The organism is Citrobacter sp. A316 (assembly GCF_002042945.1).
GTDB classification, from domain to species: Bacteria; Pseudomonadota; Gammaproteobacteria; order Enterobacterales; family Enterobacteriaceae; genus Citrobacter; species Citrobacter portucalensis.
The window spans coordinates 56,882-114,552 of sequence record NZ_MVFZ01000019.1; the positions used below are offsets into that span (position 1 = coordinate 56,882).

55 protein-coding genes, 1 tRNA gene and 1 pseudogene (2 of these 57 running past the window's edge) are annotated in these 57,671 nt (G+C 48.4%); 17 read left to right on the forward strand and 40 right to left on the reverse strand.

Annotation, left to right across the window (positions count from 1 at the left end; translation table 11 throughout):
- The 3 genes from BZK41_RS20755 to BZK41_RS20765 all read left to right on the forward strand — a co-directional run.
- Positions 1 to 351: the 3' end of a carboxymuconolactone decarboxylase family protein gene (locus BZK41_RS20755; protein WP_079939400.1), read on the forward strand. 411 nt of this gene lie to the left of the window's left edge; the window shows 351 of its 762 coding nt (coding positions 412-762); its start codon lies beyond the left edge, outside the window; its stop codon occupies positions 349 to 351.
- Between the two features lie 9 nt (positions 352 to 360).
- Positions 361 to 945 (forward strand): flavodoxin, encoded by a 585-nt coding sequence (locus tag BZK41_RS20760; RefSeq protein WP_079939401.1) that lies wholly within the window; start codon positions 361 to 363, stop codon positions 943 to 945.
- Between the two features lie 107 nt (positions 946 to 1,052).
- The gene (locus tag BZK41_RS20765) at positions 1,053 to 2,117 is read left to right on the forward strand and encodes an alpha/beta fold hydrolase (RefSeq protein WP_079939402.1); all 1,065 of its coding nucleotides are present in this window, start codon (positions 1,053 to 1,055) and stop codon (positions 2,115 to 2,117) included.
- 221 nt (positions 2,118 to 2,338) lie between these two features.
- On the opposite strand, the gene BZK41_RS20770 is transcribed toward BZK41_RS20765, so the two are convergent.
- Positions 2,339 to 4,027 (reverse strand): SgrR family transcriptional regulator, encoded by a 1,689-nt coding sequence (locus BZK41_RS20770; protein WP_079939403.1) that lies wholly within the window; start codon positions 4,025 to 4,027, stop codon positions 2,339 to 2,341.
- 198 nt (positions 4,028 to 4,225) lie between these two features.
- Here BZK41_RS20770 and BZK41_RS20775 point away from each other — a divergent pair, with 198 nt between their 5' ends.
- The 5 genes from BZK41_RS20775 to BZK41_RS20795 all read left to right on the forward strand — a co-directional run bounded on the left by BZK41_RS20775 (position 4,226) and on the right by BZK41_RS20795 (position 9,399).
- Complete coding sequence (locus tag BZK41_RS20775) at positions 4,226 to 5,302, forward strand: Gfo/Idh/MocA family oxidoreductase (protein ID WP_079939404.1); 1,077 nt, start codon at positions 4,226 to 4,228, stop codon at positions 5,300 to 5,302.
- Complete coding sequence (locus tag BZK41_RS20780; RefSeq protein WP_079939405.1) at positions 5,302 to 6,129, forward strand: sugar phosphate isomerase/epimerase family protein; 828 nt, start codon at positions 5,302 to 5,304, stop codon at positions 6,127 to 6,129. Before BZK41_RS20775 ends, BZK41_RS20780 begins: the two co-directional genes overlap by 1 nt.
- 10 nt (positions 6,130 to 6,139) lie before the next feature.
- Positions 6,140 to 6,931, forward strand: a complete 792-nt coding sequence (locus BZK41_RS20785; protein WP_172313255.1) for an alpha/beta hydrolase — start codon at positions 6,140 to 6,142, stop codon at positions 6,929 to 6,931.
- Positions 6,932 to 6,967: 36 nt separating this feature from the next.
- On the forward strand, positions 6,968 to 8,236 hold the full coding sequence (locus BZK41_RS20790; protein ID WP_079939407.1) for a glycerate kinase: 1,269 nt from the start codon (positions 6,968 to 6,970) through the stop codon (positions 8,234 to 8,236).
- A gap of 314 nt (positions 8,237 to 8,550) precedes the next feature.
- Positions 8,551 to 9,399 (forward strand): MurR/RpiR family transcriptional regulator, encoded by an 849-nt coding sequence (locus BZK41_RS20795; RefSeq protein WP_079939408.1) that lies wholly within the window; start codon positions 8,551 to 8,553, stop codon positions 9,397 to 9,399.
- A 46-nt stretch (positions 9,400 to 9,445) separates the two neighbouring features.
- Here BZK41_RS20795 and tkt read toward each other — a convergent pair whose 3' ends face one another.
- From tkt to hxlB, 3 genes are read right to left on the reverse strand one after another with little or no spacing between them, the layout of a single operon-like run.
- Positions 9,446 to 11,443: a transketolase gene (gene tkt, locus BZK41_RS20800; protein ID WP_079939409.1), complete on the reverse strand. Its 1,998-nt coding sequence runs from the start codon at positions 11,441 to 11,443 to the stop codon at positions 9,446 to 9,448.
- A gap of 50 nt (positions 11,444 to 11,493) precedes the next feature.
- The gene (gene ptsG, locus BZK41_RS20805; protein ID WP_079939410.1) at positions 11,494 to 13,011 is read right to left on the reverse strand and encodes a glucose-specific PTS transporter subunit IIBC; all 1,518 of its coding nucleotides are present in this window, start codon (positions 13,009 to 13,011) and stop codon (positions 11,494 to 11,496) included.
- A gap of 44 nt (positions 13,012 to 13,055) precedes the next feature.
- Positions 13,056 to 13,613 carry a 6-phospho-3-hexuloisomerase gene (gene hxlB, locus BZK41_RS20810; RefSeq protein WP_079939411.1) on the reverse strand — a complete coding sequence of 186 codons (558 nt, stop codon included), beginning with the start codon at positions 13,611 to 13,613 and terminating at the stop codon, positions 13,056 to 13,058.
- A gap of 442 nt (positions 13,614 to 14,055) precedes the next feature.
- Here hxlB and BZK41_RS20815 point away from each other — a divergent pair, with 442 nt between their 5' ends.
- The gene (locus tag BZK41_RS20815; RefSeq protein ID WP_079939412.1) at positions 14,056 to 14,907 is read left to right on the forward strand and encodes an aldo/keto reductase; all 852 of its coding nucleotides are present in this window, start codon (positions 14,056 to 14,058) and stop codon (positions 14,905 to 14,907) included.
- 26 nt (positions 14,908 to 14,933) lie between these two features.
- Positions 14,934 to 15,923, forward strand: coding sequence for an aldo/keto reductase (locus BZK41_RS20820; protein WP_079939413.1), 990 nt, complete (start codon positions 14,934 to 14,936; stop codon positions 15,921 to 15,923).
- Positions 15,924 to 15,957: 34 nt separating this feature from the next.
- Here the strand turns inward: BZK41_RS20820 and BZK41_RS20825 are convergent, their stop codons facing one another.
- The gene (locus BZK41_RS20825; RefSeq protein ID WP_079939414.1) at positions 15,958 to 16,851 is read right to left on the reverse strand and encodes a LysR family transcriptional regulator; all 894 of its coding nucleotides are present in this window, start codon (positions 16,849 to 16,851) and stop codon (positions 15,958 to 15,960) included.
- A gap of 148 nt (positions 16,852 to 16,999) precedes the next feature.
- On the opposite strand from BZK41_RS20825, the gene BZK41_RS20830 reads away from it, so the two are divergent.
- The 3 genes and pseudogenes from BZK41_RS20830 to BZK41_RS27590 all read left to right on the forward strand — a co-directional run.
- Positions 17,000 to 17,791 carry an SDR family oxidoreductase gene (locus tag BZK41_RS20830; RefSeq protein ID WP_079939415.1) on the forward strand — a complete coding sequence of 264 codons (792 nt, stop codon included), beginning with the start codon at positions 17,000 to 17,002 and terminating at the stop codon, positions 17,789 to 17,791.
- Between the two features lie 123 nt (positions 17,792 to 17,914).
- Positions 17,915 to 18,166 carry a DUF1471 domain-containing protein gene (locus BZK41_RS20835; RefSeq protein ID WP_079939416.1) on the forward strand — a complete coding sequence of 84 codons (252 nt, stop codon included), beginning with the start codon at positions 17,915 to 17,917 and terminating at the stop codon, positions 18,164 to 18,166.
- 56 nt (positions 18,167 to 18,222) lie between these two features.
- Positions 18,223 to 18,339, forward strand: a pseudogene (locus tag BZK41_RS27590) (DNA-binding transcriptional regulator RamA); the annotation flags it as partial.
- Between the two features lie 33 nt (positions 18,340 to 18,372).
- On the opposite strand, the gene BZK41_RS20845 reads toward BZK41_RS27590, so the two are convergent.
- The 14 genes from BZK41_RS20845 to proB form a co-directional block, all read right to left on the reverse strand.
- The gene (locus BZK41_RS20845) at positions 18,373 to 19,164 is read right to left on the reverse strand and encodes a Cthe_2314 family HEPN domain-containing protein (protein ID WP_079939417.1); all 792 of its coding nucleotides are present in this window, start codon (positions 19,162 to 19,164) and stop codon (positions 18,373 to 18,375) included.
- Between the two features lie 53 nt (positions 19,165 to 19,217).
- Positions 19,218 to 20,459: a DUF3644 domain-containing protein gene (locus BZK41_RS20850; RefSeq protein ID WP_079939418.1), complete on the reverse strand. Its 1,242-nt coding sequence runs from the start codon at positions 20,457 to 20,459 to the stop codon at positions 19,218 to 19,220.
- 101 nt (positions 20,460 to 20,560) lie between these two features.
- Positions 20,561 to 21,751, reverse strand: a complete 1,191-nt coding sequence (locus BZK41_RS20855; RefSeq protein ID WP_079939419.1) for an integrase arm-type DNA-binding domain-containing protein — start codon at positions 21,749 to 21,751, stop codon at positions 20,561 to 20,563.
- A gap of 163 nt (positions 21,752 to 21,914) precedes the next feature.
- Positions 21,915 to 21,990: transfer RNA gene (locus BZK41_RS20860), tRNA-Thr, on the reverse strand.
- Positions 21,991 to 22,155: 165 nt separating this feature from the next.
- Positions 22,156 to 22,620 (reverse strand): isoprenylcysteine carboxylmethyltransferase family protein, encoded by a 465-nt coding sequence (locus tag BZK41_RS20865; protein ID WP_079939420.1) that lies wholly within the window; start codon positions 22,618 to 22,620, stop codon positions 22,156 to 22,158.
- A gap of 264 nt (positions 22,621 to 22,884) precedes the next feature.
- On the reverse strand, positions 22,885 to 24,333 hold the full coding sequence (locus tag BZK41_RS20870; protein ID WP_079939421.1) for an EAL domain-containing protein: 1,449 nt from the start codon (positions 24,331 to 24,333) through the stop codon (positions 22,885 to 22,887).
- A 516-nt stretch (positions 24,334 to 24,849) separates the two neighbouring features.
- Entirely contained in the window at positions 24,850 to 25,545 is a 696-nt protein-coding gene (locus BZK41_RS20875) for a fimbria/pilus periplasmic chaperone (protein WP_079939422.1), read from the reverse strand.
- Positions 25,542 to 27,149, reverse strand: coding sequence for a fimbrial protein (locus BZK41_RS20880; protein ID WP_079939423.1), 1,608 nt, complete (start codon positions 27,147 to 27,149; stop codon positions 25,542 to 25,544). The genes BZK41_RS20875 and BZK41_RS20880 overlap by 4 nt, the downstream gene beginning before the upstream one ends.
- 10 nt (positions 27,150 to 27,159) lie before the next feature.
- Positions 27,160 to 29,652, reverse strand: coding sequence for a CS1-pili formation C-terminal domain-containing protein (locus BZK41_RS20885; protein ID WP_079939459.1), 2,493 nt, complete (start codon positions 29,650 to 29,652; stop codon positions 27,160 to 27,162).
- A 58-nt stretch (positions 29,653 to 29,710) separates the two neighbouring features.
- Positions 29,711 to 30,388 carry a hypothetical protein gene (locus tag BZK41_RS20890; protein WP_079939424.1) on the reverse strand — a complete coding sequence of 226 codons (678 nt, stop codon included), beginning with the start codon at positions 30,386 to 30,388 and terminating at the stop codon, positions 29,711 to 29,713.
- 51 nt (positions 30,389 to 30,439) lie between these two features.
- Entirely contained in the window at positions 30,440 to 31,027 is a 588-nt protein-coding gene (locus BZK41_RS20895; protein ID WP_079939425.1) for a common pilus major fimbrillin subunit EcpA, read from the reverse strand.
- Positions 31,028 to 31,624: 597 nt separating this feature from the next.
- A complete protein-coding gene (locus tag BZK41_RS20905; protein WP_079939427.1) occupies positions 31,625 to 32,344 on the reverse strand; it encodes a Crp/Fnr family transcriptional regulator in 720 nt (239 codons plus the stop codon).
- A gap of 280 nt (positions 32,345 to 32,624) precedes the next feature.
- Positions 32,625 to 33,875: a glutamate-5-semialdehyde dehydrogenase gene (gene proA / locus BZK41_RS20910; protein WP_079939428.1), complete on the reverse strand. Its 1,251-nt coding sequence runs from the start codon at positions 33,873 to 33,875 to the stop codon at positions 32,625 to 32,627.
- 11 nt (positions 33,876 to 33,886) lie between these two features.
- On the reverse strand, positions 33,887 to 34,990 hold the full coding sequence (gene proB / locus BZK41_RS20915; protein WP_003031373.1) for a glutamate 5-kinase: 1,104 nt from the start codon (positions 34,988 to 34,990) through the stop codon (positions 33,887 to 33,889).
- 289 nt (positions 34,991 to 35,279) lie between these two features.
- Here proB and phoE point away from each other — a divergent pair, with 289 nt between their 5' ends.
- Positions 35,280 to 36,335, forward strand: a complete 1,056-nt coding sequence (gene phoE / locus BZK41_RS20920) for a phosphoporin PhoE (protein WP_079939429.1) — start codon at positions 35,280 to 35,282, stop codon at positions 36,333 to 36,335.
- A gap of 56 nt (positions 36,336 to 36,391) precedes the next feature.
- On the opposite strand, the gene crl is transcribed toward phoE, so the two are convergent.
- From crl to gpt, 3 genes are all read right to left on the reverse strand, one after another.
- Positions 36,392 to 36,793, reverse strand: a complete 402-nt coding sequence (gene crl / locus BZK41_RS20925) for a sigma factor-binding protein Crl (protein ID WP_003031376.1) — start codon at positions 36,791 to 36,793, stop codon at positions 36,392 to 36,394.
- 57 nt (positions 36,794 to 36,850) lie between these two features.
- Positions 36,851 to 38,095, reverse strand: coding sequence for an esterase FrsA (frsA, locus tag BZK41_RS20930; RefSeq protein ID WP_003830828.1), 1,245 nt, complete (start codon positions 38,093 to 38,095; stop codon positions 36,851 to 36,853).
- 100 nt (positions 38,096 to 38,195) lie between these two features.
- Positions 38,196 to 38,654, reverse strand: a complete 459-nt coding sequence (gene gpt, locus BZK41_RS20935; RefSeq protein ID WP_003031380.1) for a xanthine phosphoribosyltransferase — start codon at positions 38,652 to 38,654, stop codon at positions 38,196 to 38,198.
- A gap of 261 nt (positions 38,655 to 38,915) precedes the next feature.
- Between gpt and pepD the strand changes: the two genes are divergently transcribed.
- Positions 38,916 to 40,373: a cytosol nonspecific dipeptidase gene (gene pepD, locus BZK41_RS20940; protein ID WP_071444638.1), complete on the forward strand. Its 1,458-nt coding sequence runs from the start codon at positions 38,916 to 38,918 to the stop codon at positions 40,371 to 40,373.
- A gap of 151 nt (positions 40,374 to 40,524) precedes the next feature.
- On the opposite strand, the gene dinB is transcribed toward pepD, so the two are convergent.
- The 11 genes from dinB to lafA all read right to left on the reverse strand — a co-directional run bounded on the left by dinB (position 40,525) and on the right by lafA (position 49,824).
- Positions 40,525 to 41,580, reverse strand: a complete 1,056-nt coding sequence (gene dinB / locus BZK41_RS20945; protein ID WP_003830824.1) for a DNA polymerase IV — start codon at positions 41,578 to 41,580, stop codon at positions 40,525 to 40,527.
- A 66-nt stretch (positions 41,581 to 41,646) separates the two neighbouring features.
- On the reverse strand, positions 41,647 to 42,288 hold the full coding sequence (locus BZK41_RS20950) for a DNA primase (protein ID WP_079939430.1): 642 nt from the start codon (positions 42,286 to 42,288) through the stop codon (positions 41,647 to 41,649).
- 56 nt (positions 42,289 to 42,344) lie between these two features.
- Positions 42,345 to 43,343: a putative lateral flagellar export/assembly protein LafU gene (gene lafU, locus BZK41_RS20955; protein ID WP_079939431.1), complete on the reverse strand. Its 999-nt coding sequence runs from the start codon at positions 43,341 to 43,343 to the stop codon at positions 42,345 to 42,347.
- Between the two features lie 2 nt (positions 43,344 to 43,345).
- Positions 43,346 to 44,209 carry a flagellar motor stator protein MotA gene (gene motA / locus BZK41_RS20960; protein ID WP_079939432.1) on the reverse strand — a complete coding sequence of 288 codons (864 nt, stop codon included), beginning with the start codon at positions 44,207 to 44,209 and terminating at the stop codon, positions 43,346 to 43,348.
- A gap of 29 nt (positions 44,210 to 44,238) precedes the next feature.
- Entirely contained in the window at positions 44,239 to 44,955 is a 717-nt protein-coding gene (locus BZK41_RS20965; RefSeq protein WP_079939433.1) for a FliA/WhiG family RNA polymerase sigma factor, read from the reverse strand.
- Positions 44,956 to 44,975: 20 nt separating this feature from the next.
- Positions 44,976 to 45,446 (reverse strand): flagellar basal body-associated protein FliL, encoded by a 471-nt coding sequence (locus BZK41_RS20970; RefSeq protein ID WP_079939434.1) that lies wholly within the window; start codon positions 45,444 to 45,446, stop codon positions 44,976 to 44,978.
- A gap of 7 nt (positions 45,447 to 45,453) precedes the next feature.
- Positions 45,454 to 46,626: a flagellar hook-length control protein FliK gene (locus BZK41_RS20975; protein WP_079939435.1), complete on the reverse strand. Its 1,173-nt coding sequence runs from the start codon at positions 46,624 to 46,626 to the stop codon at positions 45,454 to 45,456.
- Positions 46,623 to 46,940 (reverse strand): flagellar protein FliT, encoded by a 318-nt coding sequence (locus BZK41_RS20980; RefSeq protein ID WP_079939436.1) that lies wholly within the window; start codon positions 46,938 to 46,940, stop codon positions 46,623 to 46,625. Before BZK41_RS20980 ends, BZK41_RS20975 begins: the two co-directional genes overlap by 4 nt.
- Before the next feature lie 4 nt (positions 46,941 to 46,944).
- Positions 46,945 to 47,337: a flagellar export chaperone FliS gene (fliS, locus tag BZK41_RS20985; RefSeq protein ID WP_061383070.1), complete on the reverse strand. Its 393-nt coding sequence runs from the start codon at positions 47,335 to 47,337 to the stop codon at positions 46,945 to 46,947.
- 32 nt (positions 47,338 to 47,369) lie between these two features.
- On the reverse strand, positions 47,370 to 48,701 hold the full coding sequence (gene fliD, locus BZK41_RS20990) for a flagellar filament capping protein FliD (protein WP_079939437.1): 1,332 nt from the start codon (positions 48,699 to 48,701) through the stop codon (positions 47,370 to 47,372).
- Between the two features lie 205 nt (positions 48,702 to 48,906).
- Positions 48,907 to 49,824: a lateral flagellin LafA gene (gene lafA, locus BZK41_RS20995; RefSeq protein ID WP_079939438.1), complete on the reverse strand. Its 918-nt coding sequence runs from the start codon at positions 49,822 to 49,824 to the stop codon at positions 48,907 to 48,909.
- A gap of 554 nt (positions 49,825 to 50,378) precedes the next feature.
- Between lafA and BZK41_RS21000 the strand changes: the two genes are divergently transcribed.
- The gene (locus BZK41_RS21000) at positions 50,379 to 51,329 is read left to right on the forward strand and encodes a winged helix-turn-helix domain-containing protein (RefSeq protein WP_079939460.1); all 951 of its coding nucleotides are present in this window, start codon (positions 50,379 to 50,381) and stop codon (positions 51,327 to 51,329) included.
- Complete coding sequence (locus BZK41_RS21005) at positions 51,307 to 51,786, forward strand: hypothetical protein (RefSeq protein WP_079939439.1); 480 nt, start codon at positions 51,307 to 51,309, stop codon at positions 51,784 to 51,786. The genes BZK41_RS21000 and BZK41_RS21005 overlap by 23 nt, the downstream gene beginning before the upstream one ends.
- Here the strand turns inward: BZK41_RS21005 and BZK41_RS21010 are convergent.
- The 7 genes from BZK41_RS21010 to flgG all read right to left on the reverse strand — a co-directional run.
- A complete protein-coding gene (locus tag BZK41_RS21010; protein ID WP_079939440.1) occupies positions 51,783 to 52,784 on the reverse strand; it encodes a flagellar hook-associated protein in 1,002 nt (333 codons plus the stop codon). The two genes, BZK41_RS21005 and BZK41_RS21010, sit on opposite strands and share 4 nt — an antisense overlap.
- 25 nt (positions 52,785 to 52,809) lie before the next feature.
- Positions 52,810 to 53,739, reverse strand: coding sequence for a flagellar hook-associated protein FlgL (gene flgL, locus BZK41_RS21015; protein ID WP_079939441.1), 930 nt, complete (start codon positions 53,737 to 53,739; stop codon positions 52,810 to 52,812).
- Positions 53,740 to 53,756: 17 nt separating this feature from the next.
- Positions 53,757 to 55,133, reverse strand: coding sequence for a flagellar hook-associated protein FlgK (gene flgK, locus BZK41_RS21020; protein ID WP_079939442.1), 1,377 nt, complete (start codon positions 55,131 to 55,133; stop codon positions 53,757 to 53,759).
- A gap of 98 nt (positions 55,134 to 55,231) precedes the next feature.
- On the reverse strand, positions 55,232 to 55,534 hold the full coding sequence (locus BZK41_RS21025) for a rod-binding protein (protein WP_172313262.1): 303 nt from the start codon (positions 55,532 to 55,534) through the stop codon (positions 55,232 to 55,234).
- 8 nt (positions 55,535 to 55,542) lie between these two features.
- The gene (locus BZK41_RS21030; protein ID WP_079939444.1) at positions 55,543 to 56,664 is read right to left on the reverse strand and encodes a flagellar basal body P-ring protein FlgI; all 1,122 of its coding nucleotides are present in this window, start codon (positions 56,662 to 56,664) and stop codon (positions 55,543 to 55,545) included.
- Between the two features lie 14 nt (positions 56,665 to 56,678).
- Complete coding sequence (gene flgH / locus BZK41_RS21035) at positions 56,679 to 57,344, reverse strand: flagellar basal body L-ring protein FlgH (RefSeq protein WP_139762640.1); 666 nt, start codon at positions 57,342 to 57,344, stop codon at positions 56,679 to 56,681.
- A 56-nt stretch (positions 57,345 to 57,400) separates the two neighbouring features.
- Positions 57,401 to 57,671 carry the final stretch of a flagellar basal-body rod protein FlgG gene (gene flgG / locus BZK41_RS21040; RefSeq protein ID WP_079939446.1) on the reverse strand. The gene runs 515 nt beyond the window's last position, so 271 of the gene's 786 nt are visible here — the last part of the coding sequence; its start codon lies beyond the right edge, outside the window; the stop codon is at positions 57,401 to 57,403.

Below are 57,671 nucleotides of genomic sequence, written 5' to 3' on the forward strand. Positions count from 1 at the left end.
CTTCGCCGTGTCGGTACCGCAAACCAGACAAAAATCTCAGGCGCTCCCGTCCAGGGCCCACTGTTTGATTTTGCCCCGGTGATTAACCAGTTCCTGCAAACGCACCTTTTCGGCGACATTTTCGCCCGTGATAACCTCGACTGGCAAAGCCGCGAGCTGGCAACGGTTGGCGCATTAGCGGCCACGCCGGGCGTCGAATCACAACTGCTGTCGCATACGCGAGCCAGCATGCGGGTCGGCCTGACGGCGTCGCAGCTGCGCCATCTGGCACAGGTTCTGCGTGAACATGGCGAAAGTGATGCAGCAACGCGAGCTGAAAAGGCGCTGCAGCAGGCGCTCGCAAACGATTAGGAGTGGATTTTGGAGCATGATCCCAACCGCAGAATGTTAATCACCGCACTTGCCGGGCTGACGCTGGCGAACGTTGCTTTTGCCTCAGCTGCGAACGGAACCGCAAACGTGCAGGGTAAAAGCCGTGTTCTGGTGGCGTACTTTTCCCGCAGCGGAAATACACGGGTGATTGCGGGCGTCATTCACCGCAGCCTGAATACCGATCTGTTTGAAATCGAACCGGCTACGCCTTATCCGGAAGACTATTTTCAGACCGTTGAACAGGCGAAAAATGAGCGTGAGCGGGGAGTAAAACCCGCATTGAAAAATAGCGTCGCAGATATCTCACGCTACGAGACCCTGTATTTAGGCTTTCCGATCTGGGGGACCAGCGTGCCGCCTGTAGTGCAAACTTTTCTCAGCAGCCACAACCTTGCGGGCAAGTTAATCATCCCCTTCATTACTCACGGTGGCTACGGTAAAGGAGACAGCGACGACATCCTTACCCGTCTTGCCCCGACTGCACGTCGGGAAAAACCGCTGGTCATTGAATGCGACCAGGAGCGAAGAACCACTGAAACGGTTACCAGCTGGTTAGAGACAATACGCAGTTAATCGTCCGCATTCATGAGTCTGCCAAATAAGGGCAATCAGGGGTGCTAAATAATTAACGCGGACAACTCAGATATTATTGAACGGCAAACATAACAGAGGATGTAATCTTGAAGACAATCTTAAAAACGCTGGCCATCTGCGTAATGGCGGGTGGCCTGGTGGCTCAGTCGGTCTATGCCGAGCCGCTGGTCATTCAGGAACAAGGAAGCTTTTCTGCTGGTGGCACCATCATCACCGCACCAGGAAAATTTGACGCGAAAAAGCCGCTGGAGTCTGCTGGTCAAACCTACCATGGCGATCATGCCTCAGTGTTCTACCAAATTCCGGAAAATCCGCATAAATACCCTATCGTCATGCTGCACGGCGCAGGTCAGTTCTCCCGTACCTGGGAAAGTACTCCGGATGGTCGTGAAGGGTTCCAGAATATATTCCTGCGTCGTGGATTCTCAACCTATCTTGTCGATCAGCCGCGTCGGGGCAGCGCCGGGCGTACGACTGTAGAAGGTACGGTTACGCCTAAACCGGATGAGCAGATGTGGTTCAACCAGTTCCGCGTCGGCGTGTGGCCAGAGTATTTTAAGGGCGTTCAGTTCTCTCACGACAAAGAAGCACTGAATCAGTATTTCCGTCAGATGACCCCGAATACCGGACCGTTTGATATCAATGTTATCTCGGATGCAATGTCCGCCGTCGTGGATAAATCCGGCCCCGCTATCCTCTTCACCCACTCTCAGGGTGGCGGACCAGGCTGGTACACGGCGATGAAAAATGACAAGGTCAAAGCCATTGTCGCCTTTGAGCCAGGAAGCAGCTTTGCCTTCCCGGAAAAAGAACTCCCAGCCCCTATGCCAAGCGCGTTCGACACGCTGAAGGGTGAGCCGGTGCCGATGGAGCAGTTTATGGCGCTGACCAAAATCCCGATTCTGATTATTTACGGCGATAACATACCGGATAAGCCGGTTGCCATGCCCGCGCAGGACAGCTGGCGTGTACGCCTTGCGATGGCGCGTGAGTGGCGTGACGTGGTGAATAAGCATGGCGGGGATGTGACGGTAACGCATTTGCCTGAAGTGGGAATCAAAGGGAATACCCACTTCCCGTTCTCTGATTTAAATAATGTGCAGATTGCTGATTTGGTGAGTAAATTCCTGAAGGAGAAAACTCTACAATAAAGGGAAAAGCTTTGCCCCTCGGAAATGAGGGGTCAGGATGAAAAGCTTCTTTAGAATAATTTGCTTTTTTGGACGACTGGTGCATGGCTAGAGGCAGTAAAATTTAACAAACGGCTATAAGTAAGAGGACATTCTGACCACATTGGACTTGGGTATGTACAACAATTTAACCATCAGTTTTACGAAAGATATCAGACAATATTTTTGCGAATCGAATTGCTTCACCGGATATCAAACCAGGCATCACTGAAATTGACCCAACCGAGTTCATTACTGAATGCAGAATTGTGGCGAATTTGCTCGTGATCGACACGATGATAAACCAATGGGATAAACCAGCGTGAGAAGGTGAATTGACGCACCAACTTTTCCAGCGCTTTTTCACAAGCTATTTCACCGCTGCGTATTTCCTTTGCCACCTGGCTCTTCTCTTTCTTCCAGCCGTTTCCGCATCGCTCCAGAATAGGATCAGACTGAAGCCAGTTGTTTAGTGAACAATCATTGGCATCATCCAGAACAAAATTGGTTAGCCATAAATCAATATCCGCTGGCGGCGTGCTAAAGAACTCCTGAAACGAACGAGTGACAACCCGGCATTTAATCCCGTAGCGCTCAAGAATGCTGACTATCCCTTCTGCATGTTTCGCCAGTTCCGGTTGCTCGAATGTGGCGAGGGTCAATTCACGGTACATTTTGTGGCGTATAGGAGGAACAATATCGAGGATACGGTGATACCAACCAGGCAGCAGCCCCTGAGCAACTGAAAGGGCGAGGTTCATTTTTTTACGGTGAGACGAATTTTTGAGGATGTCCACTGGCTGAAGGACATGATTAAGAAAGACCCGGTCTTCTTCCTCAGCAAATCGTCCATTCCCGTCGACCACCAAAAAACACGAGCCCCGTTCAATCCTTGCTTGTGAAACTTCACTTTCCCCGCTGCTCATTCCTTGATAGAAGACCTGAATTCGGCCCATATCGAGAATATCGGACTCGATTCGCATAATGTTCACTTCATCGATAACGGGCCTGAGTCCGTGATACCAGGGGTTTACCTTCATGACAAGGTTAAAATCATCATGACTTTTAACCAGCCAATGCCCCGAAAAAATAACCTTCCCTTTATTCATTCCGTAAATCAAAGCTGAAGTATGTGAAAGCAAATCTGCGAAATGTATATCCGGGGTTTTTAGGGTAAATATTAGCCTTTGTCTATCAATAGCCTGTATCTTTTCAATCCCGGAATAAATACGTGAAAACACAGGTGACCGACACATGGCGTTGAGGCATTTCTCAATGTCAGATGCCTGTAGAGGTGAGCCATCAGAGAATTTCAGTCCCGACCTCAGATAAAAGTCCCATTGGGTTGCGGTGTCATTCTTGACCCAGTGGTGCGCCAGGTCAGGAACCACTCTTTTTAATTCATCGTCATAACGAGTCAGCCCTGAGAAGCATTGTCTCAGCAAATGCCGCTCAGTTCGTCGTTGGGGCTTCCAGGGCTCAAGCCTGTCCAGGCTCCGGTACCAGGGAACGCGGACAATCTTACTCTCCCCCTCAATCACCGTCCCCAGGTGTTGATAAATCTGATTTTCCAGCTCGGTGGTATCCCCTTCGATAAGGGTCAGCATTTCAGCCAGCCTGCCGCTTTCAAGCATTTCCCTGATCTCATTTTGTGAGATTTGCTCGGATGAACGCAGAAAAACAAGCCGGGACTGCTTGCCACGTCCAGAGGCCGGAAACCACTGAATCCAGCCGTGATCTGCCATTTCCGTCAGTACCAGTCTGACATTGCGCGACGTACAGCCCAGAACCTCAGCGATATCAGACACCTTCACAAAGACATCTTTTTCAGGATGGAACCTCCGTTGTAGGCGAATGTAGAGGTCGTTCAGTCTGGATGATTTAATTGACATGATATTTCCGGGTTTATTTGCTGTTTATAAGAATTTTTTGTGATGACAATCACACCAAATCATCTTTATGAAATAAAGGAGGAAGAATACTGGAGTGATTTTTTCAGTTTTCCATATTCCTGGCAAGCCAATAATGGAGGTATCCGGATACAGCCAGACATGGCTATCTGAAATGGTCACTTTATTGAGGTAAGCGAAATGACAGTTGAACAGAAAAAATTACGAGTAGGTGTTCTGGGCTGCGGCCCCATTTCTCAGGCCGGGCATTTTGAAGCCTGTTCAAAAGCCAGTAACGCGGAGCTTTACGCTATCTGCGACAGCGCAGATGACTTGCGTAGCCGTATGCAGGCAATCTGGCAGCCGACGGTCGCTTATTCTGACTATCAGCAAATGCTGGATGACGAGAACGTCGATGCCGTCATTATTGCAACCGCAGATGCCTTCCATATTCAACTGGCGATGATGGCAATTAACGCAGGTAAACATGTCCTGTGTGAAAAACCGCTCGGTATTACCATCGACGAGTGTGAAGAACTGGTGGCGGTCGTCAACAAAACCGACCGACTCTTCCAGCTTGGACACATGAAACGCTTCGACGGCGGAATCCAGGCTGCGCGTGATTTTATCCAGTCGGAAATGGGGCAACTGGTCGCTTATAAAGGCTGGTACTGCGATAACAGCCAGCGCTACCTGACCATTAATGCCGTTCAGCCGCAAGTGATTCTGAGCGAGTCTAAACGTAAACCGAAAATTGCGCCAAAGGCCGATCTTCAGCAATACAATCTGTTGTCACATGGCAGCCACCTGCTGGATACGGCTATGCACCTGGCGGGTGATATTACCGAAATTGAATCCCATTACCTCAAACGCGCAGGTCATCAATGCTGGTTAATGAGTGTTGCCTTTGCTGACGGTACCCTTGGGCAGCTCGATTTGACGCTGGGTGTTCATATGGACTGGCATGAAGGTTTCCAGATTTATGGGGAAAACGGCAGTGTTGTCGGCAAAACCTATAACCCATGGTTCTATAAATCCAGCGACGTAGAAATCTTCAGCAAAGCGACCGGGAACTTCACCCGTCCTCTGGCAGCTGACGGTCAGTTCTACCGCCGCCAACTCGAAGCCTTTGCAGACTCGATTTTGAACGAAACGCCAATCATCCGCGCAGCAACCCTGGAAGAAGGTTTGCGTACAGTGAGAACCATGGTGGCTATCCAGGAATCAACACGAACCGGTAAATCTGTACGTGTTGCTGATGCAAGAGGGTCTGTATAATGAATAAAGGCATTTTTTCGAAAACTTTCGATACCACCAGTGTGGATCAAAATTTTGCATTAATAAGCCAGCTTGGGTATCAGGCAACACAGTTTAATTTTGCCAGTGCAGGGCTTAAAGCCCTGCCGGATAACGTCCCGCTTGAGGTTGTTGAGCAAATCCGACAGGCGGCAAAGAAACACAACGTTCAGCTGGAAGCGATATCAGCGACATTCAACATGACGCACCCGGATCCTGCGGTGATTGAGCATGGTATGCGCTGCCTGGATGCAATTTGTGCGGCAGCAGAAATGCTGGAATGTCCATTGGTCACGCTCTGTACCGGCACGATGGACCCGGAAGACCAGTGGCGTTTTCATCCAGATAATAACAATCCTGAAGCCTGGGCAAGTTTGGTGACCTCCATGCGTAAAGCACTCGCTATCGCTGCGAAATACGGCGTGGCGCTGGGTATCGAACCTGAACTGGCAAATGTGGTGAACTCAGCCGCAAAAGCTCGCCAGCTGATAGATGAAATGGGGAGTCCGTTGCTGCGAGTGATATTCGATCCGGCGAACCTGTTTGAAGAAGCCACGCTTGCGGAACAACACCAGATTATTAGTGATGCTCTGGGCTTGTTGAGCAATGATATCGCGATTGCTCATGCTAAAGACAGGGCCCCGGATGGTTCATTCACCACCGCCGGTCGAGGTGTACTGGATTACGATTTTTATCTGACACATCTGCGTAATACAGGTTTTGACGGTTGTGTTGTGACTCATGGTCTGGCAGCAGACGAAGCTGGCGAAGTCTCCGTCATGCTTGATACCTACCTGCAACCGGCCTAAGGGGGGAACCATGCTACATACCTTCCAGCATAACGGGTTGAATTTTAATTACTACGACAACCAGGCCGATGGGCCAGTCATCGTATTTCAGCACGGACTGACAGGGGATCACGGCCAGACACGTTCCACTTTCATTGATGAGCATTGCCGTCTTATCACACTGAATTGTCGTGGACATGGCGGTTCTGACCTGGGACCTGTTTCAGAGCTGAACATCAGTAATTTTACAGATGACGTTATGGCACTGGTGGATCATCTGAAGCTGGAAAGCGTATCGGTGGCAGGAATTTCTCTTGGAGCAGCAATGAGCGCCGCACTTGCGGCGCGTTATCCGGATAGAATTAAATCAGTCACCCTGGTTCGTCCTGCATTCTTTACGAAGGGCATGCCGGACAGCCAACAAGTCCACAGTGTCGTGGCGAACTACATTGAGATTTATGGCGCGGATAAAGGCCTGGAGAAATTCAGGGATACTGAGATTTTTGAGGAGCTGTCTCTCCAGTCTCCAGATAATGTCAGTTCACTGGTCAGTATGTTCAAAATTGATCCAGAACGAGTTATTCCACTGCTCAGAAGGATGACGACATGCGATACCTGTTTTGATGCAGAGCTTATCAGGAAGTCAGGCATTCCATTCCGTGTGGTTGGCACGTTCTACGATGTTATTCATCCGATTTCCAAAGCAGAGAAAATTTGCGAAGCATTAGAAATTGAGTGCGTAGATATAGCCTATCCCAAAATGCTAAATAGAAAGCGCTATAACGAAGATATTACCGAAATCATTAAAAGTAATATTTTCTAAACCATCACTGAAAATATATGTCTCATGGAGTTATTCATGAACGATAAAATAAACCCAGGTTCTTTGCTGAAAAGTATGTTCCTGGCGGCCATAGAGTCTGCACAGCCTCATCACAGTATTCCGAAGTACCTCCCAAAAGACAGAAAGGGAAAGCTGATGGTCATTGGGGCAGGGAAAGCTTCGGCAGCTATGGCAAAAGCTGTGGAAGACAACTGGGAAGGTGAACTCAGTGGGCTGGTTATCACCCGATACGGATATTCAGTTCCTTGTGAGCATATTGAAATTGTTGAGGCAGCTCACCCTGTCCCGGATGAGGCAGGGCTGACCGCAACAAAACGCCTTCTTTCCCTGGTCAGCCATCTCGAAGAGCAGGACACTGTACTGTGTCTGATTTCAGGCGGTGGTTCGTCTTTACTGACTTTGCCATTCGAAGGTATCAGTCTTGATGAAAAACAGGCTATCAATCGGAAGTTGTTGAAATCAGGTGCAACGATCGGTGAGATGAACTGTGTTCGCCGCCACCTCTCGGCCATAAAAGGTGGCCGTCTTGCCGCAGCCTGTTCTCCGGCAAAGCTGATCACCTTGATGATTTCGGATGTGCCAGGTGATGATCCCCGTGATATTGCTTCCGGGCCAACGGTTGCCGATTCCTCTACGTGCGCGGATGCACTGGACATAATTAACCGATACAACATCAAGTTGCCTGATTATGTCATGGATTTACTTATAGCTGGCGACACGGAAAGTATTAAGCCCGGTGATATGTGTCTGAAAAACAGCGAGACATACCAGATATCCACACCTCAACTTGCCCTGGAAACCGCCGCTGACATGGCAATAAAGCAGGGTCTGTCGGCTTATATTCTCGGAGACAGTCTTGAAGGTGAGTCGCGGGATGTCGGAAAAGTGATGGCTGGTATTGCCCGCCAGGTTGCGCTTCATAACCAGCCGTTCAGCAGACCGTGTGTGATCCTTTCAGGCGGGGAAACAACAGTTACGGTCAGAGGAAACGGGCGCGGTGGTCGTAATGTAGAATTTCTTCTTTCGCTGGGGCTGCAACTCAATGGCCTGGAAGGTGTTTATGCACTTGCAGGAGATACGGATGGCGTTGATGGTCAGGAGGAAATCGCCGGTGCATGGATTTCCCCGGACACGTTAAAGCGAGCCGAGCAAGCAGGCCTTAATGCCCGACAGGCCCTCGACAATAATGATGCTCATGGATTTTTTGAAGCAACAGGGGATTCTATTATTACAGGACCTACTCGCACCAATGTTAACGATTTCAGATGCCTGTTGATTCTCTGATTGTATAAACAAGCAGTGTCAATTATTGTGGGTTTTATGTATGAAGAATATTTTGAATGTTAGCGGAAGGCGATCGCATTTTAGTTCGGGATTAAGCGTATTCAGCTAAATAGTAATAATCACCCCTTCAGTATTAATGTTTATCTAGTTTTATGACATAGATAAAAGCCTGTATAAGGCGCGGAAATAAAACCTCGGGGATTGTAACCGGTCTGTAATCTTCTGGCATTTTCGCGCCGCCTTCCAATGTATATTACCTTAGAGAACAGTTGTGTTATAATGCAACACATTAATAACAACAGCGTGTTCACAAGATGAATGACAATATTTCAGTTAAAAGTCTGATACAGAGTAACTACCCGACTCTTCACTCCGCTGAAAAAAAAGTGGCGGATTACATTCTTAATCACTCCGACGCTATTGTGAACTACAGCGTATCGGAGCTCTCCGATAAGAGTAAAGCCAGTGAAGCCACAATCGTTCGTACCTGTAAAAAAATAGGTTATCAGGGTTACTATCATTTGAAAATTGCCCTGGCAAAAGAGGTGATTAACCCCGACGAAGGCTATCCTTCAGAGACGGATTTTTCTGACATTGCATCACTGGCGACATTCCTGCTCAAGAAGCAGGCGGAAGATCTTATTCAGTCAGCTCAGTTCTTTGATGAAAAAATCCTGAAGCGCGTTTTGGCGATGATTTCTGAATGCGACACGCTTTACTTCTTCGGCGCGGGGAACTCAAACCCACTGGCGGTCTATGGGGCTTATAAGTTTGGGCAGTTTGGTATTAAAACCATTGTTCATGTCAGCCCGGAAATGCAACTCAATGCCGCCTATGCCATGGGGAAACGCGATGTGGCGTTTGGTATTTCCAACTCGGGAAGCACGAATCTCATGCTGGACATCTTTAATGTTGTGAAACAACGTGGGGCAAAGTCTGTCTGCGTCACTAACTACATTAAATCTCCACTATCCAAAATATCGACCTGCCAGTTAACCACGGCAGTCAGTGATAAGATTTTCTTTGAAGCCTTTGACTCAACTCGTGTACCGGCCATGGGGATGATCGATATGCTGGTCCTGCTCTTTATGCATCAGGATAAGACTCGTTATGAGTTGTACCGCAGCAGAGAAGAGTTTCTGGGGTCAAAATTCAAAGGATAAAAAAAGGAGCAGACGCTCCTTTTTTATCCCTTTTATTCACTACATCTTAGCTCTGTAGCAATGCTCTGGCATGTTCCAGTACGTTGTCTTTTGTAAAGCCAAAGTGGTCAAACAGGATCCCTGCCGGGGCAGACTCGCCAAACGTGGTCATCCCGATAACTTTACCGTCCAGACCCGTATAACGCTGCCAGAAACCGGCAATGCTGGCTTCTACTGCCAGGCGTTTACGTACATCTTTAGGCAGAACCGTTTCCTGCCAGGCCTCATCCTGCTTATCAAAGCGCTCAGTACATGGCATTGACACCACACGCACCTGGCGGCCTTCCTGACGCAGAATCTTTGCTGCGCTCACGACCAGCTCAATCTCAGAACCGGCAGAGATCAGGATCAACTCTGGTTTACCTTCGCAATCGCTGAGGATATATCCGCCACGTGCAATTTCTTCAAGCTGTGTTGCAGTACGAGGTTGCTGCTCAAGAGGCTGACGAGTGAGCACCAGTGCAGAAGGCCCGTCCTTACGTTCAACAGCCTGCTGCCAGGCAACTGAAACTTCGACCTGGTCACAGCCACGCCATGTCTCCATATTTGGCGTCAGGCGCAATGAAGCCAGCTGTTCAACAGGTTGATGTGTTGGCCCGTCTTCCCCCAGACCAATCGTGTCGTGCGTATAGACGAAGACTGAGCGGATTTTCATCAGTGCTGCCATACGCACCGCGTTCCGGGCATATTCCATGAACATCAGGAAAGTGCCACCGTAAGGGATGAATCCACCATGCAGCGCCAGGCCATTCATGATCGCTGACATGCCGAACTCACGTACACCGTAGGAAATATAATTACCTTCCGGATGTTCGGCCGTGAAATCGACGGATTTCTGGAAGCGCGTCAGGTTTGAAGGGGAAAGGTCAGCAGAACCGCCCATCAGCTCAGGTAGCATATTACCGAAATGATTCAGGCATTTCTGACTGACCTGACGTGTGGCAAGCGCTGCCGGATGAGCCTGAAGGTTGAGTATATATTTCTTCATATCCTCTTCCCAGCCAGTCGGCAGGTCACCTTTCATTCGGCGAACAAACTCACTGGCTAATTCAGGCCACTCTTTACTGTAGGCTGCGAACAATTCTTCCCACTGCTTCTGGTCAGCAGAACCTTTCGCGGTTGCATCCCACGCATCATAAATGGCAGCGGGAATTTCAAACGGCGCATATGGCCATTCTAGGCGCTCACGGACCAGAGCAACTTCATCAGCGCCTAAAGCGGAACCATGACATTCATGGCTATCGGCTTTATTAGGTGAACCAAAGCCAATGATGGTTTTGCAACATAGCAGGCTGGGTTTATCTGTAACGGCTTTCGCTTCACGCACGGCCGCATCGACAGCTTCTGGATTATGACCATCGATTCCCTCAATGACATGCCAGCCATAGGCGCGGAAGCGAGCAGCAGTATCTTCTGAGAACCAGCCCTCAACATGACCATCAATAGAAATACCGTTATCATCCCAGACGGCAATAAGGTTGCCGAGTTTCAGCGTTCCGGCCAGACCGCAGGCTTCGTGTGAAATCCCTTCCATCAGGCACCCGTCTCCAAGGAACAGCCAGGTATGGTGGTCAACGATGTCAAAGCCGGGCTTATTGAACTGAGCCGCAAGCGCTTTTTCTGCAATTGCCATCCCTACGGCATTTGCCACACCCTGGCCCAGCGGGCCTGTAGTCGTTTCAACGCCTGGTGTATACCCGTACTCCGGATGGCCTGGCGTGCGGGAGTGCAGCTGACGAAAGTCGCGAATATCATCCATGGTGACGTCATAGCCGGTAAGATGGAGCAGGGAGTAGAGCAGCATAGAGCCATGACCGTTTGACTGAACATAACGATCACGGTTAAACCATTGCGGGTCTTTTGGGTTATGGCGTAAATGGTGACGCCAGACAACTTCGGCGATATCTGCCATTCCCATAGGTGCACCCGGGTGACCTGAATTCGCTTTTTGAATGGCATCGACACTAAGCATACGGATGGCATTTGCCAGTAATTGTGGTTTCATATTTTAACTCTCTTTGTATAGCGGGCTGTTACCAGCCCGGTATGAACGAATTATTTGGTACAGGCAGGCGTAAGCGTTGGCTCAGTGGTCTGGCGGGGCTTTCCCATGACGGCTTTAATTTCATCACGGAGAATTTGAGACTTGCCACCAAAGATGACCTGAACACCACCATCCCCCAGTTTCACCAGCCCGGCGGCACCCAGTTCTTTCAGGCGCTTATCCTGGACTTTTGAATCATCCACCAGTGCCAGGCGAAGACGGGTAGCGCAGGCATCGACATCTTCAATATTTTCGAACCCACCGACTGCGGCAACAATTTCGTAAGGCCTGTCTTCACGGCTGAGATTGAGTTCAACAGCGACTTCTTCATCTTCACGGCCCGGAGTTTTGAGATTCAGCTTGCGGATTAATACACGGAACACGGAATAATAAATCGCCGCGTAGCCTGCTCCGGCAATAATGACCAGATACCAGGGGGTACGGTTTGGTAAGACACCGTTCAGTACGAAATCAATTAACCCACCGGCAAATGGATGGCCGATATGAACATCCAGCACATGCATCAGCACGAAGGAAGAGGCGTATAAGAAGATGTGAATAATATAAAGAACCGGCGCTGCAAACAGGAATGAGTATTCCAGTGGCTCTGTGATACCGGTGACAAAAGTCGTTAATGCGCCAGAGAGCAGCAGGCCTTTAATTAATGCCTTACGCTCTGGTTTCGCTTCGTGATACATCGCCAGCGCAGCAGCAGGCAAAGCGAACATCATAATGGGGAAACGACCGGTCATAAACAGCCCGGCGGTTAGCGGCACGCCGTCACGCAGCTGGGCAAAAAATACAGGAATGTCGCCAGTCACTAACTGACCGGATTTGGTCATGTACTCTCCAAAATTGTAATAGAACGGCACGTTCCAGATATGGTGCAGACCGAATGGGATGAGAGAACGCTCACCGACGGCGTAAATAAACGCAGCGAAGTTTGCGTTGTGACCGCTCGTCACCAGAGTTGATAACTCAGCCAGCCCTTTCTGTACCGGGATCCAGAGCCATGGCAGGATATAACCCACAATAATGGCCGCTACAGCCGTAATAATCGGCACGAAACGTTTCCCGCCAAAGAAGCCCAGGAACTGAGGTAGTTCGATGTTGTGAAAACGCTTATAAAGCATATACACAAAAATGGCGACGATAAGCCCGCCAAAGACCCCGGTCTGAAGCGTAGGAACACCCAGGATCAGGGCATAATCACCATTACTTGCTGCCACAGATTCAGGTGTGATCCCCAGTTTTGTGCCCATCGTGGCATTCAGGATCATGTAACTGGTAATAGCGGACAGGGATGATGAGCCGTCGCCGGTCAGGCCAATAACGATACCCACACAGAACAGAAGCGGGAGGTTAGCAAATATAATACCCCCGCAGTTTGCAAGCAGTTCAATATGGAAAGAGGTACCAATAGCCAGTATTAATCCGGCTGCGGGTAAGATAGCAATAGGCAGCATCAGAGCAGAAGAAAATTTCTGAAGCTTTTTAAAATTAAACAGTGATGTTATTTTGCTGCTCATTTTACTCTCCTGTAGGGTCAGAGCAAATTATTGATAATATCGTTTTATTCAAGAGTCGCATGACGTCGGAATAATTCTTCCTCTGGAGAGCCACTTTCTGCTGCCATTTTCATTATCAGTGCATCGGAAATAATAAGCAGTGCCTGTTCATAAAGAGAGGCCATCGGCTGAGAAGAGCAGAAAGAGGATTGTTTCTGATTTTTGGAAGGGGCATTAATCTGAACGGTCACATCACAAAATTCAGTGATCGTTGACTGTCTGTTGGTTGTCAGTACGGCAACCTTACCGCCCAACTGGCGCGCCTTTTTAGCAAGGGCGATTAACTGGGCTGTTTCACCGGAGGCCGATGAAACGATAAACAAATCACCGGCACCAAAATTGGGTGTGATGGTTTCAGTCAGGAAATACACTTCTTTCCCCATGTGCATAAGACGCATGGTGAATGCCTTCATTGAAAATCCTGCACGGCCCAGCCCATAGCAGAACACCTTCTTGCTGCTTTGCACGGCAGCAATGAGTTTAGCGCAATCCTCTTCCTGAAGTGATTCTTTAACAACATCTAACTCATTGATTATTTTTGATATGAATGCTTTGGTTTCCATCGTCACGCCTCATGAAATAAATTTCGTGATATCAATGTGACATGAAATATTATTTCTTTCCACTGCTGGAGTAAATTGTGTGCATTTGCTCACAGTTTGCATGCAAAAATTTTATAACAATCTGATTAATAGGTGTTTTATTCAGATTGGCATGGTGGGGATTAACGTGAAGGAAATTTCATGACAACAAAATGGACAGTGAGGAACTAGAGCGCTTTTGCAGTCAAATAGTTATAGGCTCGCATGTTTATTCTGCAGTAAACGGTTTTCTCCCTCTCGCTGGTACCTATTTTTTAGCAACTTCCGCTCCTGGCACAAAGCCGACCGCCAACCCTTCATAAATTAATGAGTACATCTAATAAACCCTAGCTAATTACCCCATCTAATCGAATAAATCACTTTGCGTTATGCTTTTCCTATACAACAGCTGAAGGATAACGTCATGCAAACTGTAAAACTGAACAACGGTATTGAAATGCCCCTGCTGGGCTTTGGTGTCTTCCAGATGACGGATGCTGCTGAATGCGAAAGAGCCGTTATTGATGCGATCGATACGGGATACCGCCTGATCGATACTGCCGCGTCTTACCAGAATGAAACCCAGGTCGGGAACGCACTTAAACAGAGCGGTATCGCCCGCAACGAACTCTTTGTAACGACCAAACTTTGGCTGCAGGATACCAATTACGAAGGCGCTAAAGCCCAATTCGAACGCTCCCTGAATCGGCTGCAACTTGATTACGTCGACCTGTATCTGATTCATCAACCTTACGGCGATGTCCATGGGGCATGGCGTGCTATGGAAGAACTGCATCAGGCAGGAAAAATTCGCGCCATTGGCGTCAGCAATTTCCATCCTGACCGACTGGCCGACCTTATCGCCTTCAACAACGTGGCCCCAGCGGTGAACCAGATTGAAGTTAACCCCTTCAACCAGCAGCTGCATGCCGTTCCATGGAATCAAAGCCATGGCATTCAGCCGGAAGCCTGGGCACCGTTTGCTGAGGGTAAAAATGGCCTGTTCCAGCACCCCGTGTTGACGGCGATTGGTGAGAAGTACGGCAAAAGCGTGGGCCAGGTTGTGCTGCGTTGGATCTTCCAGCGAGGTATCGTTTCGCTGGCGAAATCGGTGCGCAAAGAACGCATGGAAGAGAACATCAACATTCTCGATTTTGAACTCAGCTCTGAAGATATGCTGCAGATTTCCGCCCTCGACACCGCAACCAGCGCCTTCTTCTCTCACCGCGACCCGGCGATGGTGGAATGGCTGACTGGCCGCAAACTTGATGTTTAAGTAGCGATAAAAGAGGTATTCATTCAATGCAAAAACGTTATCTGGGTAAATCCCGACTCGAAGTCTCCGCGCTTGGGCTCGGCTGCATGGGCTTAAGCCACGGCTATGGTCCGGCGACCGATACTCGTCAGGCTATCGAGCTCATTCGCGCAGCGGTTGAACGTGGCGTCACCTTCTTCGATACCGCTGAAGTGTATGGCCCCTTCCTCAATGAAGAAGTTGTCGGCGAAGCCTTAAAACCGTTTCGTGACCGCGTGGTCATCGCCACTAAGTTTGGTTTTACTTTTGGCGACGACAACAAGCAGCAGATTTTAAACAGCCGTCCGGAGCATATCCGTGAAGCTGTGGAAGGATCATTACGCCGTCTTAACACTGATGTCATTGACCTGCTGTATCAACACCGTGTCGATCCGGACGTCCCGATTGAAGATGTTGCAGGTACTGTAAAAGACCTGATCGCTGAAGGCAAAGTTAAACATTTCGGTCTGTCCGAAGCGGGTGCGCAAACTATTCGGCGTGCGCATGCCGTACAACCTGTCACGGCCCTGCAAAGCGAATACTCAATGTGGTGGCGCGAGCCTGAGCAGGAGATCCTGCCGTTACTGGAGGAACTGGGCATTGGTTTTGTGCCCTTCAGCCCATTAGGCAAAGGATTCCTGACGGGATCGATTAAGCCAGGAACCACTTTTGGCAAGGATGATTACCGCAGCACCGTGCCGCGTTTCGCCGGGCAGGCGATTGAAGCCAATGAAAAGCTGGTCTCATTGCTGGGTGAACTGGCGGCAGAGAAAGGCGTGACGTCTGCACAAATCGCGCTGGCATGGCTGCTGGCACAAAAGCCGTGGATTGTTCCTATCCCTGGTACCACCAAACTGCACCGGCTGGAGGAAAACCTGGGGGCCGCCGACATCATCCTTTCTCAGGATGACTCGCGACAGATAACCCAGGCGCTTGAAACGATTAAAATCGTCGGCGAACGTTACTCTCCTGAGCACCAGGCCCGCGTAGGCCGTTAATACCCGTACGGGTCCGCTGCAATTGGCGGACCCGTTATTCCTGATAGCGAAGTGCATCGATCATCAGCGCAAAAGCGGGGGGATGCTGCTTGCGGCTCGGGTAGTAGAGGTAATATCCGGGGAAAGATGGGCACCAGTCCTGCAAAACCTGAATAAGCTCTCCTGACTTTATATAATCCTGCACTCTGTCTTCAGGTATACAGGCGATGCCAAAACCGGATAACGCCGCATCAATCCTTTCCGCCTGCAGATTAAACGTTACCTGCCCTTCCACTCTGACCCTTAACGGTTTCCCTTCCTTCTCAAACTCCCAGTGGTAAAGCCCACCGGCTGTCGGCAGGCGCATATTGATACACCGATGATTTTGTAGCTCGTGCGGCGTTTCAGGTGCAGGATTTGCAGCGAAATAAGACGGCGCTCCTACCACAGCCATTCTCATGTCCGGGCCAATTCTTACCGCAATCATGTCCTTATCCACGCTTTCGCCCAGGCGGATCCCGGCATCAAAACGCCCCTCAACAATATCGACAAAGCCGTTATCAACCACCAGTTCAACATTGATTTCCGGATATTCCCTGAGGAAGGGTTTTAGCTTCGGCCATACCACACTTCGCACGGCATGCTCCCCGGCAGATAAACGGATATTGCCGGAGGCAGTGCCGTTCAATTGAACAAGCGATTCCAGCTCCTGCTCAAGATCGGCAATACGCGGTTCAAGGCAGGCAATAATTCTCTCACCGGCCTCTGTAGGGGCAACGCTTCGGGTCGTGCGGGTCAGAAGGCGGATATTCAGCCTTTCCTCCAAGGCCTTCATCGCGTGGCTGAGTGCAGACTGAGAAACGCCCAGTTTGCCCGCTGCTTTGGTAAAACTTCGCTCCCTTGCCACCACAAGAAAGATTTGCAGTTCGTTGAAATTTTCTTTGAGCATCGGCGATTTCCTTATGGAGGCATTCCCTTCATCGCACACTCATGAAGGGTGTTCATAGACACAATCATTTTAGCCCTATTACTGACATTAATGATAATTGATATTCTGACCGTATCGAAAATAAGTCTGAATTATCAGTAGGTTTATCATGAGAATACTCGTTGCAGGGGCGACAGGAAGTATTGGTCTTTATGTCGTCAATACCGCTATCAAAATGGGCCATCAGCCTGTAGCGCTGATCCGAAATAAGCGCAAAGTGAAATCGCTTCCTCGGGGAACAGATATTTTTTACGGCGATGTTTCATTGCCTGAAACCCTCAGCGATTTGCCGAAAGATATTGATGCCATCATCTTCACGCTCGGTTCCGATGGCCAGGGGCGTATTGGTGCCAGGGCGATAGATTACGGCGGAGTGCGCAATATTTTACGAATATTCAGGGATACACCTGTTCGTATCGGCCTGATGACCACGATTAGCGTGACTGAACGACTCAGCACCTGGAATCAACGCACTGAGGTTCATGACTGGAAAAGACGTGCCGAGCGTCTGGTAAGGGCAAGTGGTCATCCCTATACCATCGTCAGGCCCGGCTGGTTTGATTACAACAATGATGATGAGCACAGAATCGTTATGCTTCAGGGAGATCGTCGCCATACGGGAACACCGGAAGATGGTGTGATATCCCGGGAGCAAATCGCCCAGGTTCTGGTCAGTGCCCTGACCAACGACGAGGCAAAGAATAAAACGTTCGAGCTGGTGGCTGAACAAGGTGAATCACAGCAGGCTCTTACCCCACTCTTTGCAGACCTGCAGGCTGATGATCCACAAAAAAATGATGGGGTTCTGGACATAGACAATATGCCCCTGTGTGAAGAACCTGAGTGCATTATTAACGAGCTGAACCTGTATTCAAAAAAATTAACCAATCTACAACCCTGACAATTTTGTCATATAGCGGTCAGTCTCATGACAGCTTGGGTCTGTATATTTGAATACACAGATGGAGGAAGTTACTCCTGATACAAGTCCAGTTTCAAGCATATTGTTAAAGAGGTACTAGATATGAAAGCACTACTTATTACTACATTGGTCATGGGATTTATTTCAGTGAATGCCGCATCTGCCGCTCAGGAAATTAACCACGCAGTTGGGAAAGAAAAGATGGGTGTAGTCTCAGCCAGCAATGCCTATACGCTTGATGAGTTATCGGATGTTCTTTCTCGTAAGACTGATGAGCAAGGGGCAACGTCATTCAAAATCCTGTCGACAACGGGGGATAACAGGCTACACGGGGTTGCTGAAATCTATAAATAAATCATAAGTATTCCGAACAGGATGTGTCACAGCCCTCTTTTAGTGAGCGTCGACTTATATTCAGAACAGAAGACATCATCGATGAGATAACCCAATGGATTGATTCAAACTTACACAAACCGCTGAAGATAGAGGATATTGCTGCGCGGGCAGGGTACTCCAGGTGGCATCTTCATGCGGATTTTTGTGCAGGTGAAATAATTCATTTACTCCTTCTTTCCATGATAATTATAGAAATGTGCAGATACACCACTTCTGGACTTTATAGATAGCGCTTCATGCCTGTCTCTATAATAAAAATAAAGCTCATCGACAATATTTTTACAAGAAGAGAGAGCGCTTTGTATTTCATTAACTACAATATCGTATATCTTATCTCTTGATTTTTCATATATTACATTTAAATCATATCCTTCTAAGCGTGAACCATAGTCCTCTATCCACGACATATTCTTAAACATCTCATCATCATCAGTGTATAAATTACAGAATCCCTTATGAGCTCTTGTATTTCTATCTGTACGCAGAGGGCCACCAGAGGAATCAAGTATTTTTAAGTTGGTCAATATATCAGCATGAGTGTCTTTAATAATCTTACCGAACTGTTTAATATTTAAAGAGTGATCTGGGATATTAAGTTCTAAAACCTCATTAACAAAATGAAAGGTTATATCGCGAAGGCTTGAGAATCTAAATAATGCCAAATCAATAATTGCCTTAAGCCAATCATATCGATTTATATTTTTTACTTTTGAAACCAATGGCAAATTATTAACCCCTAGCATTTGAGGGATAACTCTTAAATCTACGAATTGTTGTTCTAGTGCGTTAAATCTAATATAGGTCAAATGCGCATATGCCATATGAGGATCAGCTTTAGAGAACTCATTCCAATCAGAGTAGGAATGATCATACAGAAAATATGTATTAATCGAATCATAAAGTACCCCTTTGAAAGCAGTCCCCTCCAGATCCCACCAATAATAATCATCTTTCATGAAAAGCCTCGCTGAAGTTAAATGCAAAACCAAAAAAAAATCTTATTTTAATGTCAGCCTAACACCTTATCCAACTCTTTATTATCAGAATAAACACTTAGTATTTTACGCACCCATTCCTGATTATATAAATACCCATCAAAACCTTCGATATAACCACAACACTTCCCTTTTAGAGTTTTATCTACATGAGATGGTCTGACATCAAAATGCTTCCAAAACTTTGCATGAGTACTAAGATTAAAAGACTTATGTTTTTTCTGAACCAACTCAACTACCTTTTTAGGTTTCAACTTAAATTGATTTTCCACTCCTTTGATGAAAGCAATACCAGTATCAAATTTCTCAAGTTCATCTTCGGTGAGATTATTAACATTGATAAACTCTATAGAAATATCAGAACTTGATGCCTTTTTACCTATCAAGGGGACTAACAAAGCTCTGAGTCGATATTGTTGACTTTCTAATATTTCTTGCTCCAAGTCTCTTTTATAATCCTCGATATATTTCTTAACAATAGTGAAATTTTTTGATTGGACTTTCTTCAAAGCGTCGATCTGCGCTTGCTGAGACATCCTTGTAAGTTGCATTGCAAGAGATAAGTTTACCATTAAAGCATTTTCATCACCAAATTCGTTAATGAGAATATCTTCAAAGTTATTTATTGAAGCCTGGCACTCACCAAAAGTTAGTGTATCTATTTCAGGGAGACCTCGGTGTTCAATGATATTACGTAAACCTATTAAAAAAAACACATTCGATTTTTCTGGGGTATTTCTTCCAGGCCAATATTTTTCACAGCAGGTTTTCAGTTCCCACGCTTTTTTGTCACCATCAACAATTTTATGAGAGCCATCATCATTCAAGTAAAAATAATCAACACCTCTTTTTGCGAATATAGCATGAAATAATGATGTATATGCTATAACTACATTAACTATAAAACCATGAGTTTTAAACTCTGTAAATGGATTATTGTAAACAGAAACAGCAAGCATAGCGAACTCTCTTGCTTTTTTTAAATTAATGCTTCGCTCACTTTTGGCCGGTTCAACGCTCTTCTGACTATGAAGATTTCTGAAGTCTTCCTTACTTAAGTATTTTAATCCAAGTGTAGTATATTGAGCGCCATCCCTTGATATATATTTACTCCATCTTTTAGTTGGATATGTTTTACATGTCTGAACTTTCCAACCAGTAGCCACTGCTAACTCAGCAATAGTAAAAAATTCTTGCCGATTTTCCTTTCCTACTAAAAAATCAAAAGCCTTATCAACCTGATCATATTTTTTCATACAACATCCCTATTTAACCCTTAAAGATAAATGTCTTTTTAGATTGGTCTGCAAAAATTCTTTCGCAAACAAATAAAAAGACATTGTACATTCTTACTATATTATTTTAATGTACTTACATCACACATAAAAGATAACAAATCGCCATACCACTGCATCATCTCCCTACGCCCTTCCAGATACTGAGCATGGTTATACGTCCCACGAATCGCATTCTTGTCAACGTGAGCCAGCTGGGTTTCAATCCACGCCGTATTGAACCCTTCCTCATGCAAAATCGTACTCATCGTATGGCGGAAGCCATGTCCTGTTACCTTCCCCGTATATCCAATCCGCTTGAACACCTGATTTATACTCGCTTCGCTCATCGTTTTACGGGGATCATTCCTCCCAGGAAACACCAGAGGATATTGCCCAGACATCACTTTGAGTTGCTGTACTATCTCCAGCGCTTGGGTAGATAGGGGAACAAGGTGAGGCCGTTTCATCTTCATACGCTCTGCAGGTATTTCCCACACCGCTTTTTCAAGATCAAACTCACTCCAGAAAGCACCTCGAAGCTCACCGGTGCGAACTCCGGTAAGGATCAGCAGACGAGCGGCAAGAACAACCAGTGGGCTTCCTGTATAACCTGAGAGAGCTTTAAAGAAATCTGGTAACTCCTCAACAGTAAGGAAGGGATAATGCTTTGATTCATGCCCTGACATCGCGCTGGTTAGATCCGCTGCAGGATTGTATTCCGCACGACCGGTAACGATGGCGTAGCGAAAGACTTCGCTGCAGCGCTGGCGAACCTTCTTAGCCTTCTCTGTCGCACCACGGTTTTCCATTCGACGCAGCACATTCAGCAGAACTAGCGGTTTGATTTCATTCACCGGCTGCAGGCCGATATAGGGGAAAATATCTTTATTGAAAGCTTCGATAATGTCGGAGGCATAACCTTCTGACCATCGGCTCACCTTCGTTCCGTGCCATTCAATCGCCACTGCCTGGAACGTGTTGTTGAGCTGCACATCGCGAACCAGCTTTTCTTCTTTCTTGGCAAATGATGGATCGATACCCTCGGCCAGCTTTTTCTTGGCTTCATCACGCAGTGCCCTCGCTTGTGCAAGGGACACTGCCGGATAGACCCCAAAAGCCATACGCTTCTCTTTCCCATTGAAGCGATATTTCATCCGCCAGTATCGGGAACCAGAGGGAACGACTTCAAGATACAAACCAGCACCATCTGCCAGCTTATAGGCTTTCTCTCTGGGTTTAGCTGCATCTACCTGTCGCGCATTTAGCTTCATTGGGGGCATCTCCCTGGACCGAACACAGAATGCCCCCACTTATGCCCCCAACTGTAACTTGATTCCGGTTGAGTCCAGTTGACAACAGGAGATAAAATACGGGCTAGAAACCGCATTATACGGGCTTTAAGTTGATTTCGGTAGACTTGGGAAGAGTTTGAAATGGTGCCGATAATAGGAGTCGAACCTACGACCTTCGCATTACGAATGCGCTGCTCTACCAACTGAGCTATATCGGCCCTGAAAAGGACATGTCCACGAATGTGAGCACGGGGTAGAAGGTTAAAACTAACCGGGCGGTGCGTCAATGGCCTTGCGAATCAAACGCCTATTTTTGCATCATCCGGATTCAATTACGCACGAATCGTGTCGTCACAGGCGCCCTTGTACGCGGCAAGGGAATTCTATAACCAGCGGCGAACACGCTGCTCATAGCATTTCCATTCCAGCCCAAAATGTTTTCGCAGTTGTTCCTCTTCAAAATCAATGTGCAATCTGGCAACCGCCAGCATAAACAGCGGTGCAGCCAATATTCCAATCAGGCTACCGACGTAGAGAGCAAAAGCTAACTGGAGTCCAACCATTCCAAGATAGATTGGATTGCGGCTCCAGGCATAACATCCGCCAGTAACAAGCGTGGTCGATTTCTCTGCATGCAGTGGGTTTAGCGTCGTACGTTTCTTCCGCATCTGCCACGCTGTATGCAGTATCATCGCCAGACTGACGCCAGCCAACAATGCACTTATTACGATAGTCACCGCGCCAAATGTGAAACGCGGGATCGCCGTCAACGCATCCGCGATGAGGAATAATAATAGGATGAGTGGTGGTGGAAGCCAGACTCTTAATTTTGCCAGGAAATGACGCATGGCTATGGGCAAACCTCAGTACCTGCTTGATTAACGCTGATATCACTATAAATACCCCGTTTAAGATACATAAACAAACGTGCATACCTCACTATAGGACTTTTTACTTAACCAGACGGACAGGCAGCGATACAAAGACGCCGATACCAGAGGCGTCTGCCCCTGGTGTTTAGGAAAAAATCATGCTGCAGGCCATGTCAGCTCAGAGCACATACTCGTTTAAAGGTTTTACCCTTCATATGTAAAAACCGTAGTAAAAAGGAATTACGTAGATAAAGGTGAATCCGACGCTGATTCAAACAAATGTACAGACTGCTGGTAATACCGGATAAAATCATTAAAAGTCACTGGCGGTAGAAACTGATACCCCTGCAGATAGTCAACATTATTTTTTCCCAGCCATTGTTGCTGATAGTCATTTTCAACGCCCTCGGCCACCGTACGTAACCCCAGGAGTCCTGAAAGGTGAGTAATTGACTCGAGCATAGGGATATATTGATCAACCTCTTTAATTTCCTTAATGAAACTTTTATCAATCTTGATTACATCCAGGTCTAACTCATTGAGATAGCAGAGATTGGCGTATCCAGTACCAAAATCATCCAAAGCGAACAAAACACCTTTATTTCGTAACGAGCGAATAAGCTCTTTGATTGCAGGAGTGATCGTGAACGTCTGGTTCTCTGTTATCTCTATCATCAATTTTATCGGCAGACCTTGCGTCATCTCCATAAAATTAAGGCATTCCCAATAGAATACGGGATTATTTAAACCTGACGGACTGACGTTAAAAGAAACGAACAGAGTTTTATTAATGCTCGCGCCTCCAGAGACAAGATTGCGCGCAACAGTGGTCATTAAATAGCTAGTCAACTCATTGATTAAGCCACTTTTTTCAGCCAATGGAATAAACTCTCGCTGAGAAATAGCATAGTTATGTCCCTGTGGCCAACGAGCCAAGACCTCAACACCACAGACGTCGCCCCTGATATTCACGATGGGCTGAAAATAAGGAATGATCTCCTCATTCCTTATTGCCATACTCAGTCTACTAGTATCCGAAACATCATATGCATCAGTGTAAACCGCATCCCCACTCAAATTATTATTGATTATAGAACCTTCATTTAATAAATTATTTCGGGTTAAAAAGATAACCGTTTCATTAAAATTAGAAAAACCGAGGCGAGCAGTAATTTTATCCCGATATCGATACACTGACTTAATTGTTAGAGAATTAGCAATACAGAAATCATGCAGTTTTTCTTTTGTGAATGATGAATACAGCATTTCTTCTTCAAATTCAGTCAAGTTAAAAGTAAACATCGGTGAGTCTTTATTGACTTCCACAATTTTGTTAGGTGCCAATAAACTCTCTTTTAATTGAGCGATCAACTGCTCCGACAATTCCCCCCCATTGATAAAGGAATACTCTTCATATCCCCGATTAACAGGCAGGGTTTCGCACATCCGCAGAACAATACAGTGTATATTGATGAACTGCGTACTGTTTCTCTGAAGCCATTTTTTGACCAATAATAATGGCAACCGGTTATCGATCACCAGCAAGCAGGACGGATATTGCGACATAACTGACTGCGTGCCAGAAATAAATGTCCGTGCATCGATCAATACCAGATTTGGTAACCATGCTTTTAATCCTGAAAAAAGGAAAGTATCATAACTGAGCAGAAAAATTTTTTTCGTATTCATAGTTATCACCAACTTAAATTTATGGCATAGCAGGTCCCTCGTTCTATTCACGAGAGAATATACAACACCTTCGACCTCCAATAATCATAAGGCGGTTCGTGATATAAATTTATCCATAAGCCATATCACGTAAATTTAGAATTTATAATCACAGTTATCCATATGAGTATTCCCATCACATCGTAAGTTCCATTTAAAAATTGAAAAAGAAAAAACTCCATTTCTTAATCAGTACAAATCCCTTTACTCACTTTCACTTCATTACAAAACAAAAAACTATAAATACAAAATTTACAAAACATGTAACTACAATGACCAGCAGAATAACATATTACCGTAGTTTATGCTGACCGACAAACTAAGAGAGGATGTCGTAGATCTTGTATCCATAAACATTCCGGTAATATGCACGACATTTTGTTTCATCGACTCTAAACTTATTGCTACATTTTATAAAGCTAGTGACAGTATAGGTTCAATATATAATCTGGGTATATTGGTTCAGATCCAACACCTCTAATGATTAAGTTTTGAGCACCCCTGACCCACGGGTAGGTATTTCTGCAACGCTACGATAAATTTCCGGTTTTTTGTTTTCAACTCACTACTATGCCAGGTTTCCCCCGGTAATACATAACGCATGGTGGCTTCATCATCAGTTGAGTGACACCCCTGGTGTACGATGATTTTGAAAAAAGTATTCCCTGTGTTTTTTAACGTCCCGTTTATCTCATCAATGGTGTAGGCCAGGTTCATTTTCCTCGGACGAACGACCAATATGGTATCCATAGCGATCACCGGGAGAGCCTGTCCGCCTTTCCCTTGATTACGCTCGGTAAACAGCGTTATCGGCATTTCACGAAACAGTATTCGGTAATAGCGTTCTTTATCATCCTGCGGGCCACGATAGAAAATCTTAAAAAACTCACTTGCCTGCGGAGCCTGTGAAAAACTCAGCGGAGTAAACAAAAGTTCACCTTCGGCAATAGCACTTCTGTTTTCACCTCCCGGTCCCGGTTTATCTATTTTAACTGCGCTAATACTGTACACGTTCTGTTTCTGGCTATCGTTATAGATTCTTTTACTGATAAATGATTTATCCGATGGCATCTCATAAATAGTCGACTCCAGGTAGACGGCCTGTACGGAGAACACCGTTAGCCCGGAAAGCAAGAGCAATATCCATCTTAGCGCCAAACGACAGTGGCTCATGGCGTCACTCCCACCCAATTCGCCGTCACTTTTATCTCTCCGCTGGCACTGACAACACCTTCCCAATCCGCACCAGAAACGGTCAACATCGAACGCGAATCATTCATTGGGAAAAGCAATTTTAAATCAGTCGCAAAGTAGCTTCCATCATCTGTATTATTTGCGTCCCAGGGCGTCTGTTGCCATTGCGCATCTCTCATGCTGATTGCCGCTTCACTACAGCTATTTCGTTTCTGTATCACGCCACCCGACTGACTGTTGTACTGAAGAAAAGCGGGAATGGGGACAGATAACCCACCTTGCGTAGAGGTGAACAGGCAATAAGGCACATTGTTTATCGTCGTACTTTCCCCAATAACTTGTGCGGTAATGCTATCAGCTTGACGAGGCCCCGAAACCGTCACGGTGTAATCCATCTCAATCGGAGCAGTCTCGCCAATTGTGCCGCTGCCGCTTGCCGAGGTGCTGTTATCCGATGAGATAATACTGATCCCATATTCCTTTGGAACAATATTGAGCTGCAGCGAAGGCGTAAACTGATAATACCCCGACTCTGGCGTCACGCTATTTGTAAAAGCAAATGTAAATGGTTGGCTGTTGGTGATACTGACGCCACGATCCACCATATTTTTCAGGAATGTTTTCGACAGAAAAACATAGATATACTCACCACCATTACTAAAAACATTATAATAAACCGACGTCGAGCTAAAGTTAGTCCAGGTTTGACCATCACCAGAATATTTTATTGTGGCAGCTGCAGGCGCAAAACCGAGTAAACCGCTATCCGCGTACATACGAATGCGTAGTGATCCCGTCAGATTGCTGGTTTGATTTAAATTATATGAAATCATCTTACAGATAACGCCATCTTCACGACTGACCACACCCAGCTCACAATAACCACTGTCTTTAGTGATGCTCGGGGTGCCATCACTGGCAACCCATAACTCCTGAAATGCATTGGTAGACACCAAAGATAAATGACCTATTTTATTTAATGTATAAGGTCTGATATACCAATTACCGCTGCTCTGGTCTTTACAACGTTGCCCAGCCGCATAATCATAGTCAATCGTGGTTCGACAAAAATTAAGGTTATATGTCTCTGCGCTTCCGACCGACATATTGCGGAAGTATTCATACGCCGAGTCTGTCAGCGATGCAAAACCATAGTATCCACCGGCGATCCCGGATCCGGTTGCTTTAGTGTGATAAAAACCGAATTGATCGGTTAGCTCGGCAGCAATGTAGCCAGAAGCTGGACAATTAGCGCCAGTGGTACAACGAATCCCCCGAAATGGTTCACTGATTGGCGAATTTTCAATCCACATATCCTTGTAATATGTGGTATTGGCTACCCAACCAACGATACCCATATATCCCAGGCTATCCTGGTCGTTTCCATATTTTACCCAAGTGTTCGACCCGCTAATGCGTGGGTCGAGGGAGGACGGTGTAATAAAGTATTCGTTATCAACATTGTTTTCTATAAACAAATAGTTGTTGTTGACCGCCGCCTGAGTGGAAGCCGAGAGCGCCCAGGCGGATGGGGATAATGCGGCAAAGACACAACCGAGAATAAGAGAAAGAGATTTATTCATTATTAATACCTTATCGTTGTGCCATCGTGGTTTGCGTTGCACATTTCACATCGCCAACCCACGCCGCGCCGCGTGCTTTTTCCAGATCCAGATCGGCTTCGCATACCCTGCCATTGGCAGAAATTAACGTAATAACCGGATACTTTTTATCAATATCGATAGCAAACTCACCTTTTGCATCCGTACGCGTTTTACCGATGTGGTTATGGATATCGGTATTTGCAGCCAACTGTCCGTCGGGATAACGAATACGCCCGAATACGGTGACCATGCTTTTCACTTCAGGGTTAATAACGCCCACGTTACCCGGATATAGCGTCAGCTCCTGTTTGCGTCCTGAAACAATATCGAAGCTGTCTTCAGAATTTTTATCATTGAGGATCTCCAGCTTGTACTGAGCATAAGGCGGCAGTGCAATGAAATTTGATTTACCGCTGAGAAGATAATTGCGGTTATTAATCTTCGCAGCCAGTTTCCCTTCGCCGGTCAAATCTGTTTTCACAATGATGCCTGATCGTTGCCGCTCTTTACTCAGGCCGAAATCTTTACCTGCCCACGCCAGAGAACCCTGGGAAGAGAAGTTCATATTGGTGGAGTTGTCAGCAGAACGCGTTACCGATACGGTGCCGGCGTTATATTTCGTGTCATAACTCAAATTGCCGTTTACCGAATAATTATTGTCATAATACTGTTCGCCGCTCAGTCGCGTTGATGCCGACAATCCGACCGATTTAATCGGGCCCTCAGCATACTGCTTACGCGCGCTGAGATTACCCTGGGTGCTGCCATAGCGATCCCGGGAGACGCCCATGCTCAACCAGGATGCCAACGGCAACGATAAATCCAGACTGACATAACGTTCCTGTCGCCCATCATCATTCCGGTTGTTGTAGTAATAACGCTGAATACCTGCACGCAACCCAACCGTGGCATACCTGCCTGAATAAAGGGTTGTGCTGTAGTCCAGATTACGATATTTATTTCCCGAGTAGCGATTCTCCGTCTGACTCACGGTGAGCGAGCCGCCATGAGGAATAAACTTTCCGAGGTTAAGAGTTCCGCCAATGGAATAGTTATCACGCTCCTGCATGGGCAAGCGATCGCCAATTTTACTGTCTTCACGAGATGCCCAAAGGGAACCATATCCCTCAGGAACATTGAGATTGATGTTACTGATGTTTCGCCATGATGAATCGTTCGCTACCAACATCTGATTGCCGACGCTGACGTATTCATTCACATTGAGCGTGACATCCGTTTCATTAACCGCATTGTTGTCAAAACCGTAGATCGTTGATTTCAGGCCCAGCCCCGACAATATCGCCAGCGTCACCGATGCGGCCCCCCCGGCAATCCAGGTCTGCTCATTACCCAAATCCTGATAGTGGTTACGCTTATAGCTCACCCGATCATAATCCTGCGAACCACCAAAAAACTGCCATGAGAGCTGATGAACTCCGGCATCTTGTTGGCGAGCAAAGATCTTATTAACCCGGCTGACACGACTATTAATTGTCCGCCCATTGACCACGATATCTACTGTGACGTCGTAAACACCATACGGAAAACGACTGGTATCAATTTCATAGCTGCCCATATTAAAGTTCTGCACGCTGAGCAAACGTCCATCGCGGAATACATGAACCTCACCAGCGGCTGGCAAAAATACAGTGATCGGCGTTAGCGAAAGCGCGGTATTCTCAACAACCGTACTTCCTTTATTCCCGTAGCTCACACCGTAAATTTTCCCACCATTAAGCGCATTCAGGCTGGCAATAGACTGGACATTCCATGTGTCAAGCATCCCCAGCGCCAGTCGATACCCTTCATAATCGCGCTCATACATCGCGCGATAAAGTTTACTGGTACCATTGCTGTCACCTATGCCGTAAAACGAACCGTTAACATTAATGTGGTGCTCCCGCAGCGATGTTGTATTGTCCATCGTCAGATAACTGCGGGTACTGCTGCCATTTCGGTAATCGTTGTAGTAGGTACCAAAGTTGTAATTCAGGACGTTAGACAGAGTTTCAACGCTGGAAGGTCCAAGCAGGCTGCTTCGAGCGACAATCGCTTCAGTTAACGCATCTTTGCTGACAATCATCTCCAGATGAAATGATGAAACATTAAGTTGCAGTCGAGCATTATCTGACAGTTCAATATTCGTATTATCGTGAAACTGCACATCACGAATCTTTTCCACCAACGCACGGGTTTTCTCGGATAACACAGCATTATTGGGCAATTCGGCAAGAGTCAGGGCTTTAACTGTAATTTTGCCATCAACAAGTGAAATCACCGCATCGGCAATTTTTTGCTGACTTTTCTCGTCAGTCTCGTTGTAACGTATATATACTGGCACCGTCATTCCCTGCTCCAGTGAACGGGCGAAAGCACTGGGAATAACGTAATTACCCACTTTTACTGGGGCTGCATGTGAAGTTCCTGGTGTCAGCGCAAGAAAAAGACAAATGCTACCGCCGACAATATTTGTTGTTGTCATATGCATCCTTACATTCCGGTATTTTTATTTATCCCGTACAGATGGCTGCAATAGACCATCACTTCACTGTAATAAACTGCTTACCGTGCCAGATACCGATGCGTGAACGGTTATTGTTAATGTCGGTAAACTGCAGTTTTATTTTTGTACCCGGCATAATGTAATAACGTTCGCGACAGCCTCGTCCCTGATCGCGAGCATTATCTTTGCAAGCGCCATAGGCGATGACACGAAAAGAAACATTGCCAGTATTGGTAATAACATCGCCATTGCGGCTATATTCAAAACGCTCTTTACGCGGCGCGATCACCAGAATAGTGCCAATCTCAGCGGACGCTGTTGCGACAGCCATTTTATTAGCCCGTGTTTCCACACTCTCAGTGACCGGCTCATCTATCCATTGCAGACGATAATAACGCTCAACATCATCTGCTGGCCCTTTATAAAAAAAGCGAAAAACGTCCTTTGCCTGACCAGGAAGAATAAGATTAGCTGGCGTAGAGAGTAACTCTCCTGAATTAACGGGCTTTATTTCGACGCCCCCCGCTAAAGGTGATGACAATTGTTTTACCGAAACACTGACATAACGCGCCGCATCTGTTGTATTGGTAATTTCTTTCGATAATGTACTCTCAGCAGAAGTCATTATCGATGTGATTTCACCAACATTTATTGCCCATCCGGAAAAAGATATTACTAGCCCTACCAACATCGCTGTCGGTAAATATTTTTTCATGACACCATTCCTGATAAATTCGGGAGAAAAATTCTCCCGAATTTTTATTGCTTAGGCAGACGGAGTCGTCCAGGTTGCATTGAACTGTACTTTTACATCACCAGTCCAATAGCCGTCAGGCAATGTAGAGTAATCCGTTACTGCCTGACTACCATCAGAAGTCGCTGATGCGATGGTGAATTTGAAGTTGGATTGATCGCTGACGCGGTCAGCACCGTTGTAAGCACCATCAGCCATCAGGCTTTCAAGACCAGAAGTCGAGCTGGAATTTACCAGGACAGTATCTGATGAATTAGTCAACGCGGTGCCATTCCATGCCACCCCTACGTTCAAGGTAGACGCATCGCCACTGGCGTTGGTCAGAGTATTGCTAATAATCTGAGCGCTCAGTTCAAAATCAGTTGCCGTTTCCTGTCCCTGAATAGTCACATCAAATGCGCCATCCTGGGAGTTGAAGCCATTCAGACCTTCGGCATACTGGAAAGTCAAAGAGTTCAGCGGAGTGACGACCAACATGCTGGTGGTATCTTTTGTTGCCGTCGCGTCCCACGAGGCCGTTGCAGAAGCAGTGACATCTGCCATTGCATTTGCCGCAACAAATACAGAAGCCAGAGAGGTCACTAATAATAATTTTTTCATTTTTATCTTCTCCTAAGAACAAACTCACCACCGAGTCTTATTATTAAGTCACTCCAGCGGTTCCATTAATTGCGCGCCAGAATTGCCGCGCCCAAAAATTATCATTTGAATTAAGTAACATCTCAACAAACCCTGAAACGCAAAAATTACAAAAAGACTAAGAATTTTCCCACCAAAACGATAACCTAAGAAGTTTCCTAAGTTTAATTTACTTAAATTACACCAGAGCTCAGAACTATCACCCAAATAAATAAGACAAATCAAACAATTCATCTTTTTTATGTTTTTGATAAATATCAAAAAGATCATACAAATACCACGAGAGCAAAACCCTTACAAAACATAAAGATAATTAACACCTACATAATTTCTCTATAATGCTTATTATTTGTTGCAATTATGCTAAATTTTTAACGACACAAGAAAATTCTCATGGTATATCCATTTACGAGGGAATATTCTTATAAAAAAATCATTCACCTACAGAAACCACATCTTAATTGATAATTATTTGACAAAATTAAAACCAGGAATTTTCCATATAAAATGAATATTCCTGGCTTATCAAGAGAGAAATGATTATCGTTAAATAGAAAATTAGATAAAACGTTTTAAACCAAGATAACTATTAATTGTTACGGTACGTACCCTATGTAAGGTAATCAAATTCTGCTGTTCAAGTGATTTTAATGAGCGGCTAACGGTTTCAATTTTAAGGTCGAGATAACTGGCAATTTCGTCCCGGGAGAAGGGTAAGTGAAGCGTCGTTTCTGGCCTGCCAATACGTAAATGCATCTCATAAAACTCCACCAGGAAAGCAGCGATCCTGGCCTCAGCATGTTTATTCGCATAGCGCCGCAGTTTTTCAACAATGAATCCATTGTCCCTGCAGAGAAATTTGATGACTGCGGCAGCAACCGACGGATCCTTTTCCGCTACCTTGAACAACCGCGCAATATCGATATGACATACCTCCGCAGCCGTTGCCGCCTTAATCGTTGTCAGGTATTTCCCTCCTTCGACAGCATCCAGCGCCATGATATCTCCCGGAACATAAAAGCGGCTGATAAAAACATTATCGCCACATTCCACGCTGGACTTGCAGTACCCTTCGTGGATAACAAAAAGCATATCCGCGGTTTCATCCTGTCGGGCGAGTATCTCCCCTGCTTTAAACCTTCTTCTTTTGTCTATTAATCTGTATTGATTATCACGATCAATTGCCGCTCCCTTAGGACACAGCGAGCAATGACGGGGAGGAAACGGGTTGCCGAGCGGCACAACAGGAATGCGATGTTTGTGAATATCCGATTTCACGCAACAACTCCTCATAAAAAATGAGACTGATTCTAATAGATTGAACCACAGGAACAATACGTGAACCGCAGACCAGGAAAATTCATGCTGGCAGGGAAAATTCTGTGATACGCCGCCTTTCTGGCGCCAGAGAACGCATGGGTCAGAACCAGACTGATGCGATGATGTTAAAACGCAGGATAGAAAAAAATACGGCAGCGGAGTGAAGGTTAGAATTAACCGGGAGATGCCTTAATAACCTTAAAAATCTGAGTGCTATTATGGCATCGCCCGTTTTCAATTACGCACGAATCGTGTCGTCACCGAAGCCAACCCACTTGTATGTGGTCAGTGCTTCCAGCCCCATTGGGCCACGTGCGTGCAGTTTTTGCGTGCTCACCGCCACTTCCGCTCCCAGTCCGAACTGGCCGCCATCGGTAAAACGAGTAGAGGCGTTTACATACACGGCAGAAGAGTCCACTTCATTCACGAAACGGTTGGCGTTGCTGAGCGTGCGCGTCAGTATGGCGTCCGAGTGCTGGGTGCCGTGTTCGCGAATATGGGCGATAGCGCCATCCATATTTTCGACCACCACAACGTTCAGATCCAGAGACAGAAACTCGTTATCCAGCTCTTCCGGTTTCAGTGGCACCAGTTTGGCAGGGCCATGCAGTACCTGCATCACGATTTCATCACCGTGCAGCGTAACACCGCTATCCGCCATCTTTTGGCTTAACGCAGGCAGAAAATGCTCAGCAATATCCTGATGCACCAGCAGAGTTTCTACGGTGTTACAGGTGCTTGGACGCTGCGTTTTGGCGTTAACGATAATCTTCAGGGCCGGGTCGATCTCCGCGGTATCATCAACATAAATATGGCATACGCCAATGCCGCCGGTGATGACCGGGATAGTCGACTGCTCACGGCACAGCTTATGCAGGCCCGCGCCACCGCGAGGGATCAGCATATCGATGTACTTATCCATCCGCAGCATTTCAGCGACCAGCGCGCGATCCGGGTTATCAATTGACTGTACGGCAGCCGCGGGTAAACCGCAGGCTTCCAGCGCCTTTTGGATAACCGCTACGGTGGCGGCATTCGTCCGGTAGGTCTCTTTCCCACCACGCAGGATAGCCGCATTGCCGGTTTTCAGGCACAGTGAGGCAACGTCAACGGTAACGTTTGGGCGTGCTTCATAAATTACGCCAATCACGCCCAGCGGGACGCGACGACGCTCCAGACGCAGACCACTATCCAGCAGGCCGCCGTCAATCACCTGCCCTACCGGGTCGGCGAGATTACATACCTGGCGCACATCATCAGCAATCGCTTTCAGACGCGCCGGAGTCAGCGCCAGGCGGTCGAGCATCGCTTCGCTCAGGCCGTTGGCTCGCGCCTGCTCAACATCTTGTACGTTCGCGCTGAGGATGCTTTCCGTTTGCGCTTCCAGCTCATCAGCAATGGTTTCCAGTACGCGATTTTTTTCGCGACTGGAGAGCAGCGCCAGCTTATATGACGCGGCTTTGGCAGCAATGCCCATTTGTTCCAGCATATGCCTGTTCCTTAACGGGTGATCATGTCGTCGCGATGGACAGCAACCGGACCATATTCGTAGCCCAGAATGGTGTCGATCTGTTGTGAGTGATGTCCGGCAATACGGCGCAGCGCATCGCTGTTATAGCGGGTGACGCCATGAGCAATATCGCGCCCTTCGAGATTGCAGATGCGAATCACTTCACCACGAGAAAAGTTACCTGTCACGCTTTTAATGCCTTTTGGCAGTAATGAGCTGCCGCGCTCCAGAATCGCTGCGGTTGCACCCTCATCAACGGTAATTTCCCCAGCAGGCGGTGCGCCGAAGATCCAGCGTTTACGGTTCTCCAGTGGAGAGGCCTGAGCATGAAAACGCGTCCCAACGGAAACGCCTTCCATCACGTCGCCAATCACGCCCGGCTTGCTGCCTGCGGCAATAATGGTGTCAATCCCGGCGCGGCACGCGACATCAGCGGCCTGCAGTTTTGTTCCCATCCCGCCGGTTCCCAGACCCGAGACGCTATCCCCGGCAATGGCACGCAGCGCATCATCAATACCGTGCACATCTTTAATCAGCTCCGCCTGCGGGTTGGTGCGGGGATCGGCGGTGAACAGGCCCTGCTGATCGGTCAACAGCAGCAGCTTATCGGCGCCAGCCAGAATTGCCGCCAGCGCCGAGAGGTTGTCGTTATCACCAACCTTAATTTCGGCGGTTGCCACCGCGTCATTCTCATTAATGACAGGAACAATGTTGTTATCCAGCAGCGCGCGGAGTGTATCGCGGGCATTGAGGAAGCGCTCTCTGTCTTCCATATCTGCACGCGTCAGCAGCATCTGCCCGATATGAATACCGTAAATCGAGAAAAGCTGTTCCCACAGTTGAATCAGTCGGCTCTGTCCTACTGCCGCCAACAGCTGTTTCGAGGCTATCGTTGCCGGGAGTTCAGGGTAACCAAGATGCTCACGTCCGGCGGCAATTGCGCCCGAGGTAACGATAACAATACGATGCCCTGCGGCATGGAGCTGCGCGCACTGGCGAACCAGTTCTACGATATGGGCGCGGTTCAGGCGGCGGGATCCGCCCGTTAACACACTGGTGCCAAGTTTTACCACCAGCGTCTGGCTGTCACTCATGATTCTCTGCCATTCAAAATTGGGGAAAATGATATCAAACGAACGTTTTAGCAGGACTAGCCCCGGTTGCCAACAGCCAGCGCACAAAGCATGAAATTTTATTGCGCAGGATCAGCAAGCGTAGCGGCAGATTTTGACGCATTTATTACAGAAACAAAAAAACATCCTTTTTTAAAAATATTCTTACTTTGTCATAAAACGTTCATTGCCAGACGTTAAAAACCCTCCTGTCTTTTAACGGGGATCACACCCAGTGAATATTAGCGCGTACTTTTAATCAGGAATGAAAATGAAAAAGAGCACTCTGGCATTAGTGGTGATGGGAATTGTTGCGTCGGCATCCGTACAGGCAGCGGAAGTGTATAACAAGAACGGTAATAAGCTGGACTTGTACGGCAAAGTAAAAGCTATGCATTACATGACGGATTATGACAGCAAAGACGGTGACCAAAGCTATATCCGTTTAGGTTTTAAAGGCGAAACGCAAATTAACGATCAACTGACCGGTTATGGTCGTTGGGAAGCAGAGTTTGCCGGCAATAAAGCTGAAAGCGATTCTAACCAACAAAAAACACGTCTGGCCTTCGCCGGTGTGAAATTAAAAGATTTTGGCTCGTTTGATTATGGTCGTAACCTGGGTGCACTGTACGACGTGGAAGCGTGGACCGATATGTTCCCGGAATTCGGTGGCGACTCCTCCGCGCAGACCGATAACTTTATGACCAAACGCGCCAGCGGTCTGGCGACCTACCGTAACACCGACTTCTTCGGCGTCGTGGATGGCCTGGATCTGACCCTGCAATACCAGGGTAAAAACCAGGACCGCGATGTGAAAAAACAGAACGGCGACGGTTTTGGTACTTCCGTTACCTATGACTTTGGCGGCAGCGATTTCGCGGTAAGTGGCGCTTATACCAACTCCGATCGTACCAACCAGCAGAATCTGCAAACTCGCGGTACGGGCGATAAAGCAGAAGCCTGGGCGACTGGGTTAAAATATGATGCTAACGATATTTATATTGCAACGTTCTATTCTGAAACACGCAATATGACACCAATTTCCGGCGGCTTCGCCAATAAAACACAGAACTTCGAAGCGGTTGTTCAGTACCAGTTTGACTTTGGTCTGCGTCCGTCACTGGGTTATGTGCTGTCTAAAGGGAAAGATATTGAAGGCGTCGGCAATGAAGATCTGGTGAATTATATCGACGTGGGCGCAACGTACTATTTCAACAAAAATATGTCCGCGTTTGTTGATTATAAAATCAACCAACTGGATAGCGATAATAAACTGGGCATCAACGATGATAATATCGTCGCGGTGGGTATGGTCTACCAGTTTTGATATAGCATAAAAAATGCCGGATGGGGTTGCGCCACCATCCGGCATTTCACTGTTCATTATGCCGTTAACTTAACCGGTTCATCCTTAAAGTCATCAGCAGGTTCCAGCGCCAGATTCAGCGTCGTTAACAAGCCAAGTAATTTTTCATGGAATTCACGTAATGTGTATTCCAGTCGCTCTACCACTTCAGTCTCTTTCACCGGCACCGCAGTCCAGTTACCGTCTTTATCAAACAAACCAAACTGATAACTGTACGTGAAGCGTTTTTCCTGCGCCTCCAGTTCCATCCACCAGCCCCAGAACTCGCGTTTCTCAGGGGCGGGTTTTACGTTGACGCAAACAGCCAGACAATCGAAAAAAAATCGATTATCTTCGCACTGCCCTTCCCGGATATACGGGCCAAGCGCGGTGAATTTCTTGATCAATCTACTTTTCGGATGCCCACTCGGTAACGTCATTACGATCTCCTTAGGTGAAGCACCTGTTTTACCAAATCGATAAAATTTAGCAAACTTTTAACACAATCTCTGATTGATCCAACCGGTTATTTCCTGCAGCCCTTTGTCAAAATTGCGATACACCGGGTTGAAGGGGATCTCCAGTAGCTTACCGTCTGAAGATGAAGATGTGATTAAACGTGACTCTTCTTCCGGGCTAAACGGATCGTTCTTCCAGAACCCCGAAAGCATTGGCGTTGGGCAGCGTCGACCCAGCAGACCCTGCACTTTTAATGAATAGCGATTAAGCTCAACGCGCAGCGCTTCATCGGAGGCGTCATGCATCCCGAGGCGACTAGCCAGTACATCAAGGTACATTTCCGGGACGCTCGCCTGACGCTGCGGGTCGCTAAGCAGCGCATGAACTACCGGCCCCAGACAAGCCACCGCCTTCAGACGCGATGATTCCAGATATGCCAGACGTACCGCTACGTTAGCGCCAAAGCGGAAACCGAAGGCTGCCACGCGGGTGTGATCCACCCAGGGAACATTAGGCAACGCTTTTAATACGTGCTGATGCAGCAGGCTGGAATCCTGGGTCAGTTTCCATTTTGACGAGAATCCGACCGACGGCATATCCAGCGTCAGCATGGCAATACCGCGCGGGGCAAAATAACGCTCATACAGACTGTAATAATCCGTTTGCATGGAATCGAGGCCACCGCACATCAGCACCGTCGGGAACGGACCGTCGCCTTTTGGCATATGCAGGAATCCAGTGATTGGCGCACCGCCGGTAACAGCAAATTCCATCTCGCGCAACGTCCCCGGCAGTCGCTGCGCAGCCTCTTCATAGGCGCGATTGGCCAGAGCCTGCGCCTGTTCTGCCAGCTCATCGCCTTTCAGGTGCGGATAAGCGGCAATGTTGTACAGTGTGGACGCATGCAGCCAGTGGCGTCCGCTCACCTGCGGATCCTCTTCCATAGACGCTTTCTGTTGCCAGTCCATCGCCTGCTTCGCCCACTCATAGATCCAGTTCCCACCGCGATAGCCGATAACCGTATCGTAGAGTTCTTTATCCGTACGCTCGGCTTCGCTCATCACGATACGCGCCTGCACCTCAAGGATTTCGCGCGGGTCGACGCCACGCCAGATCCACATAAGGCGATTCACCATGCGGTACCAGTGCGGAATGGTTTTGCCATCCAGGGCAGATTGTACGGACGGCTGCGCGCCGTGATTAAAACGACGAACCAGTGTTGACGTTTCAGGGTGTTTGAAGCGGGGTTTAAACAGGACTTCGCTGAGGTTAGCCTGTGACATGATTGCAGCCTCCATGAGTACTCACTAAGGCATAGTGTAACCTGACACAGCACAAAAAGAACAACGCCCGGCAGTTGCCAGGCGTTGAAAACTTTTTAGATTAGCGACCAGAGATCGGCGGGACGAACACCACGCCCATATCCCACGGCTGCTCAATCCAGGTATCCTGAGGGATATCAACAACATAATCATTCACCAGCGGGCGACCAGCCGGCTTAGCGAAGATAGTGACGAAATGCGCTTTTGGATACATTTCGCGGATCGCAACGGCGGTACCGCCGGTGTCAACCAGGTCATCGATTACGATGAAACCTTCACCGTCGCCTTCGGCACGCTTCAGCACTTTCAGTTCGCGCTGGTTGTCGTGATCGTAGCTGGAGATGCATACGGTATCGACATGACGAATACCCAATTCACGCGCCAGCAATGCGCCCGGCACCAGACCACCACGGCTAACGGCAATAATGCCTTTCCATTGTTCAGAAGGCATCAGGCGGCTTGCCAGTTTACGTGCATGGATCTGCAACATGTCCCAGGTGACGACGTATTTTTCGCTCATGTGAAGTATCCCAGCCTGTTTATCTACGGCTTAAAAAGTGTTCGAGGGGGAAATAGGTTGCGCGAGATTATAGAGATCTGACGCACTAAAAACCAGTGTTTCGCTGAATCCGCGCCTCTTTTTGCATGCTTTATGCTAGCCGTCAGCGGAGAAAGTGGTATTCTCAATCGCATCGCGCAAGCCTGACTTGTGGTGTTTTTAATTCTGCTAACCCCGTGGCCTGCAAGCAAGTTTTGTAGGACATCGCCAAGGAGACTCAACGTGTCTGAACTGTCTCAATTATCCCCGCAACCGCTATGGGATATTTTTGCAAAAATCTGTTCTATTCCTCATCCGTCCTATCATGAAGAGCAGCTCGCTGAACACATTCTGAGCTGGGCCCAAGAGAAAGGTTTCCACGTCGAGCGCGATCAAGTCGGTAATATCCTGATTCGCAAACCCGCTACCGCAGGAATGGAAAACCGCAAGCCGGTCGTTCTGCAGGCGCACCTGGATATGGTCCCGCAGAAAAACAACGACACCGTGCACGACTTCACCAAAGATCCTATCCAGCCTTATATTGACGGCGAATGGGTGAAAGCCCGTGGCACCACGCTGGGTGCGGATAACGGCATCGGTATGGCGTCTGCATTGGCCGTTCTGGCTGATGACAGCGTGGTACACGGTCCGCTGGAAGTGCTGCTGACCATGACCGAAGAAGCAGGTATGGATGGCGCGTTTGGTCTGCAGGCTAACTGGCTGCAGGCAGATATCCTGATCAACACCGACTCAGAAGAAGAAGGTGAGATCTACATGGGTTGCGCAGGCGGTATCGACTTTACCTCTAACCTGCCGCTGTCCCGTGAAGCAATCCCGGCTGGCTTCCAGAGCTTTAAGCTGACGTTAAAAGGTCTGAAAGGCGGTCACTCCGGCGGCGAAATCCACGTGGGTCTCGGTAACGCGAACAAGCTGCTGGTACGCTTCCTGGCGGGCCACGCTGAAGAGCTGGATCTGCGTCTGGTTGATTTCAACGGCGGTACGCTGCGTAACGCGATTCCGCGTGAAGCTTTTGCCACCCTCGCCGTGGCTGCAGATAAGGTGGATGCGTTAAAAGCGCTGGTCAACACCTACCAGGAAATCCTGAAAAACGAACTGGAAGCCAAAGAGAAGAACCTGGCTCTGCTGCTGGATGCCGTTACTCAAGACAAAGCCGCACTGACCGCTCAGTCTCGCGACAGCTTTGTGCGTCTGCTGAACGCCACCCCGAACGGTGTTATTCGCAACTCTGACGTCGCCAAAGGCGTGGTAGAGACCTCTCTGAACGTCGGCGTCGTGACCATGACTGACGATAATGTACAGATCCACTGCCTGGTTCGCTCGCTGATCGACAGCGGTAAAGACTACGTGGTAAGCATGCTGGATTCACTGGGCAAGCTCGCTGGTGCTAAAACCGAAGCCAAAGGTGCGTATCCAGGCTGGCAGCCGGATGCTAACTCTCCGGTTATGCACCTGGTTCGCGAAACCTATCAGCGTCTGTTCAACAAAACGCCGAACATCCAGATTATCCACGCTGGTCTGGAATGTGGTCTGTTCAAGAAACCGTATCCGGATATGGACATGGTTTCCATCGGGCCAACTATCACCGGTCCACACTCCCCGGATGAGCAGGTTCATATCGAAAGCGTTGGCCATTACTGGACGCTGCTGACTGAGTTGCTGAAGTCTATTCCGGCGAAGTAAGATTCTGCACTAACTGCCGGATGGCGCTGCGCTTATCCGGCCTACACGCAGGTTTGTGGGCCGGATAAAGTTTTTACGCTGCCATCCGGCATGCTCGCTGGTTTGTAGGCCGGATAAGGCGTTTACGCCGACATCCGGCAATTGTTCTGAATCACAGTCCCAATAGCAGTTGTCTTTCCATTTGTGGATCCAGCAGCGTGACGTGTAATCCCACCAGCCTGACACCTCGCCCTCCCCTACGCTCGTCCCAGGTCTTGCGTGCTGTCGTAATTAAGTCATCTTTATTTAAGCGCGGCCAGACGTGCTCCTGCGTAGTCTGCTGAAAATCATTAAACTTGAGTTTTATCCCCTGGCGAGCGATCAGGAGATCCGGCTTTACCTTTGCCAGACGCCGTTCCAGTTCGGGATAGAGCCGTTCAATTATCGCCTCACACTCCGACCACTCGTGAATATCTTCTGCCAGGGTACGCTCCACGCCGACGGATTTACGCAGCCTGTCGTTGTTGACGTCACGCTCGTCAATACCCTGACTGCGCTCCCACAGCACGCGACCAAACTTGCCGAAGCGTTTGAGCAGCATTGCCAGGTCGTATTTTTGAACATCTTCGCAGGTACGTAACCCCATTGATTCCAGCTTCGCAGCGGAGACTTTGCCGACGCCGGGAATTTTGCCTAACGGTAATGTTCTGAGAAATTCAGGAACATCGGCAGGGGTAATCACATATTGCCCATTGGGTTTGTTGAGATCGGAGGCTATTTTTGCCAGAAATTTTACCGGCGCAATTCCGGCCGAGGCGGTTAACTGTAACTCGTTAAAAATTGTCTGGCGGATTTCCTGAGCAATTAGCGTAGCTGAGCCGTGGCAGTGGGTGCTGTCGGTCACATCCAGATAGGCTTCATCCAGCGAAAGAGGTTCTATCAACGAGGTATAGCGGGAGAAAATAGCCTGAATCTGGCGGGAGGCTTCTTTATAGGCCTCATAACGACCAGGTAATAAAGTGAGATGCGGACACAGCTTTAATGCCATTCCCGTTGGCATTGCGCTACGCACGCCAAATTTGCGCGCCGGGTAATTGGCCGTGCTGATGACCCCCCGACGTTCACGACTGCCGCCAATGGCAATAGGAATGTCACGTAAGGCAGGGTTATCGCGCATTTCCACCGCCGCGAAAAAGCAGTCCATATCGACATGTATGATTTTGCGCATCGCTCGTCTCCCACAACACTGTTTAAGTATACAGTATTTTTATGTTGTGAGAAGTCTGTTTATGCCTTACGCCGGACCATTCATGACGAAGCGTGCATCGCACAGGTAACGCACGATATCCGTTTTCGTATGCTCCGCGGGATTGCCCGCCGTGCTGACAAACAGTTTATTCACTTTGCGAATATTTGCCCGCAGCAGTTTTTCGATCGTCATCAGACGAAAGGCATCATTTTCAACGCAGAAAAGCTCGTAATCTCCCAGACGTTCACCACAAATTTCGCAGTGATTCATCCAGTAACGTAGCCCGGTGGTTTTACTTTTATCGAGGTAGTAATTGCTGGCTTTGATGTTCTTTTTTATCTCTTCAGGCAAAGAATCAATGTGAAACAAAAAGCTGTTGCGCCTGACCGACTGCCAACCCTGACTATCCTGATCTTTCTTAATAAAGCGGGTAAACATCACGCCATGAATGTGGGTAATTTGATGGCAGCTCCAGCAGTGCATTTTCGACGTAATAACCAGGTAATAAGGGGCCACAATATTAAAATTGTCCGCCGCATAAACATACTCGCGCAGTTCCTCATTTAACTCATGAGGCTCGGTGTACCAGATACCTGAAACCTGGTCGAAATGTGCGCCCTGACAGGCCACATCGATGACGTTATCAGTATGAATATCCAATGGAATAATATGGGTTACATCTATCATATTGCCTTCCTGAGGGATAGTTTGCCCCCACGCAACGTGGGGGACGGAGAACGTGGTTAATGAGTGACAGGAGCAGATTGTTGACGTAAAGAAGTCACCTGCTTTTGCTTGTCCAGTTTATCAACCAGCGGTTGCACAACCTTCTCTCCCTGCTGGCCGAAATATTGATACAGCGTATCGGAAGCGCTTTGCGTCAGCACCATAATCTCAATGCGACGGTTACCGGCGCTTTCCGGGTTTTTCGCATCTAACAGCATTTGGTCCGCCATTGCGCTGACCTGCATGACTTTATCCTGCGGCATTCCAGCATCTTCCAGCACGCGTCGTGCTGACAAGGCGCGGTCACCGGAGAGGTTCCAGTTGTTGTAAATGTTGCTCTTATAGCTCATCGCATCCGTATGTCCGGTGATGATTATCTTGTTATCCAGCGAGTCAAATACGGGGGCTAGCTCAACCAGCAGCGATTTAAAGAACGGCATAATTTTGGCGCTACCGCGTTCAAACATATTCCGGTTCTGGTCATCTTTAATCAGTACGCGCAGCCCCTGAGGAACAATTTCCATTTCAAGGTTGGTTTCCATATGCGCATTGCGGGCGATGACGTTAATGTCGGTCGCCAGCTCACCCAATTCGCGGGCTGATTTTTGCTTCAGTAACGCCGTTTTTTCGTTTACGTCCAACGCCTTTTTCGCGTTATCTTCCGTAATCTTCGCCGTTTCCTGCGGGTTGGTGGTTTTATCGAGCTTATTGCGCGTGACGTTTTTCTTCTGCGCACCCGGCGCTATCGGCTGCTTGCCCAGTTTGTTTAACGGTGCCATGCCGCCACCGTTAAAAATTGACTGACCATGCAGCGCCGCCACAATATTTTCACGGTCGGCTTTACTGACGCTGTTCACAATCCACAGCGTCATAAACAGTGCCATCATCGCCAGCGTAAAGTCAGCAAATGCTACCTTCCACGCTCCTCCATGATGACCTGCATGGCTCTTCTTTATTTGTCGGCGGATAATAGTGGTTTTCGCGCCGCGATCGCGACGATTTGGCCCCTTCCTCATGCTTATTCTTGCTCCAGCATCGCATTGACCCACGCATCCAGGTTGGCGAATGTAGGTTTGGATGCCAGATGAAGAAGTTTACGCCCTGCATCGACCGCCAACAGCGTCGGCTTACCGCCTGCTTGCGCCACCAGCACGGTACGTACGCATTCAAGCAAAGAGTGTTCCGCCCGTGCCTGCTGTTCCATGGCGTTTGCCAGTGGGTCCATCAGGCAATAACAGATGAAGACCCCTAAGAATGTCCCCACCAGCGCCGCCGCCACTTTCAGGCCGATAAGCGCAATGGAGCCATCGATTGACTGCATGGTGATGATGATACCCAGTACCGCTGCACAAATGCCAAAACCAGGCATGGCCTCGGCGGTACGCTGCAAGGAGCGCGAAGGCGTTAACAGCGATTCTTCCGCGGTATCCAGTTCCTGATCGAGGATACCTTCCAGCTCATGGGCATCAATTTTGCCCATCGCCATCAGACGGAAGTTGTCGGCGATAAAGGTCACCAGGCGTTTTTGGGTCAGCACCAGCGGGTATTTCTGGAAAATGGTACTCTCTTCCGGCTGTTCGATATGCTGATCCAGCATACGCAGACCGCCGTTTTGCACCATTTCCAGCAACTCATAAAGACACATCAGCAGCTGGCGCTGGAACTCCGGCCCCATTTTCTTTTTACTGATTACGCCTTTAATCTGGCGAACGATCTCTTTCAGCACATGCATCGGGTTACCGATAATCATCGCGCCCAGACCGGCCCCCATAATAATAATTATCTCGGCTGGCTGCCAGATAGCAATAAGCTGTCCACCCGCTTCAAAATAACCACCAAATACGCAGCCTAAAACCACCAATAAACCAAAAATCTTTTGCATTACGTCCTCCGCATGTTGATTCGGAATTGTTAATCTGGATATAAACAATCACGAATCTTGTGCGTGATTTTTTTATTCATTTGACAAATACGGGCTTCCGTCAGCCCTAATACCAGCGCGATCTCTTTTAAATTCATATCGTGTTGGTAATACATTGAGAGCACCTGTCCCTCTTTTTCGCTGAGCTGGCTCAAGGCATAACTCAACATTTCCTGCGTGACGAATTGTTCCTCAAGCCCCCGCCCTTCGAGCGGTGCAATTGGCATATCGCCATTCAGTAATTCATCCAGACTGGCCAGCGATTCAGCGCCTTCCAGCTGTTGGTATTCCTGATAATCTTCAGAAGACAGCCCCAGTCTGGACAGGTCCTCCCATGAGGGTTCATGGCCAAGCTGGGTACGCGCATCACGAATCAAATCTTTAATCTGATGGTATTTTTGTCGTAACTGGCGAGGTCGCCAGTCCAGGCTGCGCAGCTCATCGAGTATGGCGCCACGGATACGGTGGACGGCATAACCGGCAAAACCCTCATCCGGTTGACCATAGCGGCGAATCGCATTCAGCAATCCCATCAGCGCCGTTTGTTCCATATCCTGCCTGTCCATAACGCAGGTACATTGCGGCGCAAGTTGACGCACCACTTTGCGCACCAAAGGAAGATAAGCCTGTAAATAATGGCTCTCTTGCTTTGGCGTTAGCACGGGTGTCGCATTAAAGTCTTCTGACTCGTAAGCATCCTGGATCATTTTATTCTCTGGCCTGCCGCTTATTGAAACACGACTTTTTTCACCAATATGTCCTTATACGGTGTCGCCATTTTGCGTTGTGCCAACTCTTTTTTCAGCGTATTAGAAACCATGGTTCTTATTTCTGAGATTTTCAAAGAGCGAATTTCTTCATATTTCATATCAGAAAGTTGATCGACCGTAATACTTTGATACAACGGCTCTTCTTTCTTTATTTTTTCAGCGTCTTTATCCGAATCAACAACCATAACGAGTTCAGCCAGCATGTAATGATCTTCACCTTCATTATCATGAAGGGTCACTACCGTTTCGGGTAAGGACACGAAAATACTGCTGGTTTCATCCTGATTATCTTCCGCTACATCAACCGGCTTCTCTGCCTTAGCTGTCGCGCCTTTATTCATAAAATGATAAATACCCCACCCAGCTCCACCAGCAATACCCAGAGCAACGACGGAGCTGATTACACACGCAATAACAATTTTCTTCATCTTGCTTTTACACTTTGATCAGAACGGATTCGTTCTGTTGAAATTGAGGTTCATCATTGAGCACTAATGCTGACGTTACCTCGTCCTGTTGATTACCTGACTGCTGTTGTTGTTGCTGCGATTGCCCCTCGGAAGAGACCTGGACATTCACTTCCATGAAGTTCTGCGCCGTAAGGTGCTGGCGTAAGTTCTCGCTAAATTGCTGCAACGAGCGACAGACATCACTCTGATTTGCGCCGATGTGAACCATCAGCTTTCCAGCATCCAGTTGCACAGCGATTTCCAGTTTGCCAAGCGAAGGAGGGTCAAGACGAATGGTCGACACCTGCTGTTGCTGGCCAATCTGGAACTGAATTCTGTCTTTGAGCAGCGCGGCGAGTTTCTCCCCAAGTTCCTCTGTTGACAGCGTGGTAGGCGCGGAAACTTGCGTCGACACCACGTTATGGTCGCTCAGAGCGTTCACCGGCTGATTTCCCTGCGCCGCTGTATTGAGCAAACTTTGCGCCGCAAGCGTTGGGTTAACCGTCACACCAGCGGTTTTTCTCTCCACCATCGGGCGGGGAACGCTATGATCCGCTGACTTCACGCGGGCAGAAATTTGCTGCGAGGTCGAGAGAGATGCAGGTTCAGGTGCGATCGCACGCAGATCCTGAGCGGAAAACGTCGCCAGCTTAGCCTGTTGAGCCGGGGTGGCTTGCGGCAAATCCTCGGTGAGTGACGCCAATAATGTTTGCAGCTTAGGCGGCAGTGACGATAAGTCGGTTGCGTGCTGCTCAGTCGATGGCGTGGACGTTTTTTCCGGTTGGGCCATAGCGCTTGCCAGTTGGCGCAACAGCGATGAACCGGAATGGGTGGTTTGCGCCTGTGCCAGCATTTTCAACATTTCACCATCAGGCTGCTTCTGTACATCGGCAGGGGCCGCCTGAGTCGGCTGCGCTAATAGCATAGCCAGCAAGGCTTGCATGGCTGCCAGATTAGTATCGTCTTGTTTATGTTCAGCCGTCGATGTTTGCTGATGACTCAATTTTGCGCCAATCAGCCGTTCAGCCGCGGCGTTAATCCCCGACAGAGGTAAAGAAAATGTGTCGCTGCTAGCAGGGACTGCCGACGCCGAAATAGTCGCCTTTTCCGGTGTGGCCTCTGCCGACGCACTGACCGAGGCCAGTAATACAGGATTCATGCCTTCTCCGAGATTAAATTAACCATTGAATACGCCAGCATGCCTTCCTGGTTATGCTGATGTTTATCCATACGCACTTTGAGTTCATCCGCACGCTGCGTACGTCGTTCAATCAGCGCCTCAAACGCCGTAAGCATTTTGCGTTTCACCTCACCCAGCGCGGCGTCGTCAGTTTCCCAGGCCGCATAAGTATGAAAATCACGCATCACCTGCTGATGCAGTCCGGGCAAGCGCCGCCACCGTTTTTGATCCAGGGCATCGTTCATCGCCGCCACCAGGGCATAAAGTTGCTGTTGCTGACGCTCTCTCTCCATCGCCTTACCCAAGTTTTGCCGACAGACCTTCCCAGCCTGTACGCAGATTCGTCAGGATAAGGATCACTTCATCGATCTTTTCTAATGACATTTCACCGCTGGCCTCATACAGGCGATAAACGCAGTGGTCATAAAGTCGGGATAGATTCACCACCAGCTCGCCGCCGGTTTCAAACTCCAGCGAACTGGTCAGGGCATTGAGAATATCGATGCACTTATTAATGCTCTGTGCTTTACGCTCATAGCGTTTGTTCTCAATGTGGCTTTTGGCGCGTTCCAGTTCATCCATCAAACCGGAAAACAGCACCAGTACCAGTTCCAGAGGGGACGCCGCTGCCGTACGGGCAGCAAGATCCATCTCTTTGTATTGCGCATAACCATCCTGCGTGTCGTACATTTATTTCTTAATCCTTCTGCGAACTCAGCCGATTACATAAACGCGGCCATGCTAACTTTCATGGTGTACACCTCAATCAGCGTATTGGTGTACTCTTCGACATAGCGGTCATAGTTGGTGTTATAGGTTTCAGTCAGCTGATTGCCTTCATCCGAAATTTTGTCCTGCTGGTCAGTGATGTTTTGCTGGCGCATCGTGATAATGCCGTTGCTGGAGTCAAGATAGCTGTCCATCAGGTCATCCATCTGCGCGACCATGCTGTCATCGCCGACAAAAATTGAGGTCAACCCGTCCGGGTTTTCTTCCATTTCCTCAGTGAACTGAGTGGAGTCAATCTGCAGGTGGCCGTCGGAATCCAGCGTGATGCCGTAATCCACAATCGAGACACCGCCATATGAGGCGTGAGCAATATCATCCATTTGGTTTGCCAGAGACTTCATCCCCGCGTCACCGGCAAATACCCCGGCCGCGGTGTCGTCATCGCCGTAGCTGGTCAACGAATCGATGGTGTCAATTAAAGTGTTGTAGGCATCCACGAAGGTCTGTACTTTGGCCTGCGAGCCGCCAGAGTCTTCCGCAACAGTAAAGGTGGTCACATCGTTAGGGTCAGCAGGATCGCTGGCCTCAGAAAACGTCATCGTTACGCCGGGAATAACATCATCGAAGGTATTGGTGCTGCTGGTAATTACTGGGCCTGTCTGATTGCCCAGATGGATTTCGGCGTCCTGAGCGGTGGTGATTTCCTGCTTAGAAGCCGTCATCGCATCAGAGAGTTCAGTATTTCCTTCAACACTCACCGAAAATTGACTTTGTTCCCCGGTGGTCTCTGAAGTCAGCATAATGGTTGTCGTATCACCCGTTTTGACCAGGGCTGCCGTTACACCGGGGTTATCATCCGAATCATTAATCGCATCAACCAATTCACTGGCATCAATAAACCCGTCATCATCACCGTTCTTATCCGCTGCTGACAGGTCGATATCCATCGTACTGTCGCCCATCGTCAGTTCGAAGGTACCCGTTGCGTCATATAAACCGTCAGTAATGCTGTATGTTGTCTGCTGTGCCTGCGCAAGCGCTGAAACATAAAATGAATAGGTTCCCGCTTGCGCCTGCGAGTTGGCTGACACCGTATTCGACTCGTTATTTGAGGTGGCGGAAAACGTCAGTGGGCCATCGGTATCGCTATTCAGGGCATCAATAGCCGTCTGAAAATCAGTCAGCGCCGTACTTAGCGAGTCCAGACCATTACTTTCAGCGTCCAGTTCGGCCTGTTCGTTCTGCAAGTTGGCGGCTTGCGTCGCAATATCAGCGTAGGCAAATTTTTGTGCCATCTTTTGAATTGGGCTCGTATAACTACTCATAATAAAGGACTCCGTGCGGCGTTATTTTTGATTCTGCAAAATACGTGCCAATAAATTTAGTTATTTAAATTCAATTAATTGCAGAATCAGAGGAAACCGATCTTCCGCAATTCAGGAAAGGATTCAGACATCTTCTTTGTGGCGGAAAGCACAACACCGCCGGTCGGCGGTGTTGTGAATGGCGTCATTTCACCACTTAACGGAATTACTGCAGCAGGCTGGAAACCATGCTGGACATGCTGTTGGACTGTTTCAGCATGGTGATACCGGTTTGCATCAACACCTGCTGTTGGGTCATGTTCGACGCTTCCGTCGCATAGTCGGTATCCATAATGTTACCGATAGCGATATCCGTGTTGTCCTGCATGCTGGTCAGGTTGGCAGCGGTGTCATTCAGACGGTTGATAGATGCACCCAGTTTGGACTGGATCTTGGCAACATCATCCATCGCTACCTGGAGTGCGGAAATATTGGCGTTTGCACTAGCCGTTGACATTAACTCAGTTCCGCTTGCAGTAGCAGTTCCAACACCATCAGCAGAATTCCAGTCGTCACTGAAGGTGGCGCTCAGACCTGACAGATGCTGAATCAATCCATCCAATTGAGAGGAGATATTCACAGTCATTGTATCGGAGGATTCTGCCCCTACCTGGAACTGAACTGAACCAGTGAACAGGCCAGACGTATGGGTATTGCTGTTAGCTGCATTGCCGAACAGGTTAGTACCGCCGTAAGTGGTGTTTTCCAACATATCGGACATCTGTTTGCCGAGTTCGTCATATTCATCCTGCATCGCCTGCAGGTCATCGCTGTTGTAGGTTCCGTTCGCTGCCTGCGTGGACAGGTCTTTCATACGCCCCAGTACGTCGGTCATTTCGTCAAACATGCTGTCTGCGGTCTGCAGCATCGCCGTTGCGTCCTGGATGTTACGCAGTGCGACGGTCATACCATCGGACTGAGAAGTCATACGGCTGGCAATCTGTTTGCCCGCAGCATCATCGGCAGAAGAGTTAATGCGGTTACCTGTCGCCAGACGTTCCATAGAGGTCGACAGTGAAGCACTACTTTTATTAATGGCGTTTACTGATGCCATTGAGGCGGTATTAGTATTAATCGATAACATGGTACTGCTCCTTGGGAATAATCGTTTTCGTTTCGATACCCAGTAAAAACGACCATCCGTTTGGAAAACTTAAAGCGCTGCTAAAAAATTTTTTACGCTCCTTACCACCTCATTAACCAGAGAGATAAACCTCGATTCAATTTTAGCTTTCCGTGCTTACACTCATCCAAAGACCCACCACATAAGGAAGATCTCAATCAAGATTTAATTAAAAGATTATTAGAAATATCTAATCATTGGTTGATTGCTTGCGCACAAGAAGGGTTAACTTTATGATAAAAATAAGATTATACTTATCTGTAAATTTTTTAAGGCGCCATACCCAATGAATATTTTACATTTAGTTGCAAATGCCCTATATTTTTATATTGTGAGTCTCAGACACTTTCGTTACATTTCAAATCCTTTTTTGGGCAGTATAAAAAACACTCAATAGCGATTCGGCTGCTGCTTCACAGCCAGAAAGACATTTCAATTTCTCCAGAATTCTAATGCACTGATTTTTAACGGTGTGACACCAGGGATATAAAAATCTTGCGCGGATGTATAAAACCATGAGTATTGTAGTCAACAACTGGCGGATGGATTCCTCGCTTAATGCGTTAATCCATTGTGAAACAGGTGAGATACGTCGCCTGGGCGAATACCATTTTATTCTGTTAGAGACATTAGCTAAAAATGCCGATGTTGTTTTATCTCGTTCATTTTTAATGACCGCTGTATGGAAGAATCGCATCGTCGGTGGAAATAGTCTACCGACAGCCGTTCATGCCCTGCGCGTTGCTATCGATGATGATGGTAAACAGCAGGAAATTATTAAAACCATACCCAAAAAAGGGTATTTATTTAATAAAAATTACCTGACTGAAACTATTGATAGTAATGAAGTTATTGCTGATGACAGCACTATTGATGAAGTCGAAAGGTCTACCGAGGTTGTTGAGGCACTTACGCCTATTGACACACTACCATCAGCAAACCAAGAAAAAACATCCCTACTTAACAGTCAACTATCATTAAAAAATCAGAGAAAAACAACTAACAGACGGCATCCTTACCGGGCCGTTCTGATAACCTTACCCGTTATTGTTATCGCACTGTTATTGTTTATATTAATCTCTTATTTCAAAGCACCGTCGGTCACTAAAACGCAAGAAGCCCCGCAACTGGTTAAAGAAACACTGGAAAACGCCGACCGTATTACGGCTTATCAACTTTATGACCCCGGTGAGAATAAGAAATCGTTATCACTTGTTTCACAACATATTCTTCCTGGTGTAGAGCAGATCAATCAACTGCTGGTCACGCATAGCGCCTCGATGACCCTGTATTACCGGGTTTCTCTCAACAAACTCGCCCTTGATATTGTGCTAAGCAATCAATGCAATGACGACTGGCAGTTAGCGCTGAGTTTTGATAACTGGCTAAATAAAGATAATGAAATGAATGGTATTTTAATTAAAGAAGTGGAGAAAATGTTAAATGAAATGCCAAAATGCAAGTAATCACTGTTTCCTCTACCTGTCTTCTTTAGCGTTATTTTGTACCTTCACGGCCCATGCCCACATTGAAAATACGGTCATTGTCAATTACGATCTTAATACTGGCAAAAATGTACATTATGAACTTATTACGAGCCCACTGAATAAAAACACGACCATCACTCTCGTCCCATTGGATCAAAGTAACAAAACGCCATCAACGTTTAAGGTCACCGCATGTATTAACTATTATGCAGGCTCGTCTAAACAGGGGGAGTTTCATTTTAGTACTACCAAAACCGATCAAAATGACTCGCGGCTGGCAAATTTTGGATCGTTTGTGACAGAACACAACCTGCATACATGGTGGATTCATTTAGACGCGCAGCAAAATTTGCTTTTTACGCAGGATGTAGGAGGTCTGTTAATCACAGACCCCGCTGCTTTTACTTTTTCAACGAAAGCATGCCATCAGGATTAGCTTAATAAACTACGGACCGTCTGACTGGAAAGCCGGGCTTGTCCGTTTACCGCCTGTGCTAATACCTGATAGTTATGATTCGCATGATCCAATACCCCCCCCAGTGATTCAGAGGCTTTGACCGCACTTTCTGCCTGTGGAAAACGCGCCATACCGTCAATGAGCTGTCGGGCCTTCTCCTGCTGCGCGGCCATTTGCGCACGCTGATCGCCAATGACATCCAGCGCCTGCTGTAATCCATCCTGAGAGCGAGAACTGCCCTGCGCGATATGTTGCAAAAGTTCTTCTGAACGGGACGGATCGGCAAACGTTTTGAGTGAGGTAAACGCCGATGACTTCACATCAACATCGCGTACGCTCAGGGTTTGTTGGATCTGTGACCACTGCTTTTCCGGAGTGGAAAAGCTCAGCGCCCCCTGCTGATCGTGCACCTGCACGCCAACACGACGCAGCGCGTTGCTCATCATCATTTTGTACTGACCGGGATCCAGATCCTCACCGACCACTACCGCAGAGTGCTGTGTTTGCCGTCCGTCGGAAACACTGAACATGCGCGAGCTTATGGCGTTTTTTTGTAGCATTTGCGCCAGTTCGGGCGCGTGAAAGGTCACTCGCGCCTCGCCCTGCAAAACCGGACGCAGTTGCCTGTCGACCGCACCGCCGGACAATGTTGGCCTTTTTTCCAGCCACTGTGAAAGCTCGGTCCCTTTTTGCTGTTGTGCCTGTCCGCCACGGCGCGATGCGTGACGATAGTCCAGCAAATGCTGCTCCAGTTGACCCAGATAATGGTCGGCCTGCTGCAGTGTGGTGAGCTGATCGTTAAGCTGCACACTGTAGCGCTGGGGCCGGGTGGTAATAAGTGGTGAGGCCGGATAATCACTCGCCGTTGCGGGTAACTTTTGACGGACAGGGGCATTCTGCGCAACAGCATGCTGTTGCACAGAAGAATTAAGCGCTCCGCTACCGGAGAGTGATGTTGTATTTAAACCGACCTGCATACTATTCCTGAGCTACTGCTAACTGTTAAATCACACTGAAAAGGTTCAACTCACTCACTTTGGAGTAGGTTTTTAAGGTGGCTTCCATCGCCATTTCAAGACCGGTAAAGGTAATCGAAGCCGGGCCATAATCCAGATCGCTCAACTGACTGATAAGCTGATCGTTGGAGGTAGTGATATCCGTCTGGGCACCGCTCAGCATGGTCATCGTATTCTGCGTTTCACCAATAGTGGCAATAGAAGCATTGAGATCATCAGAAGCCACATCCACCGTATCAATGGCATTTTGGATATCGCTTTGCACCTGCGGATCGGTAGGGTCAACCGACGGATCCTGCAGCTCTTTCGACAATGACGTTAAGTTGTTCAGCACATCCAGGTTGTCGCCGAAGAAATCGCTGACCGCGACATTGGTATCCACCTCTACGCCATTGGAGACAGTGGTCTGGCGATGATCGTCGTTACCCTGGTAGGTATAGCTGTCGGTCACCCCATCGCCGTCTTCATCTACCGCGACAATCGGCGGTTGGTCGTTCACCGTGCCGCCAAACACATAGTGACCGTCTTCATCCTGGTAATTGAGCGCCGCCACCATCGCTTCCGTCATCGACTGAATATCCTGCCCCAGACTGGATAACGACTCGGCGGTATTGGTGCCGTTAGCCGCCTCCAGCAGATCGTCGCGAATTGCTAGCAGATCGTTATTGACGCCATCCAGAATAGACTCCTGCTGGCTCATCCCCGCCGTCGCGGAATCAATATTGGTTTGATACTGATCCAGCGCCGATTGCTGGCGGTTAAGCTGAGTGATTCGCGTCGCCGCGATAGGATCGTCTGACGGCAGCAGAATGCTTTTCCCCGTCGCCATTTGCGTAACGACGTGCGACAAATCGCTGGAAAGGTTATTAAAACTCTGCGTCATAGACACATAGGATTGTTGGGTAGACACGCGCATAATAATAGCCCTCCAGGTTAGCTACACATTTCCAGCACAGAATCGAAAATATCAGCACCTGTTGAGATGACTTTCAGGTTAGCCTCGTAAATTTGCTGGTAGGTAATAAGGTTGACCGCTTCTTCGTCCATGCTGACGCCGCTGACGCTACTTTGCTGGTTCTGCGCTTCAGAGTAGACATTCGCTGCCGCTTCGGCTTCCGTTTGGTTTTGCTGGCTGTAGATACCAATGTTACTGATGATCGATGAACAGGCTTCGCCCACGGTCACGCTTCCCAGGCCTTCAATGTCCAGCGGTTCGGTGGAAATATTGATCAATGCCTGCAGGTTATCGCTGTTACCACTTTCGTCCGGCGAACTGGAAAACGCCAGCTCATCGGCGGTGATGTCAGGATTGACCTCCAGCGGGCCATCCGATGAGTTTTCGTCATAAATGAATAACGGTTCGCCGGGATTTCCGTTCAGGTCGTAGCCCTGCGCCAGTTGGGTGTTAACCGCATCGGCAAATTGCTCCGCCATGCTATTGATGGTGCCCGTCAGCGGAGTCAGTACCTTATTCTGGTAATCGAACAATGCCCCCAGCGATCCGCCGGTCTCGGTATTCATCGAGGATGTGGTACCGGCAAACGTCAGCGACATGCTTTGTGTGCCATCTGCGTTGGTATCCAGTTCAATCGTCGAGCTTTCCTGCCCACTCACCAGCGGCTGACCGTTTTGCAGCGTCACATCGTAGTTGCCTTCGTCATCGATATTGACCTGAACATCCATGATACCGCTGAGTTGTTCGACCATTTGGTCACGGGCATCATATAACGCTGACGCATTATCACCGTTGGCTTCCGCTTCGGCGATCTGCTGGTTGTAACCGGCAATGCCGCTGGTCAGGGTGTTTACCTGCGCCACCATCGCCTGTTCCTGGCTGACTATTTCACTGCTTTGCGAGTCGATGTAATCGAGGGTGTTATCCACGCGCAGCGCCAGCGCGCCGGACTCGCTGATCACCTGCTCGCGCAGCGCGGAGTCATCCGGACTGGTTGTGGCCGCATTTAGCGCAGCAAAAAAGTTATCAAATCCGCCGCTCAGGCTGCTGTTATCATCGCTGAGTACCGTTTCCAGCTGCGTTAAATACTCCTGCTGGGTATTGTAATAACCGTAATCGCTGGCGGCATACCAGACCTGATTCACCTGATACTGGTTGGATACCCGGCGAATACTGTCTACCTGCACGCCATTACCCGCACTGTTTGACGAACCTGAGCTGGCGCCAATAGTGCTGGTAATGGCAACCTGGCGGGTGTAACCATCGGTCATCGCGTTCGCGGTGTTCTGCGCGGTAACGTTAAGCTCCACCTGCGCTGTCGATGCGCCGCTGTAGCCAATATTAATCATATCCATCAAAAAGTCCTTGCCGGGCAATAATCCGGTCTGTCGTTAACAACCTTGCCGATTAAGAGCGGCGAAAAAACGGCAGTTCTTAAGCCGCCGCGCAACCTTTATCCTTTGTGATGAGGGGAAAGCTGTTTAACGATCATCTCCGCAATGCCGATGCCGTGATGCTGGGCAAGACTGTTGCACAGCTGATCGTCGTAAAACCCCTGCATCATGCGCACCGAATCACTGTTAAACGGGTTATCTTTTGAGTCGAAGATCTCATTGGTTTTACGCATCTCTTTCAGCATGTTACGTAAGAAAATGGCTTCAAACTGCTGAGCCGCTTTCTGCAAATCGTTATCTTTGATTTTGGGGCCCATTAACGCATCGCTGCCGTCAATGCCCCCGTTATGATTCACCTTGATGTCGGCCATTAAATCACCTCCAGATCGGCATCCAACGCCCCGGCTTCATGCAGAGCCTGTAAAATAGACATAATGTCGTCCGGCGTGGCTCCCAGGCTGTTGAGCGCATTAACCAACGTTTTCAGGCTGCTGGATTCCGGCAGGTTAATCATTCCCGGTCGGGCGTGATTCACCGAAATATTGCTCTGCGGCGTTACCGCCGTTCGACCACCGGCAAAGGCATTCGGCTGACTGACGTTGCTGCTTTCATTGATGGAAACCGTCAGGCTGCCATGCGATACCGCCGCCGCATGCAGGGCGATACCATCCCCCATCACCACCGTGCCGGTACGCGAGTTAAACACCACCCGCGCCCGGACTTTTTCCGCCTGTACCTGAACGTCATCTAGCTGGGACATAAAGGCGACGCGCGCGCCGGGGCTGGTTGGCGCGCGGACGCTGACATTGGTCGAGCTTTGTGCCGTCGCAATACCGCCAAACGAGGCGTTGATCGCCGCCGCAATGTTATTGGCATCTTTAAAGGAGGGACGTTTCAGATTAAGCGTAATGGTGTCGCCCATCTGGAAGTCGCTGGGAATCTCACGCTCGACCGACGCACCGTTCGGTATCAGTCCGGCGGTAGGGGTATTCACGGTCACGCTGGAGCCGCTTGCCCCGGTCGCGTTCATCCCGCCGACCACCACGCTCCCTTGTGCGAGGGCATAAACCTCTCCATCCGCGCCGTGTAGCTGGGTGAGCAATAACGTGCCGCCGCGCAGACTTTTGGCATCGCCAATCGACGAGACCGTGACATCAATAGTCTGCCCACGCGAGTACATTGGCGGCAGCATCGCGCTGACCGCCACCGCCGCGACGTTTTTCACCTTCGGATCGATTTTGCTCGGCAGCTGTACGCCAAACTGGCGCAGCATGTTGGTAATGGTTTGGTTGGTGAATTTGACCTGGTTTTTATCACCGGTTCCATCCAGCCCCACCACCAGGCTGTAACCAACAAGTTGGTTTTCCCTGACCCCCTGGACGTTAACCAGCGACTCCAGAGATTGCGCCTGCGTGGTACCGGGCAGAACCAGGCTCAGGGCGATAACGATGCCGTTTAACGCCTTCATCCAGCGCCCGCTTAAGTATTGCATATCAAAATCCTGCATTAGATCGGGAAAAGAGGATGGTTAAACAGACGCGTCAGCCAGCCCGCCGCATTGGCATCGCTCAATGCACCACGACCCGCATAGGAGATACGCGCATCGGCAATACGCTGCGATGAGACGGAGTTGTCGTTTTGAATGTCATCGGCACGCACCAGACCGCTCAGACGGATGTACTCATCCCCCTGATTGAGGGTGAGCCATTTTTCGCCGCGAATTTCCAGAATGCCGTTCGACTGTACCGAATGCACCGACACCGTAATTTCGCCACGTAAACTGTTTTGCTGCTGCGAGGTCGCCGTCCCGTTGAAATCGCGATTGGCGTCCACGGAAGCGGAAAGGTTATCTTTGGTATGCCCAAATAGCGTCGGCGCGCCGATATCAACGGTATTGTTCTTGCCGAAATTGGTTTTCGCTTGTTTACTGGACTGGGTCGACTCTTCCAGCATAACGGTCAGGATATCACCCACCCGATAAGCGCGGCGGTCCGCCGTCAGCGACCACTTATAACCCGTTTCGAACACGCCCCCCGCACGACCATCCGCCGTTGGCGGTGCTTCTGTTTTGGGAGGAGCAAAGAACTCGTCATTTTTTTTGACCAGGATGGCCTGCGATTCGCACCCGCTTAACAGGGGCAGCAGTACCATCAGCCAGAGATAATTTTTCACGTTCTGCCTATTTCTGCCGAATGGCGCTGTACCATCCGGCATTTCACATTCTAAAGTTACAGCGTCTGACTAATAAACTGCAGCATGTCATCTGCCGCAGAGACCATTTTGGCGTTCATCTCATAGGCGCGTTGCACCGTGATCATGGCCACCATTTCGTTGACGATATCGACGTTCGAACCTTCCAGCGCTCCTGGCTGCAGCTGACCAAGGCCATCCTCCCCCGGAATTCCTTCCGTTGGCTGACCGCTGGCAGCGGTCTCCAGATACAGGTTGTCACCTTCGGCTGAAAGCCCGGCAGGGTTGGCAAAGTTCACCAGCGTCAGT

What these genes read in the sequence shown, in the direction of transcription:
- BZK41_RS20770 (WP_079939403.1), bottom strand. Translation starts at nt 4,027, where the DNA reads ATGTCAATTAAATCATCCAGACTGAACGACCTCTACATTCGCCTACAA.
- BZK41_RS20775 (WP_079939404.1), top strand. Translation starts at nt 4,226, where the DNA reads ATGACAGTTGAACAGAAAAAATTACGAGTAGGTGTTCTGGGCTGCGGC.
- BZK41_RS20780 (WP_079939405.1), top strand. Translation starts at nt 5,302, where the DNA reads ATGAATAAAGGCATTTTTTCGAAAACTTTCGATACCACCAGTGTGGAT.
- BZK41_RS20785 (WP_172313255.1), top strand. Translation starts at nt 6,140, where the DNA reads ATGCTACATACCTTCCAGCATAACGGGTTGAATTTTAATTACTACGAC.
- BZK41_RS20790 (WP_079939407.1), top strand. Translation starts at nt 6,968, where the DNA reads ATGAACGATAAAATAAACCCAGGTTCTTTGCTGAAAAGTATGTTCCTG.
- BZK41_RS20795 (WP_079939408.1), top strand. Translation starts at nt 8,551, where the DNA reads ATGAATGACAATATTTCAGTTAAAAGTCTGATACAGAGTAACTACCCG.
- tkt (WP_079939409.1), bottom strand. Translation starts at nt 11,443, where the DNA reads ATGAAACCACAATTACTGGCAAATGCCATCCGTATGCTTAGTGTCGAT.
- ptsG (WP_079939410.1), bottom strand. Translation starts at nt 13,011, where the DNA reads ATGAGCAGCAAAATAACATCACTGTTTAATTTTAAAAAGCTTCAGAAA.
- hxlB (WP_079939411.1), bottom strand. Translation starts at nt 13,613, where the DNA reads ATGGAAACCAAAGCATTCATATCAAAAATAATCAATGAGTTAGATGTT.
- BZK41_RS20815 (WP_079939412.1), top strand. Translation starts at nt 14,056, where the DNA reads ATGCAAACTGTAAAACTGAACAACGGTATTGAAATGCCCCTGCTGGGC.
- BZK41_RS20820 (WP_079939413.1), top strand. Translation starts at nt 14,934, where the DNA reads ATGCAAAAACGTTATCTGGGTAAATCCCGACTCGAAGTCTCCGCGCTT.
- BZK41_RS20825 (WP_079939414.1), bottom strand. Translation starts at nt 16,851, where the DNA reads ATGCTCAAAGAAAATTTCAACGAACTGCAAATCTTTCTTGTGGTGGCA.
- BZK41_RS20830 (WP_079939415.1), top strand. Translation starts at nt 17,000, where the DNA reads ATGAGAATACTCGTTGCAGGGGCGACAGGAAGTATTGGTCTTTATGTC.
- BZK41_RS20835 (WP_079939416.1), top strand. Translation starts at nt 17,915, where the DNA reads ATGAAAGCACTACTTATTACTACATTGGTCATGGGATTTATTTCAGTG.
- BZK41_RS20845 (WP_079939417.1), bottom strand. Translation starts at nt 19,164, where the DNA reads ATGAAAGATGATTATTATTGGTGGGATCTGGAGGGGACTGCTTTCAAA.
- BZK41_RS20850 (WP_079939418.1), bottom strand. Translation starts at nt 20,459, where the DNA reads ATGAAAAAATATGATCAGGTTGATAAGGCTTTTGATTTTTTAGTAGGA.
- BZK41_RS20855 (WP_079939419.1), bottom strand. Translation starts at nt 21,751, where the DNA reads ATGAAGCTAAATGCGCGACAGGTAGATGCAGCTAAACCCAGAGAGAAA.
- BZK41_RS20865 (WP_079939420.1), bottom strand. Translation starts at nt 22,620, where the DNA reads ATGCGTCATTTCCTGGCAAAATTAAGAGTCTGGCTTCCACCACCACTC.
- BZK41_RS20870 (WP_079939421.1), bottom strand. Translation starts at nt 24,333, where the DNA reads ATGAATACGAAAAAAATTTTTCTGCTCAGTTATGATACTTTCCTTTTT.
- BZK41_RS20875 (WP_079939422.1), bottom strand. Translation starts at nt 25,545, where the DNA reads ATGAGCCACTGTCGTTTGGCGCTAAGATGGATATTGCTCTTGCTTTCC.
- BZK41_RS20880 (WP_079939423.1), bottom strand. Translation starts at nt 27,149, where the DNA reads ATGAATAAATCTCTTTCTCTTATTCTCGGTTGTGTCTTTGCCGCATTA.
- BZK41_RS20885 (WP_079939459.1), bottom strand. Translation starts at nt 29,652, where the DNA reads ATGACAACAACAAATATTGTCGGCGGTAGCATTTGTCTTTTTCTTGCG.
- BZK41_RS20890 (WP_079939424.1), bottom strand. Translation starts at nt 30,388, where the DNA reads ATGAAAAAATATTTACCGACAGCGATGTTGGTAGGGCTAGTAATATCT.
- BZK41_RS20895 (WP_079939425.1), bottom strand. Translation starts at nt 31,027, where the DNA reads ATGAAAAAATTATTATTAGTGACCTCTCTGGCTTCTGTATTTGTTGCG.
- proA (WP_079939428.1), bottom strand. Translation starts at nt 33,875, where the DNA reads ATGCTGGAACAAATGGGCATTGCTGCCAAAGCCGCGTCATATAAGCTG.
- proB (WP_003031373.1), bottom strand. Translation starts at nt 34,990, where the DNA reads ATGAGTGACAGCCAGACGCTGGTGGTAAAACTTGGCACCAGTGTGTTA.
- phoE (WP_079939429.1), top strand. Translation starts at nt 35,280, where the DNA reads ATGAAAAAGAGCACTCTGGCATTAGTGGTGATGGGAATTGTTGCGTCG.
- crl (WP_003031376.1), bottom strand. Translation starts at nt 36,793, where the DNA reads ATGACGTTACCGAGTGGGCATCCGAAAAGTAGATTGATCAAGAAATTC.
- frsA (WP_003830828.1), bottom strand. Translation starts at nt 38,095, where the DNA reads ATGTCACAGGCTAACCTCAGCGAAGTCCTGTTTAAACCCCGCTTCAAA.
- gpt (WP_003031380.1), bottom strand. Translation starts at nt 38,654, where the DNA reads ATGAGCGAAAAATACGTCGTCACCTGGGACATGTTGCAGATCCATGCA.
- dinB (WP_003830824.1), bottom strand. Translation starts at nt 41,580, where the DNA reads ATGCGCAAAATCATACATGTCGATATGGACTGCTTTTTCGCGGCGGTG.
- BZK41_RS20950 (WP_079939430.1), bottom strand. Translation starts at nt 42,288, where the DNA reads ATGATAGATGTAACCCATATTATTCCATTGGATATTCATACTGATAAC.
- lafU (WP_079939431.1), bottom strand. Translation starts at nt 43,343, where the DNA reads ATGAGGAAGGGGCCAAATCGTCGCGATCGCGGCGCGAAAACCACTATT.
- motA (WP_079939432.1), bottom strand. Translation starts at nt 44,209, where the DNA reads ATGCAAAAGATTTTTGGTTTATTGGTGGTTTTAGGCTGCGTATTTGGT.
- BZK41_RS20965 (WP_079939433.1), bottom strand. Translation starts at nt 44,955, where the DNA reads ATGATCCAGGATGCTTACGAGTCAGAAGACTTTAATGCGACACCCGTG.
- BZK41_RS20970 (WP_079939434.1), bottom strand. Translation starts at nt 45,446, where the DNA reads ATGAAGAAAATTGTTATTGCGTGTGTAATCAGCTCCGTCGTTGCTCTG.
- BZK41_RS20975 (WP_079939435.1), bottom strand. Translation starts at nt 46,626, where the DNA reads ATGAATCCTGTATTACTGGCCTCGGTCAGTGCGTCGGCAGAGGCCACA.
- BZK41_RS20980 (WP_079939436.1), bottom strand. Translation starts at nt 46,940, where the DNA reads ATGGAGAGAGAGCGTCAGCAACAGCAACTTTATGCCCTGGTGGCGGCG.
- fliS (WP_061383070.1), bottom strand. Translation starts at nt 47,337, where the DNA reads ATGTACGACACGCAGGATGGTTATGCGCAATACAAAGAGATGGATCTT.
- fliD (WP_079939437.1), bottom strand. Translation starts at nt 48,701, where the DNA reads ATGAGTAGTTATACGAGCCCAATTCAAAAGATGGCACAAAAATTTGCC.
- lafA (WP_079939438.1), bottom strand. Translation starts at nt 49,824, where the DNA reads ATGTTATCGATTAATACTAATACCGCCTCAATGGCATCAGTAAACGCC.
- BZK41_RS21000 (WP_079939460.1), top strand. Translation starts at nt 50,379, where the DNA reads ATGAGTATTGTAGTCAACAACTGGCGGATGGATTCCTCGCTTAATGCG.
- BZK41_RS21005 (WP_079939439.1), top strand. Translation starts at nt 51,307, where the DNA reads ATGAAATGCCAAAATGCAAGTAATCACTGTTTCCTCTACCTGTCTTCT.
- BZK41_RS21010 (WP_079939440.1), bottom strand. Translation starts at nt 52,784, where the DNA reads ATGCAGGTCGGTTTAAATACAACATCACTCTCCGGTAGCGGAGCGCTT.
- flgL (WP_079939441.1), bottom strand. Translation starts at nt 53,739, where the DNA reads ATGCGCGTGTCTACCCAACAATCCTATGTGTCTATGACGCAGAGTTTT.
- flgK (WP_079939442.1), bottom strand. Translation starts at nt 55,133, where the DNA reads ATGGATATGATTAATATTGGCTACAGCGGCGCATCGACAGCGCAGGTG.
- BZK41_RS21030 (WP_079939444.1), bottom strand. Translation starts at nt 56,664, where the DNA reads ATGCAATACTTAAGCGGGCGCTGGATGAAGGCGTTAAACGGCATCGTT.